Here is a 45,807-nt window from a genome sequence, read left to right as displayed (position 1 = left end):
CGGTGGATTAACTAGGATTTAGATTGCGTTTGTATTCCTTTGCGATCTTTGCGCCTTTGCGGTTCAACTGTCTTCTCTGAAGTTTCCGGCAAGCGCGCGGGCCTATGGCCTTGCGGCTAAACCGCCAGCGTGTTTCACTCCCCCACCCCGTTACTCCTCCACACCCCCACGTCTTTGCTCCGTGTAGTCCTCCGTGTCTCAGTGTCCCCGTGGCGAATCCCCCGGGCCTAGGCACAAAAGTTTGACACCTGCCCGGCTCGCGGCGAAGATAACCGCTTGAGGGATGGCAGTTTCCGCCGTTTTTCCCGCCTGGCGGGGGGAGGGGCCGGGAACTTTGGGCCTGTCTTGTGCGTCCAATCTTCGGACCCAACGTGAACGACGATCAGCTCATCGACGAAACGCTCGCCGGGCGATCCGACGCCTTTGGCGAGTTGGTCCGCAAGTACCAGGACCGGTTGTACCATGCCATGCGGCATGTGCTGGGTTCGGCGGACGATGCGCTGGACGTCGTGCAAGATGCGTTCGTGCAGTCGTTGGTCAAGCTCGAGACGTTCAATCGCTCGGCGGCGTTTTACACTTGGCTGTTCCGGATCGCCTTGAATCTGGCCCTCAGCCAGCGCCGCCGCCGGCGCCCCACCGTTTCGATCGATGCGCTTCGCGAAGGCCTTGGTCGCGAGCCCATCGACGACAGCCCCGCCCCCGATCATCGCATGACCCAACAACAAGCGGCCACCGCGGTCCACCAGGCGCTTGCCGCGCTGGACGAAGACTTTCGGATCGTGCTGGTGTTACGCGATATGGACGATTTGTCGTACGAAGAGATCAGCCAGGTGCTCGACGTGCCCATCGGCACGGTGCGCAGCCGGCTGCATCGCGCGCGGTTGCAATTGCGCGAGCTGTTGAAAGATTGCGACGCGGTCAAGGCCAGCGTCGCGGACGGTTCTGGTAACTCGGCGAAAGAACCTCGGGCGGTGTCTCCCTAAGAGACCGCCGGTGCAGATGGTGAACTCATGACAACTCCACAACTTCCCCTGGCCGACAGCGAACTGCTGAGCGCCTACTTGGACAACGAGCTGAGCGCGGCCGATCGGGCCCGCACCGAAGCGCTGCTGGCCGAAAACCCCGGCGCGCGGCAACTGCTCGACGAACTGGACGCCCAGCGCGCCCAATTGCGCCAGATCTCGCGAGATCCACTCGGTGTCGACTTTGCCCAGCGCGTGCTGCGCGCGGCCGAGCGCGAAGTCCTGGTGCCATCGGCCAAGCCAAGCGAAGCCGCCGCAAAGAAATCGGCGACCGCCGAGCCGGCGCTGCGCCCGGCGCGCGAAGAGGACCGCCCCCGTTGGCTGCGTTTGCCGGCCGGACGACGCCCCTGGGTCTATGTCGCCTTGGCTTCGGCGGCGGCCGTGGTGATGATGATCTTCAACCCAAGCCGCGATCGGAACGTCGACCAGGTGGCGGTGCTGCCCGCCAACATGGAGATGTCCGCCACGCGCTCCGAAGAACAATTTGCCCGCCACCTGAATCGGGCTGACAAGCAAGAAGCCAACGCGCCGGTTGCAGAATCAATGGTCGAACGGCGCGCGTCGGATGTCGCCGGCGCGCCAGCCGCGACGGGCCCCGCGCCGGCGGCCATGGCCGGGGCTACGACTGCGGCCGTGCCGGCGACGCCTGCGGCCCCTGCTTCAAACGCCGCTGCGTCAACCGCACCTGCGGCCGGCGTCGGCGGAGCCTTCGCGAACGTCGACGAGCAACAATGGGTTCGGGCGTCGCTCGAACCGCTGGGCCTCGATCGATACACCGATGAGGTGATGCAGCAGGCGTCGGCCTACACGGCCGGCCTCGAGCCCGGCTTTGCCAACGACAACAACGGGCAAATGCTGATCATCTGCTGCGACGTGAATCGCACTCTGGTCCCGCCGCCGCAAGTGGCCACGTGGCTCGCCCAGTCGGACATCGAGGTGACCGGCGGCTCATCGCTCGGCGAGAACGAAGCGCTGGCCGCCAAAGCTCCGGCCATGGCGAGCAGTGCCACGAAGCCCAATAGCCCTTCACAGCCAGGCAGCGCGCCCCAGACAGGCAAAGCCGCCAAGCCTGACAGCTCGGGCGTCAGCATTTCAAGCCTGGCCGCGCAGATTCACGCCCCGGTTCCCGACTCGGACCCGGACAACGTGGCCCTGTCGTCCGAACCGACAGCCAAGCGCAACGCCCCCAAGGTGGCGACGACTCCCCCGGCTAAACCAGCAATGGCCGCTGCGGCGGCGGCCCCGCAAAAGCCTGCCGCATCTGGGCCGCAAGGGCAAGTGACACCCGCGTCGAGCGACCAGAACGTGCAAGTGTTCTATTGCCTGGCGCCTCGCGAGCAGGTGAGCGCGGCCGTCGAGCTGTTGCGCAACCAGACGAACGTGGTGACGAATGTTCATGTGCTAACGCCGACCAGCGCTGACGTGGTCGTCAGCGCGACGATCGCCCCCGATCGCGACGCCGCGGCGCGCAACGGCGCGCCGGCCAATGCGCCCGCAGCGGCCGATCGCAAGCAACCGGCCGCACAAGCGGCCCCGTCGGCAGGCAATCAGTTAGGCCAGCAGCAGAACCGCAATCGAGGCTACGGCCAGCGGATCGTGCTGGCCGATGAGGCGGACAACAAGGCCGCCACAACTAACAAGCTGCAGCGGCAAGCCGGTAATGCTGGCGACGACGCCAAGACGTCGCCACAAGCGGTCGCGCGCGCTGAAGCGTTGGTCGAAGGTCAACGGGCGCGGGCGCAGTTGGGCAAGGGTCGCGCCGTGGGGGTCGACAACGCCGCCACGTTGGAACGGGCGCTGTTCGTGTTCCGCATGGTCACGCCCGAGACGCCAGCCCAGCCCACGGCAGCTCCCGCCGAAGCCAAGCCGGTGAAATCGCCGTAGCCAGTCGCGCCGACGCGCTACTGCATCAAGAACCGTTCCAGGCCCGGATGCGGCGGCAGGTCGACGACCTCGGTCATTCGCAGGCCCAGTCGCGAGCAGCCCAGGGCCATTCCGTCGCGATGCAGCACCTTGGCCAACACGAACGTCATCGGCGTGCCGGGGAAGCCGACAATCAGCTCGTCGCTCGGCACCGGTCGGTTGATGACCAGCGACACGCCGTCCGACGAAATATTGCGCGTGAAGGCGGCAAAGGCGAAGTCGGGCATCGGATCCCCGTCGACGCAAGGGACGATGGCCACGGCCAACGAGATTTCGACGCGGTCGTCGCCGCGACGTTCGTTGTTCCCTTGCGACTTGATCAACCCTTGCAGCAGCCGTTCGACCGACTGTGCTTCGTCGTGCTTGGTGATGATGGCCATAGGAGGAAGTGCTGAGTGATGAATAGGAAATGATGAATAGGAAGACAAAGACGGCCCGATGGTCGATCGTTACGGCTGCGCATACCCGCCGTATTCATCACTCATCATTCCGCACTCATCACTCCTAACTCGCTTTCCAAAGCTAGGTTACGCTTCCCGGCCCGCGGGCCAAAAAACCGAGGAAAACGCTTGCTTGTCGGGGAGTTTTATGCCGGGTATGGTGAGAAGGCGGTGGGCTCGCCCGGCACAACCCTCCCGCCCCGGCCGAGCGGGTCCGCACAGGTCGACCGGCGATTGAGCCCCAAGCCGACGGCTCCGCCCCGGCCCTGCCCAATTGAATCTTACCTGGCACACTTTTGCCCCCTTTCACAGGAAACTCGAAACATGAAGCGCATGCTCTCGGTTGGTCTGGCGTTGTTGATCGCGGTCGGCACGTTGGCCGCCGCCGAACGAAGCGGCTTGCAGCCCGGCCAGTCGATCGGCGCCTTTGAAGTGGTCAAAGTGGGCGGCGCGCCGAACGACGACGTCTCGGTCGGCAAGGAGCTTTGCTACCGCTGCAAGTACGGCAACCGCCCGATGGTGATGGTCTTTACCCGCGGCAGCGACGAGAAGCTGGTCTCGCTGGTCAAGCAGATCGACGCCGCCGTGGCCAAGAACTCGGCAAGCCAATTGCGGGCCTTCGTCAACGTGATGGCCGACAACAAGGCCGCCGCCGAAGCGACCGCCAAGGGCTTCGCCTCGCAGAACCTGGCCAATGTCCCGGTCGTGATTCCGGTCGATTACCAGAACGGCCCGGGCAACTACTCGCTGAACCCGCAAGCCCAACTCACGATCATCATCGCCAACGATGGCAAGGTCGAAGTGAACCACGTGTTCGAGTCAGGACTGTCGTGTGAAAGCTGCATCGAGTCGGTGATGACCGACGTGAACAAGCTGGCGGCGAAGTAGGTTGCTGAGTAAAAGTTGCTAGTTGCTGGTTCCTAGTTGCTAGTTGAAGCCCGCGGCGCGTTGCGCCGCGGGCTTTTTTGTTGCCGGCGAGGCGATCGCTTCGGTTGGTTTGATCGTCTACGATAGTTGCAGCATCCAGCTTCGCACCGTCAGTTTGTCTTTTGCGCCGTTGTATTCGTTATGCCTCGCCCGTTGCCGCTGCCCGAGACTGACCCTGCGCCGATCTTCGAGTTGTTTCGCGGCAGCTATGGGACCGAGTTGCTGACCGCGGCGGTCCACGAGTTCAACGTCTTTGGCCGCTTGGCCGCCGGGCCCAAGTCGATGGCGGCGCTCGGCGATGAACTGCAACTGGCCGAGCGGCCAGCCGTGGTCCTGTTCTCCGCGCTGCGAGCGATGCGCTTGCTCGAAGAGTCCGGAGGAAAGCTCTCGCTCGCCCCGTTGGCCCGCGAACATCTGACGCCGGGCGGGGCGCTCGACATCTCGGGCTACATCGGACTGGCTGCCGACACGCCGGGCGTGCGCAGGATGATCGCTTGTTTGCGCAGCAACCGTCCGACCCAGGCCGCCGACGACAAGCCCGGCACCGCCTTCATCTATCGCAGCGGCGTCGACTCGGCCATGGAGCGCGAGGCGTCGGCACGAGCGCTGACGCTGGCCCTGGCCGGTCGGGCGCGGAACGTCGCGCCGGTCCTCGCGCGATCCTGGCCGCTGGACGGAGCCAAACACCTGCTCGACGTGGGCGGCGGAACCGGGCTGTACAGCATCGCCTGGCTCGAGCGGCACGCGACGCTGCGGGCCACGGTCTGGGACCGACCCGAGGTGCTGAAGGTCGCGGCCGAATTGGCCGCCGAGCAAGGGGTGCATGATCGGCTGCAGCTTGCGCCGGGCGACATGTTCGCCGACCCGGTCCCCGCGGGGGCCGACGTGGCGCTGCTGTGCAATGTGTTGCATGACTGGGACGTGGACGACTGCCGGCGGCTGATCGCCCGCGTGGCCGCGGCCTTGCCCGCGGGGGGCTGGCTATTGATCCACGATGTCTTATTGAACGATGCGCTCGACGGGCCGTTGCCGATCGCGCTCTATTCGGCGGCTTTGTTCAGCATTACCGAAGGGCGGGCGTACAGCGGCGGCGAATATCGGGCCTGGCTCATGGGAGCCGGCCTGCGCGTCGAAGCGACCGTGCCGACCCTGGCGCACGCTTCGCTCATTGCAGCCCGCAAGCCAACAGGGTAGGTATTGAAGAGATCACGCCAGGGCCTTAGGCCAATCGCACCACAGGAAGCGCATCATGACTGACGACCGCGACAACGCCGCGGGTGAAACTCCGATCGTGACCGTCCAGATGCACATCATGCGCGAGCAGCGTCGCTTTCCCGGCGCCTCGGGCGAGTTCTCGATGTTGCTGTCGGGCATCTCGCTGGCCACCAAGATGATCCAGGCCAAGGTCCGCCGCGCCGGCCTGTTGGACATCGTGGGTGACGCCGGCGGCGCGAACACCCACGGCGAGTCGCAACAGAAGCTCGATGTGTTTGCCAACGAGACGCTGATCCACGTGCTGGGGGGCCGTTCGAGCGTCGGCGTGCTGGCCTCGGAAGAAAACGAATGTCCGCTGGTCGTCGACCGGCACAACCCGAACGCCCACTATGCCGTGGTCTTCGACCCGCTGGACGGTTCGTCGAACATCGACGTCAACGTCAGCGTCGGCACCACATTCTCGATCCTCCGCTGTCCCACCTCGGGTCCGGTCGACACCGGCGAGTCGTGGGTGCTGCAGCCGGGCACGCAACAAGTGGCCGCCGGTTACGTCGTGTATGGCTCGTCAACGATCTTGGTCTATAGCGTTGGGCGGGGCGTGTTTGGCTTCACGCTCGATCCATCGATCGGCGCGTACATTCTCAGCCATGACAACATGCGGATGCCCGAGCAGGGGAAGTACTATTCGGTCAACGAGGCCTATCGCGACACGTTTCCGGCGGAGTATCAGGATATGATCGAACGGCTGCGCGGCGGCGCGCTGGGCAAGCGGTACGCCTCGCGGTACATCGGCTCGATGGTCAGCGATTTTCACCGCACGTTGCTCAAGGGGGGCATCTTCATGTACCCCCCCACGGCCGAGCACGCCTCGGGCAAGTTGCGGCTGTTGTACGAGGCGAACCCGATCGCGTACATCGCCGAGCAGGCCGGCGGCATCGCCACCGACGGCCGCCGCCGCGTGCTCGACATTGTGCCGACCAGCATTCACCAGCGGACGCCGCTAGTGGTCGGCGGGCGTGTCGAAATGGAAGAGTTCGCCCGCTGCTGCCGCGAAACGGCGGCTCATTCGTAACGATCGATCGTTCTTGCCACGTCATCAACCCTCGGTCATTGACCGGGGACTAAAGCCAGATGCAATCAGGGAAGTTGCTCCATGCTCAATCGCCAAGTCTTCCTGCATCCGCGCGATCAGTTGCTCGATTCGATCGAGCGAATCTACCAGTATCGGATGACGACCACCTCGGGCGGCAACTTGTCGCTGCACGATACGCGCGACGACATTTGGATCACCCCGGCCCGCGTCGACAAGGGGAGCCTGACGCGCGACGACATGGTCTGTCTGCGCCACGACGGCGCGGTCGAGGGGCGTCACCCGCCGTCGAGCGAGTTGCCCTTTCACCAGCAAATCTACGCGGCGCGGCCCGACCTGCGGGCGATCGTCCATGCTCACCCCGTGGCGCTGGTGGCGTTCAGCATCTGTCGGCTCGCGCCGAATACTTGTTTGTTGCATCAGGCCCGGCGGGTGTGCGGCGAGGTCGGCTTTGCGCCGTACGCGCTGCCGGGCAGCCAGCAACTGGGAAAGAACATCGCGGCGCAATTCGCCGCGGGACACAACTGTGTGATGCTCGAAAACCACGGCGTGGTCGTGGCCGGCCGCGACATGTCCGAGGCCTTTCAGCGCTTTGAGACGCTGGAGTTCACGGCCAAGACGATCATCAAGGCCACGGCGCTCGGCAAGTTGCGCTACCTGGACGACCAGCAATTGGCGTTGCCGCCGCAAGGGGCGCTGAAGCTGGCGGAGTTCTATCGCCCCATGCCGACCAGCGGCGAGAACGAACTGCGCCGCAATCTGCGCGACTTTGTCCGTCGTGGCTATCGCCAGCGGCTGTTCATCAGCACCGAGGGAACCTTCTCGGCTCGGGTCGACGCCGACAAGTTCCTAATTACTCCGTACCAGATCGATCGGGCGCGGATCGACATCGACGATTTGGTGCTGGTCTCGCACAGCCAGCGCGAGGCGGATCGTTGGCCCAGCCGGGCCACGCTGATTCACCAGGCGGTTTACGATCGCTATCCCGAGATTCAATCGATCGTCAACGGCTACCCGGTGAATGCCACGGCCTTCAGCGTGACGCCGACCCAGCTCGAGTCGCGAACCATCCCCGAGAGCTATCTGTTCCTGCGCGACGTGCAGCGGGTGCCGTTTGGCTTGCAGTTCAGCGCGCCCGAGCAGGTGGCGGCCGCGGTCTCGCCGACGCGGCCGATCGCGCTGCTGGAAAACGACGGCGTGCTGGTGCTGGGGCGGACGGTGCTCGATGCGTTCGACCGGTTGGAAGTGCTCGAGTCGACGGCCGAAGCGCTGGTCAACGGCCGCGCGCTCGGGCCGGTCACGCCAATGAACGAGGCTGTAATTGCCGAGCTGCTGGCGCACTTTTGTCCGAATGAATCGCACGAGTGATTCTCTTTCTTCGGAGTCGGCGACGTTAGTTCTCGGTGAACACCTGCATGAGTTACGCCGTTCGTGTTGTTGCGCTGTTGCTGTTGTGCTTCGCTGCGTCGCTACGCGCGGGCGAAGACTCGATGAGCTATCTGGACAACGGCAATGTCAAGATCGGCGTCGATCTGAAACTTGGCGGGGCGATCACCTACTTCTCGCCGGCGGGGCGCGACGAGAACGTCGTCAATAGCTACGACCTGGGACGCCAGATTCAGATGTCCCACTACTCGGGGCCGGTCCCGTTCACTATCGGCGACAAACGGCCGAAGCCCCACTGGGAACACATCGGTTGGAACCCGATCCAGACCGGCGACGACTTTGGGCATGGCTCCGAGATTCTGGCTCACGTCAACGACGGGCGGACGTTGTACGTAAAGTGTCGCCCCATGCAGTGGCCGCTGGACAATGTGCCCGGCGAGTGTGAGTACGAATGCTGGATCGAACTCAATGGCCGCGCGGCTCAGGTGCGCTGCCGGTTTATCAATCACCGTGCGGATAAGACGCAGTACCAGGCCCGGCTGCAAGAGCTGCCAGCGGTTTATACCAACGGGCCGTACTGGAAGCTGATGACCTACAACGGCCCACGCCCCTTCACCGGCGGCGCGCTGACCCAAATCGTCAAACCGGCCGGCGAACCGGGGCCGTGGACCCATTGGTACGCGACCGAGCGCTGGTCGGCGTTGGTGAACGATCGCGACTGGGGGTTGGGAATCTATAGCCCGGATTGTGTGTTCTATGGCGGCGGGTTTGCCGGCAAGCCAGGAAAAGGAGGGCCGAAGGACAATCCCACCGGGTACATGTCGCCCGTGCGCAGCGAGATCATCGACCACGACATTCGCTACGACTACCGCTACACTCTGCTGCTGGGCTCGCTCGACGAGATTCGGGCCTGGGTGGCGTCCCATGCCGCGTGGCTCGGGTTGCCGCGCTGGCATTTCACGCACGCGCGGCAAGGTTGGAACTGGATCAACGCCACGGACAACGCCTGGCAGGCCGCGCCGCCAAATCGCGAGCGGGGGCCGCTGGTGGTCAAGCTCGACCGAGACGACCCGCAGTTGATTTCACCGCCGACGTTCTGGCAGGCCGAAGCAGCCGGCACGCTGGTGATCGCTGCCGCCATCAAGACCAGTGACACACACGCTCAGGTGTTCTGGAGCACGCTGGCCGAGTCGGGGTTCAGCGAACAACGGCGGCTGGCGTTTCCCATCGTGGGCGACGGTAAACAGCGCGAGTATCGCGTGCTACTCGCCAACGCGCCGCGGTATCGCGGCGCGATCGTCCAGTTGCGCATCGATCCCTGCGCGCACGGCGGGAAAAACGACTGTATAGCTCTATACTCGATACACCTCGAAAAATGATCCACAAGCCCAGGGGTTTCACCCCCTGGGTTCCTCTGACCATGTGTACCGAACAACCTATTTGGCAGCACATCGTTCTCACCGCCTATGGTGCCTGGCTTTACGGCGATTTGCGTGGCTTTCGCACACGTCACCATCGTGAACATGTCGAGGGTGATTATAAGAATCCGCCACCGCCAGAGCAGTATGCAGAACGGGAACGTCGCAGCAAGCGCGAGATGATGCATCGCCCCGCATCGTTTCCGCCGCGCCTCCGCCCCGTGATCGGCGAAGCGCTGAGGGAACGGCTCGAACGAAATGGAGCGATGGTGATCTGCATTGCCGTTGCCAACCGGCACGTCCATCTCCTGGCAAAACTACCACGAACACAATCGCGAGCATGGACTGGCGCAGCAAAGATGCATGCCTGGCACCAAGCCAAAAAGCACGGGTGGAGCCGAAAGCTTTGGGGCATAAGAAGCAAGACGCTACGTATCAAGAACCGCGCTCATCAACTCGCCGCGTTCCGATACATTCTTGCGCATGCCGAAGAGGGAGCTTGGGTCTGGCGATGGACGAAGGGATATGAACCCAGGGGGTGAAACCCCTGGGCTTGAGGGGAGTACGTAACGTAGACGCAACACTCTAGATTCGCGCCAGCATCGATTCGTACAGCGCGACGTATTCGCGTGCGCTGCGGCCCCACGACCAGTCCTGGCGCATGCCGTTTTGCATCAGCTTGCTCCACTGCTCGGGGCGCCCGTACAGTTCGCACGCCCGGCCGAGCGTCGCGCTGAGCACCCGAGCGTCGTACTCGTCGAACGTGAACCCCGTGGCCGTGCCATCGGCCAGCGTCACGTCCGTGCAATCGGTCACCGTGTTGGCCAGACCGCCGGTCGCGTGAACCACCGGCACGGTGCCGTATTTCAAGCTATATAGCTGGTTGAGCCCGCACGGTTCGAACCGGCTGGGCATCAGAAAGATGTCCGAGCCGGCTTCAATGCGGTGGGCCATGGCGTCGGAGAACTTCAATTGCACGGCCAGCTTCTGGGGACAGCGGGCCGCCATCTCGGTCAGCAATTGATGGAACCGCGGCTCGCCGGTGCCCAGGAACACCCACTGGGCCGGGCTGCTGTGCATCCAGTCGGGCAGCACGTTGCTGATCAGGTCGAGCCCCTTCTGCTCGGCCAGTCGGCCAACAAAACCGATGAGCGGCACGCGCGGGTCAACCGGCAAGTTCAACTCTTGCTGCAGCCAGGCTTTGCACGCCGGCTTGCCACGCTCGACCGTCGTGGCGTCGTACATCTCGGGCAGTTGGCTGTCGATCGCCGGATTCCAGACGCCGTAGTCGACGCCGTTGATGATGCCCGACAGCACGTTCCGCCGCGCTTGCAGCACCCCTTCCAGGCCGCAACCGAAAGCCGGGGTTTGAATCTCCTCGGCGTAGCGCGGGCTGACGGTGTTCAGCGCGTCGGCGGACGTAAGGCCGGTCTTTAGCAAGTTGAGCTTGCCGTAGAACTCCATCTGGTGCCAGTTGAAGTATTTCCAGTCGAGCCCGGTGAGGGTCATGTCCCAGTGCCAGAACTGCCCCTGGTAAGCCATGTTGTGAATCGTCAACAGCGAGGCCACGCGCTCGAAGCCCGGCCGGCCGCGATGCTCGATCTTCAACAGCGCCGGCAGGAGTCCGGTCTGCCAATCGTTGGCGTGGATCACATCGACGGGCAGCTTCAACAGCCGGATCGCCTGGAAGACCGCCCGGCAGAAGAAGACGAACCGCTCGCAGTTGTCCTCGTAGTCGATGCCGCCGGCGCCGTACAGCTCGTCCCGGTCATAGTACTGATCCTGACGCACCAGATAGACCGGCACGTCGGTCCCGGGCAGTTGGCTGCGCAGCAACGTGCCCGCCACGGTCCGCGAGCCGAGTTGGACTTCGAAGTCGAGCCCCGTGGCTTCGATCGGCAAGCCGGCTTTGAGCGCTCGGCGATAGGCGGGCATGATCAGCGCGGCGCGATGTCCCAGCCGAGCCAACTCGGCGGGCAAGGTGCCAGCCACGTCGGCCAGACCGCCGGTCTTGGCGAAAGGAATCGCTTCGCTAGATGCCAACAGGATGTTCATGGCGCGCGTGCTCTGTGGGACGGGGCCCCGACACCGTTACTCATACCGTGCCGGCAGTCGCCGGACAACCGTTATAGACGGCCGAGTTTGCGCCGGCCGCGTCGAGCGTAAGATCGGCCAGCCTTGCGCCGTCATTCAATCTTTTGTTGGCCGGCGGCAAAATCGGAACTGGAGGATGCGAGAAGTGGCAAACCCGTTAGCGACATCGGGTAGCCCAGGTTGCTTGCCAACCTGGGCGGGCGAAGCCCGCAAGAGGTGGCGTGCATGGCGCTTCGCCAACAGGCGCTGACCGTCCCCCAGCGCCTCTTGTTGCCGCGCAACACCGGTTGCAAGCAACCGGTGCTACCCGCTGTGATATCGAGACTACGACTTCAAAAAGGCTTCAATCCGGTCGAAGCCGGCGCGCAGCGTTTCGAGATTCGTCGCGTACGACAGTCGCGCGTACCCTTCGGCGCCGAAGGCCGAGCCCATCACCGTGGCCACTCCTTGTTGCGCTAGGAGTTGCAGGCACCAGTCGCTCGAATTTTTGACCGGCGCGCCGGCGTAATCGCGTCCCAGGTGAGCCTGGATATTGATGAATGCGTAGAACGCGCCCCCCATTTCGGTCGCCTTCATGTTCGGCAGCGCGGCCAGCCGCGTGGTGACGTACTCGCGCCGCTCGGCGAAGTGCTTGAGCATTTCATCGACGCATTGCTGCGGGCCTTCCAGGGCGGCCAGCGCGGCATATTGGCTGACGCTCGACGGGTTCGACGTTTCCTGGCTTTGCAACCCGTCCATCGCCTTGGCCACGGCCGGCGGCGAGAGGGTCCAGCCAATGCGCCAGCCGGTCATGGCATAGGCCTTGCTTACGCCGTTGACGATCACGGTCCGTTCCTGCAGGCCCGGCCGCACGGTGGCAAAGCTGACGAACTTGTGTTGGCCGTAGACCAGCCGCTCGTAAATCTCGTCGCTGATCACCAGCAGATCGTGCTCGAGCACCACGTCGGCCAGCGCGCCCAACTCGTCGGGCGAGTACATGCTTCCCGTCGGGTTCGACGGCGAGCAGAGGAGCAAGACTTTCGCCTTGGGCGTGATCGCGGCCCGCAACTCGGCAGGTGTCAGCTTGAAGTGGTTCGCTTCGGTGGTCGAAACAATCACCGGCTTGCCACCGGTCAGCTTGACCAGTTCGGCATAGCTGACCCAATACGGCGCGGGAATGATCACCTCGTCGCCCGGATCGCACAGCGTGGTTAAAACATTGTGCAACGAGTGCTTGGCGCCGTTCGAGACAATGACCTGCGTGGCGGCGTAGTCGAGTCCGTGACGTTCTTTGTATTGCTTGGCCACGGCGGCGCGCAGCTCGTTGATCCCCGACGACGCAGTGTAGTGAGTGTGGCCCGCGGCCATGGCGCGCGTGGCAGCCTGGCAGATGTGGTCGGGGGTGTTGAAGTCAGGCTCGCCGACGCTGAAGTCGTACACCGTCTTGCCCGCCGCTTTCAATTCCCGCGCTTTGGCGGCCATGGCCAAGGTGGCCGACGGTTCCAAGGCTTGGACAATACGCGAGACGAGCGGACGCATAGACATTTCCTTTAACGGCGAACAACCGATGAATAGAACAGGCGACGAGCGGTAGCCACAGAACCCAACATTCTAAGTGGAAAATCCAGGCAACGCGAGCGGGGCGAAACGGCTCAGAGAAGACGCAAATTCTCGGGCAAAATCCCGCGGAGCAGTCGACCACGACGACACGACGTCGGAAAAGGCAAGAGGCTGGGGGGCAGCAAGGGGCGAAAAATGCCATGTCTTGGGATTAGCCGCACGACCACAGGTCCACGCGCCTCTTATTCAGCACTCACCAATCTTCGTTCATCCTTTCCTACGTCGTGTCCGTCGTGTCGTCGTGGTCGAATTCTTCTTCCTCTACAGGCCGGCCCCCCATAGTCCCAGCGGCGGTCGCGTGATATAGAACAGCAACCGAATTGCTCACGCACCATACCGCCGGGAGTCGACTGCCGTGTACGACCGCGCTGCTCTCAAACAATTGATCGCCGACAAGGCATTGAAGTTCGGGGACTTTACCCTCGCCTCGGGACGCAAAGCGACCTACTACCTCGACGGCAAACAAGTTACGCTCGACGCCGCCGGGGCGAAATTGATCGGCGAAGGCCTGCTCGAACTACTGCCGACCGAGCGGCCCCACGCCGTCGGCGGCATGTCGATCGGCGCCGACCCCATCGCCGCGGCCGTCCTCACCGTGGCCGGCGCGCGAGGCATTCCGCTGCGCGGCTTCATGGTCCGCAAAGAGCCCAAGGGGCACGGCCTGTTGCGCTATCTCGAAGGCCCGGTCGCGCCGGGCGAGACAGCCGTGATCGTCGAAGACGTGGTCACCACCGGCGGGTCGTCATTGCTGGCCATCGAGCGGGCCGAGGCGTTCGGGCTGAAAATCGTCGGCGTGCTGGCGATCATCGATCGCATGGAAGGGGGCGCCGAGGCGTTCCGCGCCAAGGGCTATCCGTTCCAAAGCCTGTTCTCGATCCGCGACTTCGGCATCGAACCGCCGCCAGTGTAAGAAAAGTTGCTAGCGGCTAGTTGCTGGTTGCTAGTGAGGGGCATCAAACCAATAGCGGTGCCCACCAATGTGCCGATTGCAGTTCCTAGCAACCAGGAACCAGCAACTCGCAACTTCCCCTCAATGCACCTTCATCATGTACCGCACGAACTCGTTGTCGAGCTGCGGTAACTCGGCCCCGAAGAATTGCTTGAAGTCTTGCAGCCGTTGCTCGGGCGTGTCGGCCACCAGCGGCGGCTTCTGCGACTCCATCTTCAAGTACTCGATGTACTGCTTGGGCTTTACCCGCGACAGGTAATAGTGCAGCGACCAGGCCTCGGCATAGGCGAGCTGCCCTTGCTTGGGGTCGCGAAAGCGCTTGTCGTCGGCGATCAGGGTTTGCAGGCTGTCGGGCGGCCGGCCGCGCAACGTCTCGCGAAACAGGTTGAGGCGGACGTGATTCACGCTGCCGATGGCGCTCCAGCCCTTTGAGCTTTTCAGGTCGGGCGTCTCGAAGAACACCGCCAATCCTTCGCTCAGCCACAAGGGCGCATCGCTATAGCGCGCTTGCAAGCCACAGTTGAATGCGATCTGGTGCGTCGCCTCGTGGATGATCGTGGCCACGGTTCGCTCGGCCTCGGGCAGCGACAACATCTCGTTGATCTGCGTCGAGGTCGTCCGCCGCGCGCCGGGGCGACGCAGCGCCTCGATGCCGGTCAGATCGTACATCGTCATCCGATTGGTCTGAAAGTTGTAATAGCCGATGATCGCGTCGGTGGCGTCCCCCAGCTCGGGCCGGGCGTGACTGGCGAAGGAAAGCTTGTCGGCAAAGACGATCGCCACCAGCGGGAACTCGGGCTTCTTCAGATCGACGCCCCGCTTGGTCCAGTAATTGGAGAACGCCCGATACAACTGCTCGAACAGCGCGCCGCACCACTGGGCATAGGCCTTGGACGTGTTGTGGCAAATCAGATAGTTCTGCGTCGAGTAGGTCTCGAATCCCTCGGGCAGCTCGGTCAGAAGCTGCTTGCCCAACTCGGCCGCGGTCAGGGAGACGAACGGCGTTTCATCCTTTTCGCGACGAACAATCTGAGTCGGCTCGATGACCCAGTCGCGGCCGTCGGCGCTCTGCATCAACAGGCTTCCTTCTGGCGTCTCGACCAGCACGCGGCCCGCCACGTCCTGCTCGCGACCGTCGACGGTGATGACCAGCCGCTCGATGGCGCGCGCCGGCATGGCGACGAACAGCCAGGCGACCGCTAGCGCCCCAATCAGGGAGAGCGGCGCCGATCGCCAGCAGCGAATTGCCCACAGCCACGACATGGTTGGTTCACGGGGTCTGGTGGTCGGCGACTCCGGGCCGACCAAGGGGGCGAGAGCATAGCGGAAAGGCCTGGGCAACTGCTAGAGAATCATGAGGACCACCGGGCGCTGACAGTGCTGGCACTCAACAAGCTATTAGCAATTAGCGATTAGAAAGGCGGCTAAATCAGATTTTTTGTCTAATCGCTAGCCGCTAATCGCTAACAGCTAATCCCTCCAACCCATCTTGGCCCAGGATCGGGTCGATTGCTATACTCCGCCCCCCGCCCGATCTCCTCGCACGCTTGTCCCGTCCGTTTCTCGAATTGTCATCCACCTCCTTGGCGCTGGTTTAGCCATGCTGTTCATGCGCTTGGGCCGCTCGCGGTCACTGGTCATTTTGTTGTTGTTGGCGTGTTGCGTCGGCTGTGCCGGCGATATGTTTTCGTCCAACAATAAGTGGGCCATGTTTGGCAGCAAGAAGAAGAAGCCCCCTGGGCCCGAGATCATCTCGCCGCGTGAGCGGATGCAGGCCATGACCGAACTGGCCAAGAAGGCCAACAAAATGTCCCCCGAAGAGCAACAGGCTGAATCGGTCAAGCTGGGCCAATTGATCCAGTCGGAGCAAGACCCCTGGATTCGCGCTCATATTGTTCACACACTGGCCTCGTTCGATTCGCCCGCCGCCACGGCGGTTATCACGGCAGCCGTACACGACGCCGACCGGGACGTGCGGTTGCGAGCTTGCGAAGCCTGGGGCAAGCGGGGCGGCCCCGACGGCGTGAAGATTCTGATGGAAATGACCGAGGACAGCGAACTCGACGTCCGCACCTGTGCCATCAAGAACCTGGGCACGTTGAAGGACAAGTCCGCCGTGCCGACGTTGGCGGCGATTCTCGATGATCGCGACCCGGCCCTGCAGTATCGCGCGGTCGTCGCCTTGCGCGAGATCAGCGGCAAGGACTTTGGCGACGACGTCGGCGCCTGGCGCAAGTACACCACGGGCAGCGGCGAAGAGCCTGCCCAGATTTCCGTCGGCGAGAAAATGAAACGCCGATTTTTCTAGTTTTGTAATTCAGTTTTGCCGGTGCGCGATCCCGCGCTCAGTGTTTTCCTGACGACTGTTCGTTTACCGTTCAGCTAATCAACTTTGAAGGGCGCATCGCCGATACAATCCTCAGTTCTCGCCCAGCGCTGCCAGCCCTGCTAGCGGCGCTGTCATCGACCTCGACTGTCCGCGTCCCTCCTGCCGACCATTCACCTCCGCCATGCCTGATCGCTTCCCTGACACCGCCCCTTTCGCTCGCCATCGCCGCACCTGGTCGTGCTCGGCGACGGTTCTTGCGATTGCGCTGAGCTCGTGGGCATCGGGCGTGCCAGCGCACGCGGCCGATCCGGCCGGGGTGTTTGATCTGGAGATTCAACTCGCCGCCGTTGCAGCCGACGAGAATCAGGACGCGACTGGACCTTCGCTCAGTAGCCCGACGTTGGCCAACCCGACAAGCCGCACTTCGCGCGCGACGACGGCGCCGACCGGTGCCGCGACCCACGAAGACTTCGCTCGCGCCAAGCCCGGCACACCCGACTTGCCCAAGCTAGCCGCGCGCCCCAGTAAGCCGAAGTTCGACACACTGCTGCCGGAAAACGGCCCGGCAACGAAGCACGAACCCTCGGGCGATACCAAAACCGGGGCCTCGACGACTTACCAGCCGACGCCCGCAGTCGTAACCGAACCAAAGGAAGCAACTCCCGAACCGGCGACGACCAAGCCGGCCGGCGAGCCCGCCCTGCTGCCCGGCGCTAACCGTTCGACGACGACCAAGCCGCTTGAACCGGCCACACCCCCCAAGTCAGAACCGACCGGCGATGTGCCCCTGGCCAAACAGCCCGGCCCGATGAAAGCCGCCGACCCCAAGCAGCCGGAGTCGAAGTCACCCGACGCCAAGTCCACCGAAACCAAGCGCGCCGAGACGAAGCCACCTCAAACCAAGCCCGAGGGGTCCGCCACGCCTCGCACCGCCTCGCGCAGCGGCACCGGCAGTTCCCAGGCGCCACTCGACGAGCCGCGCCGGCTCCCCAGCACGGAATCGACGCCGACGGCCGACTGGTCCCCCGAAATGGAACGCCTGCGGCAGCGAATGGGGCGCGTTCTGGAATACTACAAGCCCAAGCGCTTGAACACCCGCGATCACAACTCGTGGGAGATGATGCACGCGATCATCGCCTATGGGACCAAGTCCGAAGTCTCGCAAGCTGGCCCCACCGGCGCGCCGCTGAACACGATCGGCTACCTGTGCTACAACCATCCGGCCAAGAACCAGCGCTTGTTCCAACTGGACCGAGGGAACATCGCCGCCAAGATCGGCGTGGGCGTTCAGGGGCATCCAGCCCAGTTCCTGGCCATCGTGGCCCAGTCGCGTCTGCCGGCCAGCTATCCGATGCTGGTCGAGGGGAAAGAGCTCAAGATCAGCGATCTGATTGAAAGCGAGAAGCGCTCCTGCCAGACGGGGACCGAACTGACGTTCACGCTGATTTCGATGTCGTATTACCTCGACACCGACGAAGAGTGGGAGAACGACGCCGGCCAGAAGTGGTCGATCTCGAAACTGATCCAGGAAGAAATCAAGTCGCCGATCCGCGGGGCGGCCTGCGGCGGGTCGCACCGGCTCACCGGGCTGGCCTATGCCCTGCGAAAGCGCGAAATCGAAGGCCGCCCCATCGATGGCCAGTTCGCCCGAGCCCAAAAATACCTGAACGATTACCACAACTACACCTTCAGCCTGCAGAACACGGACGGCTCGTTCAGCACCGAATGGTTCGTGCGTCGCGGCAACCGCGACGACCTGGACCGCCGCGTCCAGACAACCGGCCACATGCTCGAATGGCTGGTCTTCTCGCTACCCGAGAATCAACTGGACGATCGCCGCGTCATTTCGGCGGTGAATTACCTGACCAATCTGTTGTACGGCAATCGCGAGCGAGAATGGGAAATCGGCCCCAAGGGTCACGCCCTGCACGCCTTGGCCATCTACGACCAACGCCGTTTCCACCACACGGCGATCAAGCCTGCGCCCGAAGACCTGGCCAAACCAACCGTGGAGCCCAGGCCGTTAAACAAGGCCGCGCCCGACGACGAAACCGACCAGCCGTCGGCCACGACCGCCGATCGGCGCTCGGCCCCCAGCGAGTCCTCGGCCAGCCGCCGTAGCACGCCATCCCCGGCCGGAGACAACTCCCCCGCCAAGCTTCCCGAAGCAGGCGACAACGCTCCGGCGGCCAAGCCGCTCGACAAGAAGCTTTCGGACGGCGATGCTCCGGGCAGCAATGCTCCGGCCAAGCCGGGCAGCGCCGCGAAGCCCGACGCGAGCACGTTGAGCGTGCCGCGCCCCGTGACCATCACGCCCGCGCCCGGTTATCCCAGCCGCGCCTCGTCGCCGTCGCGCTCCTCGCAGCGCCGCCGCTAGAACATTTTTCGCTTCCTCGCGGTGTTGGCGCATATTTACCAAGCTGGTGGCTTTGCCACTGCTCTTGGCGGCGGAGCCGCCGGCTGGGGACCAGTCATCAAACGCCAAGCCAGATTCCGTCATTCCCGCGGCGGGAATCTCGATTGCCCCCGCTGGCCAAAGACCGTACATTTGCCCACGACAGTTTGTCGTTGGTCGTCCCCCTCGACTCGTCTTTCGAGTCGACTCCGCGAGGATCGCGCGTGCGTTTCAGCGAGCAAGTCGAAACCCTGTACGAGGCCACCGTGAAGCTGGCCGAGACCCTCGGCACTGACGCCGTGCTGGTCATGGGAGACGGCTCGCTCGAATGGAAGCACCTTCGCGAACATTCCGGCAAGCAAAAAGTAATCGTGGCGGTCGAGAACGAAGACCACGTCGCCGCGGCAGTCGAGAACGGCTTGCTGGCCGTGTTGCTAGATGCGTCCGAAGGGGCGGTCTACGACAAGCTTTCGCAGGCCCTGTTGAAAGCCATCGCCGACGAGATGCTCGCGCCGGGTTCCTCGGTCGTGGCTCTGTACGGCGGCTTCGAGGCGGGTGAGCTCGACTCGATCAGCGTGATCGACCTGGGGGACCACCTGGGCCGACTGACGGTGCGCGATCTGCGCCAGCTCGAAACCCGGGTGCCGCTCGACACTCTGCAGACGGTGGTGAACCTGGCCCTGGAAATCGGTCGCGAAGGCCGCGAAGGAAAGCCAGTCGGCACGCTGTTCGTGGTCGGCGACACGGTGCGGGTCCGCAAGATGAGCCGCTCGGCCAGTTTCGATGCGGTGAAAGGCTATAGCCGCAAAGAGCGAAATCTGAAGTCGGCCCGTGTGCGCGAAGGCATCAAGGAAATCGCGCAGATGGACGGCGCGATTATCATTGCGCCGGATGGCACCGTCGAGGCGGCCGCGCAGTATCTCGACGCCTCGGCCGCCGAGGTGACCCTGTCCAAGGGCCTGGGCGCGCGTCACTGGGCCGCCGCCGCGATCACCCGGGCCACCAAGGCCGTGGCCGTGGCCGTCAGCGAATCGAGCGGCACGGTTCGCATCTTCCAGAACGGCGAAGTGGTCCTTCGCATCGAACCGTTCCGCCGCCCCATGAAGTGGAAAGGCGGCGACGGCGAACAGCCAACGGGGGATTGAGGAGGCGATTAGCGATTAGCCGTTAGCGATTAGCAAGAAAGTGCCTTTCTCTTTGTCCGGTCTAATCGCTAATTGCTAACCGCTAGTCGCTCTGCAAGCAACTGACAACGGACCACTGACAACTGACTCCTTACCGCCTTTCCGCCGGGCGCTGCATCACCAGATTGACGTCGAAGCGGGCGTTGGGCTGCGCCTGGCGCACGACCGAGACCGGCACGATTCGCAGTTCGCTCCGCACGGTCCCCTGTGACGGAACCTGGTACAGATACACGTTCGGGTCCGGCCCGATCATGCGCTGGAATTGGTACTGCGAGGCCAGCCAATCGACCAACGGCCGCGCGTCGCCCGTGGTCCCCTGGAACATGATCCGCTCGACCTGTTGATTCTGGTTGAAGTAATAGGTCAGCGAGCCCGCCAGGTCCGCCGCGTTGGTCCCGGTCACCAGCGGCACGCGATAGCCCGAGTGGTGTACATCGGCCAGCGACGTCGAAACGCGCGACCAGTTGCCCAACACCCAGGCCGGCGACACGTCGAATCGCAAGACAGACCAGATCGGCTGGACTTCGAGCTTCGATGGCTGATTCGGAGGCGCGACGTTCGAGGCCGCGCCGCCCGGCGGGGCCGCCACTTGCCAATCGTGCGTCGTGGACCCCGCCGCGCCGGCCACTTGCGGCACCGGTTCATTCGATGGATGGCCAAACTTGTCGTAGAGGCTGTCGCGCAGCGAGTCGCTGCTCGACATCAGCACCGGCAACCCCGCCGCGCCGCCGACGGTGGCCAACATGAACGCGCGCTTCAACATGCTTTTGCTTCCCGCGCTCGAAGTTTCTGTCGCTGTTGAATCCATAGTTTTCCTTACTCTCTTTCATCGACCACATCGCTTCCCGGGGTTGCCGTCGCGGAACGCCCCTCCCCCTGGCACAAACACCGGGTAAGATCGGTGCAACCGGCGGCGCACGAACGGCCCGCACAGCTTGCCAAGCCGGCGGTTAACGCTTTCCCAACCTGCACGTTCCGAACCACAACTGCCGTGAACACACCCGAGGCGATCGACGACCTGCGCTGGCTCATCGGCGATGAAGGACGCGCCTGGCTGACCCGCATGGACCCGGCGGCCGAAGCGACCCCGGCGCTGGTGGTGGCGCTACGGCGCGATTTGTCGGCCGGGCGCGTGCGGCTGCTGCTCGATCAAGTCGCCCTGCGCCGCCGGGCCGCCGACAAGTTCTCGCATCCCGAGCAGATGTTCTTCGCCGCTCGTGCCCTGGAACAGGCGACCGACGAGTGGATCGCTGTGTACAAGTCGGCGCGTTTCACGGCCGGCCCAGTGTACGACCTGTGCTGCGGCATCGGGGGCGATCTGCGAGCCCTGGCCGAGCGTGGCACGGCGACGGCCGTTGACCGAGACGAAGCCTTGACAATCCTAGCCGCTGCAAACGCCCCGACGACGCGCATGATAGTTGATGATGTGAATATGCTGCTGACGACGCTCGGTGCGCTCGAACCCGAAGCGGCCTGGCACATCGATCCCGACCGGCGCGCGCAAGGTCGGCGCGTAACCGCCGCGGCACATTACGAGCCAGCTCCCGAGTTCATCGACCGGCTGTTGCAACGCGCGCCGCGCGGCGCGGTCAAACTAGCGCCGGCGGCGCGCTGGCCCGCGGCTTGGAACGACCAGGCGGAGTTCGAGTGGATCAGCCGCGGCGGTGAATGTCGGCAACTGGTCGCCTGGTTCGGCGGGCTAAGCGGCACGCCGGGCCTGCGACGCGCGACGATCATTGCGCGCCGCGGGGGGCTGGTGAACTCGCTGATCGGCGCGCCTGACTTGCCGCCGTTGGCCCACGAGCTAGGCGCATTCGTCCACGAGCCCGACGCGGCGGTGTTGGCGGCCGGGCTGACCAACGTGCTGTGCGAACGCCTCGCGCTAACGGCCGTGACGCCCGGCGGGGGCTATCTGACCGGCGCGGCGCGTGTTGACGACCCGGCCCTCGACACGTTCGAGGTGCTGGAACAGTTGCCGTTCGATCAGAAGCGCCTGAAACAAGCCCTCCGCGCCGGCAACTACGACGCGCGCGAAATCAAAAAACGGGACGTTGACATCGAGCCCGAGAAGCTCCGCCAACAATTGCGTGGCACGGGCGGCGAACCAGTCACGGTGATCCTGGCCAACTGGCAGGGACAGACCGTGGCGCTGATCACCCGCCGCTGCCGTCACGAAGCCGCCGGAGCCTAGGACTTCGACGATTCGTCGCCGTTGTCCTTCAGACCCAAACGGGCCAGCCAGCGGCCGCGGGGTTGCTTTTTGGCCGTCGCGTCCGAGTTGGTGTTGACGACGACTTCCTTTTCCATCGTCGAGCGCTGCTCGTCCAGATCGCGGCGCTGTTGATCGAGTTGGACCTTGGTGCGAGCCAGTTGCGCTCGTTCACGCGAAAGTTCCATCTCGCCCACGCGCAGCTTCTCTTGCAACTCGTTCTGCAACTGCAAGGCCCGTTCACGTTCCTGTTGCACCACCGGATCGGATGATTCGCCAAGCAACTCGTCGGTGGTCGGAGCTTTCACGGCCGCCGAGGTCTGTTCGTCGAGTCGGCGTTGCAACTCGGCGATCATACGATCCTTCTCGGCGATCACGTCGTCGGTGATGCCGATGGCCCCTTCGATTGTCAGGCGTTCATCCTCGCCGTCGACTTCCTCGGGCAGCGGCGCTTCAAACGAGGGCACTTCACCCCCCGATTCCAGGGCCGCGATCATCTGCCGCTTTTGCGCTTCCCAGTCAAGCTTGGCCGATTTGTCTTCCTTGGCCGGCTTCTCATCGCGGCGTGAATCCACTTGGGCCTGAGCAATCGCGGAGTGTTGCTCGTCGCGCTCGGAAACCTTGCGGGCCGCGCTGTCACGCGTTTCGCGCAGCAAGGCGTCGATCCGCGACAGGTCGGGGGCTTCGCTACGTGGCCGAGGCTCGACGCTGCGCGGCTCGCGCGTTCCGTCCTCGACGGCCAGGTGTTCCAAGTGTTCGAGGACGGTGGCCCGCAACTGGTCGATCTTGGCCCGCTGGGCATCGGCAAATTCGCGCAGTCGGCGGCGCTCGGCTGCAATGGTCCGCGCCATCTGGGCGCTCCATTGCAGCGAAGTCGGATCGATCGGTGTGTGGGGAGTGTCGGTGTCCATGCCCGAACCACGCGCGCAGTGTCGCAAGAGTGGACCAACACTTGATCTACGTCACGCCCGACCCCCAGGCAAATGCCCTCACACCGGCGGTATCGATTGTGCCGGATAGTCTCGGCGTGGCGGCGATTTGCGTAGGTCAGGCTTTAGCCTGACGATGTTGTGCGCCGCCCAGTATGGTGGCCACATCCATGTCAGGCCAAGGCCTGACCTACAACTGTCGCCTCGGATGGCCTGGCCGCTGGCGGCCTGGTCGCGCCAGCGACAAGAAGAACTATGTGGCATCGCCAGGCAACTGAGCCGTCGCTTTTTCTTGTTGCTGCGCAACCGCGGCCGACGAGCGGCCGGGCCACCCTGGCTTAACCAACCTGCCGAGGCCGCTATTTCGTCAGCACCTGAGGGTTCACCGCGTTCTCGGGCGTCCGGCCGTGGAGCCGGTCGACGATCTGCCGGGCCACACGCGCCCGCAGGTTTTCGAGCGATTCGAGCGACACGAAAGCCGCGTGCGGCGTGACGATCACCCGGGGATCGTTGAACGGCGGCTGCGACAGATCGCAAGGTTCCTTTTGCTGGACATCAAGGGCCGCGCCGGCGAGTTGCCCCTTGTCCAAGGCGACGGCCAGCGCCGCCTCGTCCACCACGGCGCCGCGAGCCGTGTTAATCAAATACGCCGACGGCTTCATCCGCGCGAACTGCGCGGCCCCCAACAGGTGCTTCGTCTGCGGCGTGGCGGGGATGTGGAGCGAGACGTAATCGCTTCGTGCTAGCAACTCGTCGAGCGAGCAGAACTCGACGCCCGGCATCGGGTCGCGAGCGCTGCGGCGGTGGGCGATGATCTTCATGCCCAGCCCCTGCGCCTTTTTGGCCAGACAGCGGGCGATGTTGCCAAAGCCCACGAGGCCCAGCGTTTGTCCTTCGATCCGCCGCAGCGGCGGCCCGGCCTGCAGTTGATACGCGCCGGCCTTGGTCTGGGCGTGGTAGAACGCCACCTTGCGGGCCTGGGCCAGCAGCAGGGCCAGCGCATGCTCGGCCACTTCGATCAAGCAATAGTCGGGCACGTTGGTCACCGGAATGCCATGCGCCGTGCAATGCTCGACGTCGATGTTGTCGAGCCCGATTCCCAACCGCGAGACGATCCGACACTTGCCTGAGGCGGCGATCACCGGCGCGGGCACCTTGACCCAGTTGGTCATGATGGCGTCGACCTGATGCTTGCCGGCCAGCTTGGCCAGCGAGTCGGCGTCGGTCTTTTCGGCCACGATCAACTCGACATCGCCGACCGACAAGATCGACCGCTCGATGTTCAAATCGGGCCAGGCGTAATCGGTGAGCAGCACATGAAAACGGGGCATGGTGAATCTCGGTGGCAAATGGCGGGCCGCGTGAAATGAATTGGTATGGTAACCGTCGATCAGGAGATCACCAAGCCGGCGACTACGTCGCCGTTTCCTGGCGGCAGAGCCGCCGGCTTGGGACATCTATGTGACTGACACTGGCCCGTCGGCGGTGCCGGTCACGCGGAGGAACAACTGCTCCAGCGTCTCGGCCTCGGCGCTCAGGTAATCGATCACCGCGCCGCGCGCCTGGGCGATTTGAAAAAATCGGGCCGTGTGCCAGTCGGCCGGCACTGCGGCGGTCAATCGATTGGCCGTGACGAGTTCGGTCACGCCGCCGGGCGTTTCCGCGTTCCCATGGCGCGCCGTACGATCGGCAATCACCGTGACTTCGGCCCCCGCCTCTTGCAGCCCAGCGACGAGCCCTTGGCAGTCGCCGCGCCAGCCAAGCACGTAGCGATGTTGCGTGGCGTGCCCCAACGAGCGCATGGGCCCGGCATGAATCGCCTGGCCCCGGTGCAATACGACGATCTGGTCGCACAGGCGTTCGACGTCGCTGAGCAAGTGCGTACACAGGATCACGCTCTTGCCGGTCTCGCGAATCAGATCGGTCAGCAATTCGAGCATGGCGGCCCGGCCCGCCGGGTCGAGCCCGTTGGTCGGCTCGTCCAAGAGCAACAAGCGCGGATCGTGGACCAGCGCCGCCGCCAGTTTGAGCCGCTGCAAGTTGCCGGTCGAATACTCTTCCAGCCGCCGGTAGCGCAGTTCGCCCAGGCCGACGTAGTTGAGCACCTCGTGGGCCCGCCGCCGAGCGTCGCCGTGGGGCATGCCGTACAGATCGCCCGACAAGGTGACGAACTCAGCCCCGCGCAACAGCGGAACCGTGGCGTGGGCTTCGCTCATATAGCCGACCTGGCCGCGCAGCTCGAGCGATTGGCGCGAGGGATCGGCGTCGAGAACCCGGATCGTGCCCGCGTCGGGCGGGATCAACCCAAGCAGCACCTTGAGCAGGGTGCTCTTGCCGGCGCCGTTATTACCCACCAGTCCGATGATGCCTGGCTCGAGCGTGAACGAGACGTCGTTCAGGGCCAGGGTGCTGCCGTAACGGCGCGTGACATGCGAGAGTTCAACCAGCGGCATGTCGCGTATCTTCGGCCACCGCCGGCCGCGGGTCAATGACCGGGGGCGCTCGACCTTCCCATTCGCCAGCCGTTATTTCTCTTTGGCCAGCAGCTCTTCGACCAGCTTGGCCAACAGTGCCGGGTTGTCGGCCTTTTTCAGGTGCTCGATCCGCGAAGCCGGCACCTTCAGCTTCTCGAGCGCGCCGACGATCCGTTCCCAGACCTTGGCCCGCGACTTCCCCTCGGCCAGGTACAATTCGCCGACCAGTTCCTGCAACCGCTGCATCGACACGGCGTCGATGTTCTTGTAGTAGTTGCGGATGATGCTTTCTTGATATTTCGAGCGTTCGGCCATGGGAAAAAAGTTGCTAGTTGCTGGTTGCGAGTTGCTAGAAGGTCAGTTGTCTGTGGTCCGTTGTCAGTGGTAGCAATGCGCTAGTGGCGCTGTCCTTTACAACGGACCACGGACTACTGACAACGGACGGCCGATAGTTTAATCGGCTCTGGCCCAGGTGCCTATCCAGTCGATTGCCAGCTAGCAGAATTGTCAGTTGTCCGTTGCCTAAGACAACTCGCCTCACGCTAAAGTCCGCAGCGTGCTTGCTACAACGGACCACGGACCAACTACGCCATCACTCGGCCGAGGAAGCGGCAGCCGATGAGAAAGAGCGGCCCCTCGTTCGATTCGGCCGGCCGGCTGTGAGCGACGGCGGCCGTCAGATGGATCGACTGCGAGCTGGTGGCCAGGGCCACGACCAGCCGGTCGAAGTCGGGCAATTCGGCGAGATAGAACGAGAACCCGCCGGTCGACAAATCCTGGCACTGTACCGGTCGGAAGTCTTCGCGCTTGGGGAGCACCCCCTGACGATACGGCGCGATCAGCTGCACCGTCGGATAGCTCTGGCGCAGCCGGTTGCGACGCTCGTCACCCTTGGCTTGGTGCGTCAGCTCGTAGACCATCGAAAACAACTGCGCGTCGGGCACCGTGGTTGCGGTCATCGTCAGATCCAGTCGTCGGTTCAGGCAGGCGTTGCGTGGGCGCAGGAAATAACGCCCCTAACTTCCGTACCTTATACCCGGGCCGTTGGCAACCAGATCGGCGTCGAAATGCGAGGGAAGAGAACCGCCCGGCGGGCCGCAATTCACGGCCGGTATCGAGGGGCGGGTGACTATGCTACAACAGCCGGCGCGTTATACGGCCGGTAACGATTGTGCCGGCCAACGTGAATCAGGGGTGGCCCAGCCGCTCGCCGGCTGGGTTGCGCAGCAACAAGAAGAACATTGCGGTCAGACCGTCGGGCCACATACAAAACACCTCTCGTCGCGCGAGCACAGAGCTTTCTTGTCGCTAGCGCGACCCGGCCGCAAGCGGCCAGGCCACCCGAGGGCTTGTGACTCGTAGGGTACGCACCCCGTGCGTACCGAAGCGGCTAGCGACACAGGAACAGGTACGCACGGGGTGCGTACCCTACGTTGTAACCACCGTCTGAATTGACTATGCGACTAGGAATCTACGGCGGGTCGTTCGATCCGGTTCACTACGGGCATCTGCTCTTGGCCGAAAGCTGCCGCGAGGCGCTCGGGCTCGAGCAGCTCTGGTTCGTGCCAGCCGCTGTCTCGCCGCACAAAACCCATTGCGCCGCCACGCCGGCCGAAGCGCGGTACGAAATGCTGCAACTCGCGCTCTCCGGACACGCCTCGTTTCGCGCCAGCCGGCTGGAGATCGATCGCGGCGGCGTCAGCTATACGGTCGATACCCTGCGCGAGGTCCGCGCGGCGCAAGCGGACGTCGAGTTATACGTGCTGGCCGGGGCCGACACCTGGCGCGACTTGCCGACCTGGCGCGAGCCGCAGGAGATTTGCCGACTGGCGTCGCTGGTGGCCGTGGGTCGGCCAGGGAGCGACGGCATCGCGGCTAACACTTTGGCCGCGGCGCTAAGCTTGTCGGCCAGCGAGGTCCGGCTGCTCAACGTCACCATGCCCCAGATCGAACTCAGCAGCACCGACCTGCGCGAGCGCGTGGCCGCCGGCCGGAGCATTTGCTACCGCACCCCGCGCGCGGTCGAGCAGTACATCGCAACCCACGGGCTGTACCGGGCGGGGGATTAGCCACGGAGGCACAGTGACACGGAGTTCAGCACGGAGGAAAATTAAGGGGGAAGTGATGAGTGCGGAATGATGAGTGATGAATGAGGGAAAAGACGAGCGGTGATTTCTCGTATGTTACGCTGGCAAAAACGCTTGGCGGTTTAGCCGCAGGGCCATAGGCCCGCGCGCTCTGCCTCAACATTCATCACTCATCATTCCGCAATCATCACTCTGAATTGCCACTCGTTGTCACCCACGTTGCGGCCCCAGCGAATCACCAGCGGCTCGCCTATTTCGGCGGGCCCGACTCGTCTTCCATCCCTTCGATGTACCGGCGCAGGCGTTCCACCTCGTCAGACACGTGATGCAGGCGGAGCATGTTCTGCACCCGCTTGGTCAGTTCGAGCTTGTTGACCGGCTTGCTCAGAAAGTCGTCGGTTCCGGCGTTGACGGCCCGCTCGATGTCGCCGATCTCGTTCAACGCCGTGACCATCAAGATCATAATCTTCCGCGTCTTGGGATCATCCTTGAGCTTCTTACAGACCTCGAAGCCTGACAGCTTGGGCATCATGATGTCCAGCAAGATCAGGTCGGGCTGAAACGAAGCGACCTTGTCGAGCGTATCGCGGCCGTCGACGGCGATGCCGATTTCGCATTCGACGTCGGCCAGGAAGACTTCCAGCAGTTCGACATTGGTCGGATTGTCGTCCGCGATCAATATCCGGCTTTTGCGCGGCGACTTGGCGGCGGCAGGAGCGGCGGTCGGTCGGGCCATGACGCGTCGTCTTTCGGTGTCTTGAATATCGGTGTCTTGAATATCGATGTCTTGAATATCGATGTCTTGAATCGTGGCAATCATCAGCAAGCGGCTCGCGGCAGCGCCGCGCGCCCTACCTTCTCGGCGCTCGTCATCACAACGCGACGGCTATTTTACTTCCAGCATTCGTTCCAGGGCCGTCAGCGCCCAATGGGCGGTGTCGTCGTCGACCCGGATGATGTTCACCGGCGTACCGGCCGCCAGATTCTCTAGCGCCCAGCACAAATGGGCCAGATCAATCCGGTACATCGTGGCGCACATACAGACCACCGGCGACAAAAAGTGAATTTCCTGCTCGGGGTGTTCCTGCTTAAGCCGGTTCACCAGGTGCAGTTCCGTGCCGATCGCCCACTTGGTCCCCGGCGGGGCCGTTTCGACCTCGCGGATGATCTTGCCCGTCGAGCCGAATACGTCGGCCTTGGCCACCACCTCGCGCGTACACTCGGGATGGACCAGAATCTTGATCCCCGGCACCCGGGCCCGGAACTGGTCGACATGTTCCGGACGGAACATCGCGTGGACGCTGCAATGCCCTTGCCACAGCAGCACCCGGCTTTGCGCGATCGCTTCGGCCGAGTTGCCCCCCAGGCTGTCGGCATGTGGATTCCAGACCGGCATCTCGCTGATTGGAATACCCATCGCCAGCGACGTGTTCCGCCCCAGGTGCTGGTCCGGGAAGAACAACACCCGTTTGCGGCGCGCGAATGCCCACTTGAGCACCGCCGTGGCATTGCTCGACGTGCAGACAATGCCGCCGTGCCGACCGCAAAAGGCTTTCAGGCTGGCAGCCGAGTTGATATACGTGACCGGGGTGATTTCGCTGGCGTCGATCACTTCGCCCAGCTCGGCCCAGCAGCTTTCCACCTGGTCGATCATGGCCATGTCGGCCATCGAGCAGCCGGCCGCCATGTCGGGCAGCACGACGGTCACCCGCTCGCCGCCGCGCTGGGCCAGGCGCTCGGGGCGGTTGGCCAGAACGTCAGCCGTCTCGGCCATGAAGTGGACGCCACAAAACGCGATGGCACGGCACTCGGTGCTGGCAGCGGCCATCTGGCTGAGCTGATAGCTATCGCCGCGCAGGTCCGCGTGCGCAATCACCTCGTCCTGCTGGTAATGGTGCCCCAGAACCAGCAGCCGCTTGCCCAGGCGCCGCCGAACGGCCTGAATGCGTTCGGCCAGGGTGGCGTTGTCGAGCGATTTGTAGGGGGCCAACTCGTGCTCAGGGCTCGAGGTGATCGGCAGGGTAATGCTCATCGCGTGATAGCTGACGTAAGGTCGGTTGGGGCAAGATTCGCCTGCACGGTCTTAGTTGAAGCACGGTGCTAGCTGAAAACTGGCCTAGGCGTTGGCCGCGAATCAGTCAATTATATCGGGCCAACCGGTCCGGCTCCACTGGGGCACAAACTGATCCCAGAGCGCCGTTAATCGGTGGCAAGTAAGCGGATAAGACCAACCACGACGACACAATGAAGTAAAAAGGCAATTTGAACCGCAAAGGCGCAAAGCCCGCCAAGGAAGCCCAAGAAATTTGAATCGCAGAGGACACTGAATAGCGCCGAAAGAATACCCAAGAAGTCACTTCTGCGCACTCTATGATTCAAAATGTCTGTGTTGTTTTCTTTGCGCCCTTTGCGTCTTTGCGGTTCAACAAGTTTGCTTGCCCCTTTAGTTCACTCCTGATTCAGTAACGCCTAGAAATAGCACTTCATGTCGCAACTGACTGCGCAACATGCCGAAGCGATTACCACGGCTTGCCGCGAGGCAAGCGGCGAGATCGCTGCCGGCCTGTCGCGCACCTTTGAACAGCCGTTTGAAGTGTCGGTCGGCGAGTTGGCACCCTTACAACTCGAAGCGCTGCCGACCGGTTGCCAATGGCCCGGCTTGCTCGTCACCGGAGAAGTCGGGGCGCAGGGGGTGGCGCTGCTACTGAGCGAAGCGACGGGCTTGTTGCCCGGCTGGTACGCTGAGCCTGACGTAACTGGCCGCAGCAAGCTCGACACGTTGGCGCAAGAGCTGACGATGCTCACCCTGCCCAGCGACGTGATGGCCGATCGGCCCACGGCGCGGCGCGTGGCGCGATTGGACGAAGCGCTGGCAGCGGGCCAGCCTGCGGCTGACGCACAAGTGCTTAGCTTGAATCTGACGGCCGACGGCAAGTCGACGTCACTCTATCTGGTGTGGCCGCTGGCCAATGTCGACGCGATGTATCCGGTGGCTGCGCCCCAGCCTACAGCCCCGGCTGCCGGCACGGTGGGGGCCAACGTGGCAGCCGCGCCCGCCGCAATCGACTACAGCGATCTGAACCAGGTGCCGCCGTACACTAAGAATCTGCTTCGCATCCGCTTGCCGGTGCAAGTGACCCTGGCGTCGAAGCGGCAGCCGATCAGCCGGATTCTCGACCTTGGCCCCGGCGTGATCATTCAGTTCAGCAAGTCGTGCGAAGAAATGCTGGCGCTCGAAGTAGCCGGCCAGCCGATCGCCGAAGGGGAACCGGTCAAAGTCGGCGACAAGTTCGGCCTCCGCATCACCAGCGTCACAGTGCCGAAAGAGCACTTCAAGGCGATTGGGAAGAAGAGGACGGAGTAGCGATTAGCCACTAGCAATTAGCGATTAGATAGGAGACCCTTCCTCTGGCAAATTGCTAACCGCTAATCGCTCTGCCAACCAAACATTCTCCCCTCGCGGCGCGTCATGCTTTTGGCCTCACTCTCTTTTCTCATTCCCCTCCGTGTCGTACTCCGTGCCTCAGTGCCTCCGTGGCTAGTATTTCCCTCGCACCGGCCCGGCTGGCTAAAGTGACCCTGAATCGCTAGGCTCAGTGCAACTTCTCTGTTCGGGAACTTGCACCACCGTGGCCAGCGAAACTTCCGAGACCCCCTCTGCCAGCCGATACGTCGTCGGCATCGACCTGGGCACGACCAACAGCGCGCTGGCCTACGTCGACACACAGTCGTCGTCGACGGACGTGCGCGATTTTCCGATCGCGCAGCTAGTCGCGCCCGGCACCGTCGAAACCCGGGACACGCTCCCCTCGTTTCATTATGAACCGGCGACGGGCGAGTTGCCGCCGCACGCCCTCAAGCTTCCTTGGGGTGAGCCCGAGGCCGGCTACGCGGTCGGCATTTGGGCTCGCGAGCACGGGGGCGAAGTCCCCAGCCGGCTCGTCCAGTCGGCCAAATCGTGGCTCTGTCACTCGGGGGTCGATCGGCTGGCCGAGCTATTGCCCTGGCACGCCGCCCCCGATGCCACGCGACTGTCGCCGGTCGAGGCGAGCGCCCGATACTTGGCTCACTTGCGCGGTGCCTGGAACCAGGCCCATGCGGACGCGCCGCTGGAACAACAAGACGTTGTTCTGACCTTGCCGGCGTCGTTCGACGAAGTGGCTCGCGAACTGACCGTCAAGGCGGCGGCCCGAGCGGGCTTGCCGCGCGTGGTGCTGATCGAAGAGCCGCAGGCCGCGTTCTACGCCTGGCTGGCCACCCAAGGAGACCAGTGGCAGCCGGTCGTCGAAGCGGGGCAGAAGATTCTGATCTGTGATATCGGCGGCGGCACGAGCGACTTTACCCTTCTACGGGTACGACGCCAGTCGGACGGCAAGCTGCAATTTCACCGCGTGGCCGTCGGCGAGCATTTACTGTTGGGCGGCGACAACCTCGACTTGGCGCTTGCCCATCACATCGAGCGCCGGCTTGGTGGCGATGGCAAGCTGGAACCGCGAGCGTGGGGCATGCTGGTGCAAGCCTCGCGCCGGGCCAAGGAAACGCTCCTGTCGGCCGGGGCGCCCGAGACGCTGACCGTCAACATTCGCAGCGGCGGCTCGCGGCTGATCGGCGGCTCGCGACAAGTCGAGCTCACCTGCGACGAGGTCGAGCAACTGATCTTCGAGGGCTTCTTGCCTCAGGTCGAGTTGAATGCCCAGCCGGTCGCGCGCCGCTCGGGCTTTCAAGAGTTCGGGTTGCCCTACGCGCCCGATGCCGCCATGACTCGATACTTGGCGGCCTTCTTGAGCGCCCATCGCCACGCCGGCGATGGGCCGGGCGCAACGGCCACCGACGTCGATCCCGCGCGCCCGGCGATCGTGCTGTTCAATGGCGGGTTCTTCGCCTCGCCGGCGTTACAGCGGCGGTTGCTCGATGTGCTAGGCAGTTGGTTCAACAGGCCCGGGCAGCCACACTGGGAACCGGCGGTCCTCGAAAACCGGCGGCTCGATCTGGCGGTGGCGCGCGGGGCCGCTTACTACGGGCTGGTCCGTCGCGGCGTCGGCGTGCGAATTGCCGCCGGCCTGGCGCGCAGCTACTACATCGGGCTGGCCGACGCCGCGGGGCGCCAGTCGGCCATGTGCGTCGCCCCCGCCGGCGTCGAGGAAGGACAAACAGTCGAACTGGCCGCGCAGCGCTTCCGGCTGGTCACTGGCGCGCCGGTCGAGTTCCCCCTGTTCGTATCGAGCACACGGCTCACCGATTCTCCTGGTGTGTTGTGCGAGATCGATCCCTTGCAAATGACTCCCTTGCCACCGATTCGTACGGTATTGCAGGCGGACAAGTCGCGTGGCGCGGCGGCCGGCGCGATCGAAGTCACTTTGGAATCGCAACTGACCGAGATCGGCACGCTCGAGCTTTGGTGTCGCGAGGTCGACGGTCCGCGGCGGTGGCGACTGCAATTCGACGTCCGCGCGGCCACGCAAACCGATCGTACCGGACACACCGGCGCGGGCGAGCAACAAGGACTGGTCGAACAATCGGCCATCGACACGTGCCACGCGATCGTCGCGCGCACCTTCGGCGGCGAGGCAAGCACGACCGGCGAGACGATTCCGCCCGAAAGCGTGGTGAAGCGCCTGGCCGAGGCACTCGACATGTCGCGGGCCGACTGGCCGCCGTCGCTGTTGCGCGCGCTGTGGAGCCTGGTGTTCGACGGCGAAGCCGGTCGACGCCGCGGCGCGCAGCACGAATCGCGCTGGCTGCACTTGCTGGGCTTCGCACTGCGGCCGGGCTATGGCATGGCCCTGGACGATTGGCGCGTCGGGCGGACGTACAAGTTGCTGCAACAGAAGCTCGCGTTCCCCAGCGCGCAAGGACGGGCCGAGTGGTGGATCCTCTGGCGCCGCCTGGCCGGCGGTCTGCTGGCCGGGCAACAGCGCGCCTTGGCCGAACCGGTGGTGGCCGAGTTGCGCGCCGCGGTTCGAGCGCGACAGCGCGGCCGGTCGATCGATTATCGCCCCGCGCCGCACGAAGGGGCCGAATGTTGGCGGGCGCTCGGCAGCTTTGAACTGCTGGACGCCGGCTGGAAGGAAGAACTCGGCGAGATCGCACTGCAACTGGCCAAGCATGAAAAGCAACCGGTGCTGCGCCAAGCGCAGGTCTGGGCCCTCGGCCGGCTGGGGGCGCGGCAACCGGTCTATGGCCCGCTGAATTGCACCCTTGCGCCCGACGTGGTCGAGCGATGGATCGGGGCGCTCGTTGACCTGCGCAGCCCGCCTGACTCGCTACCGCTGGCGTTGATGCAACTGGCCCGCAAGACCGATGACCGCTATCGCGACGTGTCGCCCAGCGCTCGAGACCGAGCGGCTAATGCACTGACCGAACTGAACGCGCCGGCCCACTTCATCGAGCTCGTGCGGCACGGCGGCCAATTGGCCGAAGCGGAACAAGGGCTGGTGTTCGGCGAAGCGCTTCCTCACGGGTTGCAGTTGGTAGGCGGGTGATTTTTTGTCAGTGGTCAGTGGTCCGTAGTCAGTTGTTGAAATACGCGAGTGGCGCGTCTCTTACAACTGACAACGGACCACGGACAACTGACCAACCGCGAGAGCTTCAATCACCCTCAGCGTGACCCCCCAGCCGCTTATACTCCCCTGCCAACCAGCGCGACAGATCACTCTTGTACCAGCGCGAGAGCCAGCTTTCGCTCGGCCCGCCGGGCAGGTTGGTGAACGCCTCGTCGGCCCCCAGGTCGGTGACAAAGTGATACGACGGCGCGAACGTCGTCTCGCGCCGGCCGGCCCTGAGCAAGTGCCCCTGGAACGGCGTGGCGTGACAGCCGCGCATGGGCAGATCGCTGGTGTGAAAGCCGAGCGCGCGCCCCACGAACTGGCTTTCAAAGTAACGATTCGTGATGCGGAAGGCGTTGGTCACGCCCCAGGCCTGGTCCGGCTCCACCTCAAGCGCCTCGGCCGCGCGGTGAATCAGCTCGCCTTTGTCGCGACCTTCCCACCAGAGGGAACGCTCCTGCTTGAGCATCCGGTCAATGTTCGTCACCACCATCATCGAAAAGCCAACGCGACTGATCAGATAGACCATCCGCCGCCAACCCAGCCCGCCGGTGCGCTCGGTGTCTTGCCCAAAGACCTCCACCAGCACGTTGCGGTACAGTCGCGCGAACAGGGTCGCTTCGAGACTTTCCGGGTCATATTGATAGTCCCAGGCGGCCAATCGATTGCGAGCTTCCCCCTCGGGCAAGTGGGGCAGGAAGACCGCCATCAGATCGCGGGCCTGGACGCTGAGCACGTCGTATTGCAGCGCTTGCATATCGGCCAACGTCGCTTGGGGCAGCTCCTTCAGCCGCTCGTCGATCCGCCGCTTGCGGTAATCGGTCAACGCCTGGGTGACCAGCGCAAAGTCGCCGGGGCAAGGGTTCTCGTTGGCCGTGGCCACGAACCCGGCGGGCGGGTCATAATCGCTGGGCAAATATTCGACCGGCAGCCAGCCCTGCCAATGGTTCGCTTCGTCCCAAGCGGCAATCGGCAGCACGCCAATCACGTGCTTCGGCCGGCGCGGAACCCAGCCGTTGGCTTGCCGGCCGATGTGCCCCTCGCCGTCGGCAAAGACCCACATCAGGCTTGGTTGCGGGCAGGTGCGAACCGCCATCATCGCGTCATGGACTTTGCGGCACTCGGTCAACCGCAGCCAGGTGGCCATTGACTCGCCCACCCCTTCCGAGGCGCCGGTCCAAGCCGTGCTCAGGTACAACCCCGGCTGTTCATGGCGCAGATCGACTTCGAGCGTCCCCTGCGGGCTTTCGAAGACGTCGACTTCGACCGGTGGGCCTTCCTTGCGGGCAATGATTTCGCGCCGGACGGTGAAGTCGCGCCACTCGCTGCCGCGCCGGTATTGCCAAATGCCATCCTGACGGCGGCAATCCTCGACAAAATAGTCGGAGGTGTCGGCCTTGAAGTACGTGACGCCCCAGGCCAACTCGGGATTGCGCCCCACCGCAAATAACGGGCAACCGGGCAGCGTGGCCCCCATCAGGTATTCATCGCCCCAGCGCAGGACCGCTTCGTACCAGATGGCTGGCAGACGGTTGACTTCCAAGTGCGGGTCCGACGCCAACAGCGCGTGTCCCGACGCGCTGCGCGACGGCGCCACGGCCCAGGCGTTGCTGCCAATCAGGCGCGGCAAGTCGGTAATCAGTTCGAGCGACGAGTTTGACAGCCGGCTTCCCAAGCGAATCTGCCGCAGCATGTCGAAGTCGGCGTGGTCCAACACCGGCGCGAACATCTCGGTCAGCAAATCGCGCCGCACGCCGACTTGAATCAGCTCGGCCAACAAGCGCTCGTTCTGTTGCTGGCTGACGACCAGACCGTTGTAGTTCAGCAAGTTGCCGACCAGCAGAATCGCTTGCTGGTCCCAGGGGCTGGGCTGGAACCCCGTGGCCCACATCGGCAGCGAGCGACCGGCCTGCTTCATGCCGTCGTTTACCCCTTCGCAGTAAGCGGTCATCTGGGCAAAGGCCAGGTCGTCGAGCCGGCGGACTTCTTGCTCCAGGTTCAGGTACAACCCGGCGCGGCGAAAGAAGGTATCGGTCTCGACCAGTTCGGGCGAGTCGGCGATCAACTCGGCGCCGCGCCCTTGGGCGATGGTGCGGGCGAAGAGCATCTGGGTCGGCCGGTCAAAGGCGTGCAGATAGCCCAGGCCGTACAGCGCCGACTGAAACGAGTCGGCGGTGATGTGCGGGACGCCCGCCTCGTCACGAGCCGCGGTGACTCGCCGTCGCGCGAACTTGAGGGTGAGCGGCTTCATGGTGCGGACCAATAGCGAGCGTCACGCGCGGAGCGCTGAGACCAAGCCGGCGACTCGGTCGCCGGTGACGCGGGCGGCAGAGCCGCCGGCTTGGTAAAACGAACCGTGGCGGCCAGATGGCATTACTTGCGTCAGTCAGGATGGACCGACGCAACGGCCGAGCAGCGGTGGGACAGCTTACTTGCGATGGCGGATGCGAGCCCGCATGCGGCGCTTCTTGCGACCTACCTTACGACGTCCCTTGCCGGTTTGCTTAACTCCCACAATCTTCTCCTCGGATGACGAACGATGTACGGAATGGCTGGCGCCCGCGCCGCGCGAGCCGCCAAGAGCCCGAGCATTGTAAAAGCCGAGTGATTGAGTCGTCAACCTGAGGTGCCGGGCACAGGAAGTGGCACGCTACAGATTGACAATGTCTCGACAGGCCACGCCCCTCACCGAGCGAGCGCTAGCCCTTCTCCCCTTGGGAGAAGGTGGCCGATAGGCCGGATGAGGGTCAATGTCGATCGGCTGCAGCGCGTCGCATCGGGCCGCGTGGACCCTCATCCGTCGGCTGCGCCGCCACCTTCTCCCCCGGGGAGAAGGGCTGCAAGCCATCTCGCACGCGATTGCGTCCTTGGCGCGATGCCGAGGCGCTACACAAACAACGCCGCTTCGGCCATCAGGCCGGGGCCGAAGCCCAGCGCCACGCACGGGCGCGGGGCGTTCCGCTGGCGCAAGCGATCCAGAATGAACAGCACGGTCGCCGACGACATGTTGCCGAACTCGCTCAACACCTCGCGCGACGTGCCGGTCGCCTCGGCATTCAACGCCAGACTCTCTTCGACCGCGGTTAAGATGCGCGGCCCGCCCGGGTGAACCGCCCACGAACCGATGTCGTCGAGCCCAAACCCGTGGCTGTCGAGCCAGGCGCTCATCCAGGGGCGCAAATGCTGGCCGATCAGGTCGGGGATTTTCGGCGACAAGACCATTTCAAAGCCGTGGTCGCCGATCTGCCAATTCATCGCGTCGGTCGATTCCGGGACCAGGCACGAACCGCACCCTTTCACGCGCCAGGGGGCGTCGCTCTGCGGCGCGGCGCCCAGCACCATCGCGGCGGCGCCGTCGGCAAAAATGGCGTTGCCGACGCAGCGCGATGGATCCCAGACAAAGCTGTAGTGCAAGCTGCACAACTCGACCGAGCAGAGCAGCACGCGGGCCGCCGGGTGGGCCGCCACAAGTCCTTGCGCCACGCGCAGCCCGTTGATCGAGCCGTGGCAACCCATGAACCCGACTTGCACGCGTTCGGTAGTTCGCTTCAGACCCAGTTGATCGATCAGGGCAATGTCAAAACCCGGCGCGGTGAAACCGGTGCAGGTCACGGTGATGACGTGGGTGATCGCCTCGGGGGCAACCTGGGCGGCTTCGAGAGCGCGCTGGCCGGCCGAGACCGCCAGTTCGTTCACGCCGCCGGCGTACATGGCCATCCGCTCGGCCGTGGTCGGCCCCAGATTCGGGGCGTCTTTCACCTGGGTCGGCGTGTTCGACCAGTCGAGCGCCCGCGTGTGGGGGACCACCGTGTGGCGGTTCTTCACGCCGGCGCGGCGATACAAGACTTTGAGCGCGGTGCGATTCTCGGGATCAGGACAGCAGACCTTTTCGGCCAACTCGGCAGCTTCGACCTGGCTCATCGTGTACGGCGGGTGCGCGGTGCCGATGCCCAGGATCTGAGTGCCAGCAAAGGGGGACGATTTCATCAGTGCTCTCAAGAAAAAACTTGTTTCCAGTAAACGAACCCGGGCCCCGCCCAGCGCTGCGGCTCAAGTTGCGTGAACGGTCGCGTCGGCGTGGGCCACGGCGACCGCTCGAAGTTATTAGTTGGCGTGCGCGGCTAACCTGCCGATCGATCGCCCGGCGGCGTCCCAACCAGGCGGTCGCAAACCGGCCACTGGCGTGTCGCCCGGGCGTGGCGCAGACCGGCGCGACGGACCAGCCGCTCCAGGTTGTTGACAATCGCCAACCGCGGCGCGGCGGCGGCCATCCGGCCGAGCAGCTCGACTGCCCGTCGGTCGTCCAAATGGTGCAAGAGCAGCGACGCCATCACTCGGAACTCAGCAAAGTTGGTTCCACGGCGGGGGACGAGTCCATGACCCGACGTCGCGGTCGAAAGAAGCGGCCGCAGGGGCCCAACAACAGGGCCGGCAGCACCACCAGGTCTCCGGCCAAAGCCAGCCAGAGCAAAATCAACATCATCACGGCGAATCGGCTGGTGGGCAAAAACGAACTGAGCGCAAAAACCAACACGCCGAAACCGCAGACAATCGTACTCTGAGTCATGGCCCCTGAACACTGACGAAACGCCAACTCGACCGATTTCGACGAAGAAAAACCCCGCTGCAGCCCCCGCTGGTAGAAGGTCAGGTAATGCAAGGTGCCGTCAATGGCCATGCCCAACGCCACGCTAGCGGTCATCACCGAGCCAATGTCCATCGGAAACGCCCACCAGCCCAGGAACCCGAACATCAGCACCATCGGGAACACATTGGGGATCATCGAGACCAAGCCGGCTAGAATGCCGCGCTCGACCAGCATCATCACCACCGTGATCGTGCCGAACGCGGTGAGAAAGCTGCTGAACAGATCGTTGAGCAAGGCGCGCTGCACCTCATGCACCAACGGCATCACGCCCGTGTAGCTGGCCGACAGCCCTTGCGCGCCGGCTTTCCGTCGCTCGGCCAGGGCCGGCTCGACCACGGCATGAACTTCGTCCAGAAAATTGCCGTAGTCCAGGTTCTTGAGCGCGCTGACCCGCGCCGTGATCCGCCAGGTTTCCCCTTCATCGCCACGATGCAAGTAGCGGAGTTTGAACAACTCGTCGACGTGCCGTTCGATCGCGCGGCGCATGACCGTGCGACGGGCGACTTGCTGGGCCCCGCCCGACGTGGACAGCTCGGGCAGGAACGTCACCGCCGACATTGTCCCGCCCACCTCAGGCATCTTCTGCAATTGCTCGGTCAGGCCGCGCACCAGTTCGGCCCGGTCCAGAATATTCAACTGGCACGACGGGTCGAAACGGACCAGCATCTCGATCGGCACCAGGGGACCGATGTGCCGTTCGAGCCATTCGTAGTCGGTCAACACGCGATGCTTTGCGCCGAACAAGGTCTGAATTCGCACCGAGGTGACGATGTTCGGCACGCCAATCGTGGCCGCCACCATTAAGATCACCGACACCACCGTGATCGGGTTGGCCCACTGCTGCACGTGCCGATCGAGCGTCGGATGCGCCAGCGGCGGGTGAATGGCGTGAGGCGGTGCGTCGTGATGATCGATCAACGGCGTGATGTGGTTGGCCGATTCCTTGGCGCGCGACTCGGCCAGCGACGGCCAAATTTCAAACGCGCCAGGCAGCACCGCCAACAGCAACACAAACGTCAGCGACACGCCGAACGCGGCATACAAGCCGAACTGGCGAACCGGCAGCACGTCGCTGACCAGCAGCGACGCCATGCCCATTGCCGTCGTGCCGGCCGACAGCGCGCAGGGCAGCCAGCCGAGCGCGATCGCCCGCCGCGCCAGGTTATCGCGCCCACCGTGCTCGCGCGCGTCGTACAGGTAATTGACCAGGTGGATGCCCCCCGACACGCCGAGCACCAAGACCAGCGGCGGCATCACGATCAGCACGGCGTTCAACTTGTCGCCACAGAAGTGAATCAACGCCAGCGTGGCGAGCACGCAGTAGAGCGCGGTGCTGAACACCAGCAACTCGACCCGCAGCGAGCGCAAACACCACCAGCCGAGGGCCAGGATGATCAGCGCCGCCGGAATGGCGTAGTGCTCGAGCGATTGCTGGCTGGCCCGGTCGACGTTCACGCCATCGATGATCGGACCGGCCAGGTGCTGCTTGTCGCGCGGCACGCCACAATCATGCTCGAGCGTGCGCTGAATCAGCTCGACCGCTTCGGCTCGGTGATAGAGGCCGTTGTTGCTGAAGACGACAACCGCGCAACTTTTCAGCAAATCGGAACCTACCAGGGATCCACGCAACCGGCGCAGCACTTCAGCCCGCGGCAGCTTTAACGGCTCGCCGGTCAACTTGGCCAAGGTCCGGTTGCCGGCCAGAATTCGTTCGAACCAGGGTTCGGCCTCCTGGGGGTGGGCTTCGGGAGCGGCTTCCAGCTTGGCCACGAATGTTTCCAAGCGCGGATCGTCGACCGTACAGCCCTGCCACGCCACGATCGCCACGTCGCCACTCTCGAACGCCAAGCGGAACTGCTCGTATTGCCCGCGTGCCGGAAATGACAGGGGCATCCAATCGGCCGGCGAGTTCACCGCGTGTTGCGTAGCCTGCCAGGCCGCGGGCCCCAGCACCGGCAGCGCCAGGACCAATAGCACAAGCGTCACTCGGCAAATGCGGCTGGAAGACGTAGAGGCCATCAAAGCGATCGCTTGGAAAAGGAGTCGAGCTGAGCGATGCAAGGCAGTGTGTCGAACGCGCGAAGATCGCTCTATACACCGTCATTCCCGCCTGCGCGGGAATGACGGAATATACACGTTTGTCCCTCGGCCATAAACCGGCAGAATGAGCCACCGCGCCCAGTTGATTGCCTTCGGAGAGCGAGGAAGAAAGTTTCCGAGCAACAATGACTGGGGGGCACGCCCCAAGGCTTGCGCGTTATGCAAGACACATCACGCCGCGTGGGGCGTGACGGCGGTGTCCATCCCTTCGCCGAAGTAATACTTGCGGGCTTCAGGATGCTTGAGCACTTCGTCCGGCCGACCGTGGCACAAGACCTTGCCAGCCCGGATGACGTAGCTGCGGTCGGTGATTTGCAGCGTCTCGCGCACCTGGTGATCGGTAATCAGGATCGAGATGCCCGAGCTGCGCAGATTGCGAATAACGGTCTGGATGTTCGAGATCGTCACCGGGTCAATGCCGGTGAACGGCTCGTCGAGCAAGATCAACTTGGGGTTCGAGACCAGGCAGCGAGCGATCTCCAGCCGGCGGCGCTCGCCACCCGACAAACTCATGGCCAGCGATTTGCGCAGCCGGGTGATGTCGAACCGTTCGAGCAGCTCGTCGCAGCGGCGGCGGCATTCGGCCCGATCGGCCCCCAACATTTCCAGCATGCCGATCAGGTTTTTCTCGACCGTCAGCTTGCGGAACACGCTCGATTCTTGCGCCAGGTAGCCCATGCCCCCGTCGCGGGCGCGGCGATACATGGGCCAGCGCGTCACGTCGATGCCGCCCAAGATCACCTTGCCGGCGTCGGGTTCGACCATGCCGCACGCCATGCGAAAACTCGTTGTCTTGCCGGCGCCGTTGGGGCCGAGCAACCCGACGATTTCACCAGGCTCGACCGAGAAGGCAACGCCATCGACGACTCGGCGGCGTTTGTAGATTTTGACCAATCCGTGGACTTCAAGCATGCGATCCCTCGCGGAGCGAGGGAAGTTGCTGGTTGCTGGTTGCTGGTTGCTAGTAGAGGAGAAATGCCTCTCCTTCTAGCAACTAGCAACCAGCAACTCGCAACTCCCTCAATGCACAAACCTCATCTGTTTCACGTTCGGGGTGAACGGAAAGTAAATCGACGTGCCGGGAATGTAATCGAGCGCGTGCGGCCAATAGACGAACATCGCCTTGCCCACGTACAGCTCGCGGCGAACATAGTACTCGGGCTCCCCCTTAACGTCGGGGACCAGCCACATCCGGCCGTCGGAACTCTTGGGACTGTTGTCCCCCAAGGACAAGTAATCTTGCTCGGCCAGCGGGAAGTCGAGTTCCTCGATCGCGCCGCGGCCATTGTGGTCAAGCCGCGAGTGCTTGGTGTAGCAGAGGTCGCGCATCAGCCGTAGATGTCGCAACTCGGCCGCCAACCCACGCACGGCGACGGCGGCCGGTCGGCGATCACGATCGGTCGGCCCGCTCCAGGCCAACTCGTAGGCCGAGCCTTTGATTTCAATCGGCTTGGTGTCGATCCACAATAGCAATTGCGCGTCGACATTGGCCAGCATGATCCGATAGACGCCCGGCCCGCGGATGTTCGTCTGAACCGTGGGCTTCCAATCGGGGAGCGCGTCGCACGAGAGGGTCGCCTTGCCCGAGGGAATCTCGAACTGGCACTGCAAGGCGCGGCCCCCTTTGATCAGCTCGATTGTCGCGGTTCCCGTGCCCGACTTGATCGTCAATTCGCATTCGAGGGCCAAGTCGCCAACCCAGCGTTCACCGTAGTAGGGGCCAATCGAGCCTGGATCGGCGTCATAGGCGCAAAAATCGTACACCGGCGAGGGCTTCAGCTCGGCAAACTGGTCCTTGTAGTGGGCGCGCACGTCGTCCCGCAATTGCTTGCGCAGTTGCTCGCCCGCCACGCGATCGCCTGCGGCCACTTCTTGCTGGGCAATGCGCGTCGTAAGCTTTTCGTAGGCGTCGCGCAAGATCGGCCACATTCGGTCGTGGCCATCGCGATCTCCCTCGGTCGCCAGATGCGAGTAACGCAGCATCGTGGTCTCGGTCGCTTTGCCCGTGGTGGTGAACGTCCGCCCATCGGCCGACGTTTCCCACGAGCCAGCCGCCAGCGGCCCCTCGGGCAGCCAGCGCACCGGCGCACCCAGCGAGGCGTACTGATTCAGGCAGTGATCGTTGTCGAACACCGGTTGCAGCATGGCCACGACCTTGTCGGGCGGCTTGCGCTCGATCTGGAACGATTTGCCGTTGTCGCGCGAGGTATAAATGTCGCCGTGGCTGATCCGCAAGATTTCATTCGGCATGCCGACGACGCGCTTGATGAAGTTGATCCGCGCGCGATTCGGATACTTGAACACCGCCACGTCCCAGCGATCCAAGTCGCCGAGCATGTAGGGAAACTTCGAGACGGTGATCCGGTCCCCTTTGTAAGTGGGAGCGCAAAACTGCTCATCGAACGGTGAAGTAACCCGCGGAGGCCGCGGGAGGTTGTTCGGGGCGCCGCATTTCGGGCAACTGTAAACCGTCTCGGCGTCGGCCCCGGGAAAGACCTCGACCGTGTAATGCGCGTCCTTGTTCTGGCAGAGAATATCCTCGACCAGGAACGTAATCGGGAATCGGCAGTTCGGGCAGAAGCACTTCCGCATCGGGCCGTTCGCTTCTTCCGAAACTCCCACCTGAAACCCGAACTGGCACTGCGGGCAGGTCACTTCTTTGTGCATACCCAGCAGCGTGGGGGCCATTGACCCGGTCGGAATCACGAACGCCTCGACCAGGAATGTTCGCACCAGGAACGCCAGGATGATGGCGACGGCCAGGGTTTCGATCAGCTCGCGCACGCCGTCCTGGTTGTGGACCGGGGGCGCTTCGGGCTGGGTTGCGGTGGCGGCTTTATCTTTCGTCATAACCGCGAATATAGCGAATCCGCGAAATGGCCGGAACTTGAAAACGACGCCCCCACACGTCTCGCGACTCGAAGCCGCAAACCCAACTCGGGCAACCGATTATCGTGCTAGCGTAAACCGCCGGACCAAAGTCCCCATAACGGCTGTCGAACGAGAAGGGGCTGTTGTCCCCCAGCACGAAGTATTCGTCCACGTCCAGGTCGTAGGGCTCGTGAACGCCGGCCGCCGTCTCGGCGTAAGGGCCGTTCTCCAACTCGGGGGGGACGGTGTAATAGACATCGCGCCACATTTGCATGCCTGACACGCTCAGCTCCAAGCCATCGGCCGCCAGCGAGATTGACCGCCCCGGTAGCATGCCACCCCCGCGGCGAAAGAACGGGTACTCGACCGCAATCGCCCCGTCGATGTCGACCAGCCACTGTTGATCGACCAGCGAGACCGCCAACTGGTGCGGCCGTCCATCATTAAGCCGTTCGATCGGCCGGCTGGGAATTTCGATCTCGCCGCGCCGCGCCGCGGTTGTGCCGTCGTCGGCAATCGCCAGATCGAACTGATTTGAACCGTCGGTACTATGGATCAGCAACCGGCCATTGCCGCGCGCTTGAATCGTACACGTCAACAACACGTCGCCGACCAGGTGCGGCTCGCGCTCGTGCTCTGTCTGGTTATAGGCCAGCCGATCGTCGACCGGAACGCTGACCCTGGCCGCCGCCGGCAGACGCGAAGGCCGGGCGTGATGATACGTCAGCCAGTCGGGCTGACTCGGGGCGGCGTACTTCGCTTTCGACGCCGCAAACTCCCACCGCGCGTCACGGCGCGCCCAACAAGTGGCTTCTTGCTCGGGACGCCAGCGCAGCGACGTGGCCGGCTCGTCGGCCGGGCGTCGCGCGTCGTCGTACAGCAAGATCGCCATTGCCCGCTGCTGGGCTAGCGACTTGCGCTCGCGCTGGCCGTCGATGAACACGTCGCCGTCTTCAATGGCCACGCTCTCGCCCGGCAAGCCGACGATTCGTTTCAGCGCCAGTTGCTCGGCGCGCCGCGGCATGGCCAGCGCGACCATCCGCCAACGCTCCAGCTCGCGCCGCTCGATGCCGATCCGCTTGACAACCAGCAAATCCCCCACGGAAACCCGCAGGTCTTTATACTCGGCGTCGCGCAAACAGTTGAAGCACCACAACCGCTCGCCGACCGGGGGCGGCGCGTCGGCGTCGATGGCTGAGGCGAGTCCACAACTCGGGCAAGTATAATTGACGTGGCGCCCCAGCACGGCCGGGGCCATCGAACCAGTCGTCACCCGGCACGGCATCGCCAGCCACACGTTCGCCGCCAGGCAGGCGATCAGCGTCAGCACGAGCCCTTCAAGCGTGCGCCGCGGATGGGTCATTCGTCGGCCGCTTCCCGCAATTGCAGAATGTGTGTCGTGCTCAACCCCGGCATCAGCGGCACGGTGACCACTTGTCCGCCGCGCGATTTCACGAACTCGGCCCCGACGATCTCGCCGGCGTGATAGTCGGCCCCTTTGACCAGACAGTCGGGCTCAAGCTGGCGAATCAACGACTCGGGCGTCAGCTCGTTGAACACAACCACGATGTCAACACACGCCAAACCAGCCAACAGCGCGGCTCGATGCTCCACGAGCAGCACGGGACGGCCGGGGCCTTTGTTGCGCGTGACCGAGTCGTCGCTGTTCAAGCCGACGACCAGCAGGTCGCCATGCTGCCGCGCCCGTTCCAGACAGGCCAGGTGGCCAGCGTGCAGGATGTCGAAGCAACCGTTGGTGAACACCACGCGCTGACCGGCGCGGCGAGCGTCGCGCACGCGGTGGCGGGCGGCCTCGCGGTCAAGGACTTTCAGGCTGCGCCCGCTCCACGCGGTTTCAAGCTCCGCGCCGCGGACGATGTACGTGCCCGGCCGGCTGACGGCGATGCCCGCCGCGACAGTCGCCAGCCGGCACGCCGTGGCGATCTCCCATCCGGCGGCCAAGGCGGCGGCCA

At 63.9% G+C, this 45,807-nt stretch carries 36 protein-coding genes (1 of these 36 cut by a window edge); 16 read left to right on the top strand and 20 right to left on the bottom strand.

Annotated elements, in window-relative coordinates; all coding sequences use genetic code 11:
- Positions 1–371: 371 nt before the first annotated feature.
- Both JSS27_01785 and JSS27_01780 read left to right on the top strand, forming a co-directional pair.
- Positions 372–983 carry a sigma-70 family RNA polymerase sigma factor gene (locus tag JSS27_01785; protein ID MBS0207662.1) on the top strand — a complete coding sequence of 204 codons (612 nt, stop codon included), beginning with the start codon at positions 372–374 and terminating at the stop codon, positions 981–983.
- 27 nt (positions 984–1,010) lie between these two features.
- Entirely contained in the window at positions 1,011–2,906 is a 1,896-nt protein-coding gene (locus JSS27_01780; GenBank protein ID MBS0207661.1) for a hypothetical protein, read from the top strand.
- A gap of 17 nt (positions 2,907–2,923) precedes the next feature.
- Here the strand turns inward: JSS27_01780 and JSS27_01775 are convergent, their stop codons facing one another.
- Positions 2,924–3,325: a hypothetical protein gene (locus JSS27_01775; protein ID MBS0207660.1), complete on the bottom strand. Its 402-nt coding sequence runs from the start codon at positions 3,323–3,325 to the stop codon at positions 2,924–2,926.
- Between the two features lie 384 nt (positions 3,326–3,709).
- On the opposite strand from JSS27_01775, the gene JSS27_01770 reads away from it, so the two are divergent.
- From JSS27_01770 to JSS27_01745, 6 genes are all read left to right on the top strand, one after another.
- Positions 3,710–4,273, top strand: a complete 564-nt coding sequence (locus tag JSS27_01770; protein MBS0207659.1) for a hypothetical protein — start codon at positions 3,710–3,712, stop codon at positions 4,271–4,273.
- A gap of 180 nt (positions 4,274–4,453) precedes the next feature.
- Positions 4,454–5,506, top strand: coding sequence for a methyltransferase domain-containing protein (locus tag JSS27_01765; protein MBS0207658.1), 1,053 nt, complete (start codon positions 4,454–4,456; stop codon positions 5,504–5,506).
- A gap of 55 nt (positions 5,507–5,561) precedes the next feature.
- Entirely contained in the window at positions 5,562–6,599 is a 1,038-nt protein-coding gene (gene fbp / locus JSS27_01760) for a class 1 fructose-bisphosphatase (protein MBS0207657.1), read from the top strand.
- Positions 6,600–6,680: 81 nt separating this feature from the next.
- Positions 6,681–7,985 carry a class II aldolase/adducin family protein gene (locus JSS27_01755; GenBank protein MBS0207656.1) on the top strand — a complete coding sequence of 435 codons (1,305 nt, stop codon included), beginning with the start codon at positions 6,681–6,683 and terminating at the stop codon, positions 7,983–7,985.
- Positions 7,986–8,107: 122 nt separating this feature from the next.
- Positions 8,108–9,382, top strand: coding sequence for a hypothetical protein (locus JSS27_01750; protein MBS0207655.1), 1,275 nt, complete (start codon positions 8,108–8,110; stop codon positions 9,380–9,382).
- 41 nt (positions 9,383–9,423) lie between these two features.
- Entirely contained in the window at positions 9,424–9,963 is a 540-nt protein-coding gene (locus JSS27_01745) for a hypothetical protein (GenBank protein ID MBS0207654.1), read from the top strand.
- 43 nt (positions 9,964–10,006) lie between these two features.
- Here JSS27_01745 and glgA read toward each other — a convergent pair whose 3' ends face one another.
- Complete coding sequence (glgA, locus tag JSS27_01740; protein ID MBS0207653.1) at positions 10,007–11,476, bottom strand: glycogen synthase GlgA; 1,470 nt, start codon at positions 11,474–11,476, stop codon at positions 10,007–10,009.
- A gap of 363 nt (positions 11,477–11,839) precedes the next feature.
- Positions 11,840–13,033, bottom strand: a complete 1,194-nt coding sequence (locus JSS27_01735; protein MBS0207652.1) for a pyridoxal phosphate-dependent aminotransferase — start codon at positions 13,031–13,033, stop codon at positions 11,840–11,842.
- Positions 13,034–13,469: 436 nt separating this feature from the next.
- Here JSS27_01735 and pyrE point away from each other — a divergent pair, with 436 nt between their 5' ends.
- Positions 13,470–14,024 carry an orotate phosphoribosyltransferase gene (gene pyrE, locus JSS27_01730; protein ID MBS0207651.1) on the top strand — a complete coding sequence of 185 codons (555 nt, stop codon included), beginning with the start codon at positions 13,470–13,472 and terminating at the stop codon, positions 14,022–14,024.
- 120 nt (positions 14,025–14,144) lie between these two features.
- On the opposite strand, the gene JSS27_01725 is transcribed toward pyrE, so the two are convergent.
- Positions 14,145–15,326: a DUF1570 domain-containing protein gene (locus JSS27_01725; GenBank protein MBS0207650.1), complete on the bottom strand. Its 1,182-nt coding sequence runs from the start codon at positions 15,324–15,326 to the stop codon at positions 14,145–14,147.
- Positions 15,327–15,663: 337 nt separating this feature from the next.
- Between JSS27_01725 and JSS27_01720 the strand changes: the two genes are divergently transcribed.
- From JSS27_01720 to JSS27_01710, 3 genes are all read left to right on the top strand, one after another.
- A complete protein-coding gene (locus JSS27_01720) occupies positions 15,664–16,371 on the top strand; it encodes a HEAT repeat domain-containing protein (GenBank protein MBS0207649.1) in 708 nt (235 codons plus the stop codon).
- Between the two features lie 202 nt (positions 16,372–16,573).
- Entirely contained in the window at positions 16,574–18,769 is a 2,196-nt protein-coding gene (locus tag JSS27_01715; GenBank protein MBS0207648.1) for a hypothetical protein, read from the top strand.
- Positions 18,770–19,095: 326 nt separating this feature from the next.
- Positions 19,096–19,932 carry a DNA integrity scanning protein DisA nucleotide-binding domain protein gene (locus tag JSS27_01710; GenBank protein ID MBS0207647.1) on the top strand — a complete coding sequence of 279 codons (837 nt, stop codon included), beginning with the start codon at positions 19,096–19,098 and terminating at the stop codon, positions 19,930–19,932.
- A 130-nt stretch (positions 19,933–20,062) separates the two neighbouring features.
- Here the strand turns inward: JSS27_01710 and JSS27_01705 are convergent, their stop codons facing one another.
- Positions 20,063–20,734 (bottom strand): hypothetical protein, encoded by a 672-nt coding sequence (locus tag JSS27_01705; GenBank protein ID MBS0207646.1) that lies wholly within the window; start codon positions 20,732–20,734, stop codon positions 20,063–20,065.
- 228 nt (positions 20,735–20,962) lie between these two features.
- On the opposite strand from JSS27_01705, the gene JSS27_01700 reads away from it, so the two are divergent.
- Positions 20,963–22,162, top strand: a complete 1,200-nt coding sequence (locus tag JSS27_01700) for a hypothetical protein (GenBank protein ID MBS0207645.1) — start codon at positions 20,963–20,965, stop codon at positions 22,160–22,162.
- Here the strand turns inward: JSS27_01700 and JSS27_01695 are convergent.
- The 5 genes from JSS27_01695 to JSS27_01675 form a co-directional block, all read right to left on the bottom strand.
- Positions 22,159–23,091 carry a hypothetical protein gene (locus JSS27_01695; protein MBS0207644.1) on the bottom strand — a complete coding sequence of 311 codons (933 nt, stop codon included), beginning with the start codon at positions 23,089–23,091 and terminating at the stop codon, positions 22,159–22,161. The two genes, JSS27_01700 and JSS27_01695, sit on opposite strands and share 4 nt — an antisense overlap.
- 377 nt (positions 23,092–23,468) lie before the next feature.
- Positions 23,469–24,440: a C-terminal binding protein gene (locus JSS27_01690; GenBank protein ID MBS0207643.1), complete on the bottom strand. Its 972-nt coding sequence runs from the start codon at positions 24,438–24,440 to the stop codon at positions 23,469–23,471.
- A 126-nt stretch (positions 24,441–24,566) separates the two neighbouring features.
- Complete coding sequence (locus JSS27_01685) at positions 24,567–25,562, bottom strand: ABC transporter ATP-binding protein (GenBank protein ID MBS0207642.1); 996 nt, start codon at positions 25,560–25,562, stop codon at positions 24,567–24,569.
- A gap of 72 nt (positions 25,563–25,634) precedes the next feature.
- Positions 25,635–25,898 carry a hypothetical protein gene (locus JSS27_01680; protein MBS0207641.1) on the bottom strand — a complete coding sequence of 88 codons (264 nt, stop codon included), beginning with the start codon at positions 25,896–25,898 and terminating at the stop codon, positions 25,635–25,637.
- Between the two features lie 269 nt (positions 25,899–26,167).
- Entirely contained in the window at positions 26,168–26,542 is a 375-nt protein-coding gene (locus tag JSS27_01675; protein ID MBS0207640.1) for a PilZ domain-containing protein, read from the bottom strand.
- A 498-nt stretch (positions 26,543–27,040) separates the two neighbouring features.
- On the opposite strand from JSS27_01675, the gene JSS27_01670 reads away from it, so the two are divergent.
- Complete coding sequence (locus JSS27_01670) at positions 27,041–27,652, top strand: nicotinate-nucleotide adenylyltransferase (GenBank protein MBS0207639.1); 612 nt, start codon at positions 27,041–27,043, stop codon at positions 27,650–27,652.
- Between the two features lie 268 nt (positions 27,653–27,920).
- Here the strand turns inward: JSS27_01670 and JSS27_01665 are convergent, their stop codons facing one another.
- Positions 27,921–28,406, bottom strand: coding sequence for a response regulator (locus tag JSS27_01665; protein MBS0207638.1), 486 nt, complete (start codon positions 28,404–28,406; stop codon positions 27,921–27,923).
- A 150-nt stretch (positions 28,407–28,556) separates the two neighbouring features.
- Positions 28,557–29,702: a quinolinate synthase NadA gene (nadA, locus tag JSS27_01660; GenBank protein MBS0207637.1), complete on the bottom strand. Its 1,146-nt coding sequence runs from the start codon at positions 29,700–29,702 to the stop codon at positions 28,557–28,559.
- 948 nt (positions 29,703–30,650) lie between these two features.
- Here nadA and JSS27_01655 point away from each other — a divergent pair.
- Both JSS27_01655 and JSS27_01650 read left to right on the top strand, forming a co-directional pair.
- Entirely contained in the window at positions 30,651–31,034 is a 384-nt protein-coding gene (locus tag JSS27_01655) for a FliM/FliN family flagellar motor switch protein (protein ID MBS0207636.1), read from the top strand.
- 265 nt (positions 31,035–31,299) lie between these two features.
- A complete protein-coding gene (locus tag JSS27_01650; GenBank protein ID MBS0207635.1) occupies positions 31,300–34,152 on the top strand; it encodes an Hsp70 family protein in 2,853 nt (950 codons plus the stop codon).
- 106 nt (positions 34,153–34,258) lie between these two features.
- On the opposite strand, the gene JSS27_01645 is transcribed toward JSS27_01650, so the two are convergent.
- The 8 genes from JSS27_01645 to JSS27_01610 form a co-directional block, all read right to left on the bottom strand.
- Positions 34,259–36,466 (bottom strand): penicillin acylase family protein, encoded by a 2,208-nt coding sequence (locus JSS27_01645; protein MBS0207634.1) that lies wholly within the window; start codon positions 36,464–36,466, stop codon positions 34,259–34,261.
- A 635-nt stretch (positions 36,467–37,101) separates the two neighbouring features.
- Complete coding sequence (locus tag JSS27_01640; protein MBS0207633.1) at positions 37,102–38,202, bottom strand: type III polyketide synthase; 1,101 nt, start codon at positions 38,200–38,202, stop codon at positions 37,102–37,104.
- Between the two features lie 134 nt (positions 38,203–38,336).
- Positions 38,337–38,546 (bottom strand): hypothetical protein, encoded by a 210-nt coding sequence (locus JSS27_01635; protein ID MBS0207632.1) that lies wholly within the window; start codon positions 38,544–38,546, stop codon positions 38,337–38,339.
- Complete coding sequence (locus JSS27_01630; GenBank protein MBS0207631.1) at positions 38,546–40,882, bottom strand: MMPL family transporter; 2,337 nt, start codon at positions 40,880–40,882, stop codon at positions 38,546–38,548. Before JSS27_01630 ends, JSS27_01635 begins: the two co-directional genes overlap by 1 nt.
- 252 nt (positions 40,883–41,134) lie before the next feature.
- Positions 41,135–41,875 carry an LPS export ABC transporter ATP-binding protein gene (gene lptB / locus JSS27_01625; GenBank protein MBS0207630.1) on the bottom strand — a complete coding sequence of 247 codons (741 nt, stop codon included), beginning with the start codon at positions 41,873–41,875 and terminating at the stop codon, positions 41,135–41,137.
- A 108-nt stretch (positions 41,876–41,983) separates the two neighbouring features.
- Complete coding sequence (locus JSS27_01620; protein ID MBS0207629.1) at positions 41,984–43,813, bottom strand: hypothetical protein; 1,830 nt, start codon at positions 43,811–43,813, stop codon at positions 41,984–41,986.
- Positions 43,800–45,197, bottom strand: a complete 1,398-nt coding sequence (locus tag JSS27_01615) for a hypothetical protein (protein MBS0207628.1) — start codon at positions 45,195–45,197, stop codon at positions 43,800–43,802. Before JSS27_01615 ends, JSS27_01620 begins: the two co-directional genes overlap by 14 nt.
- A protein-coding gene (locus tag JSS27_01610) for a bifunctional heptose 7-phosphate kinase/heptose 1-phosphate adenyltransferase (GenBank protein MBS0207627.1) crosses the window boundary here: on the bottom strand, positions 45,194–45,807 show its 3' end. 823 nt of this gene lie beyond the right edge of the window; only the last 614 of its 1,437 coding nucleotides appear in the window; the start codon falls outside the window, past its right edge; its stop codon occupies positions 45,194–45,196. The genes JSS27_01615 and JSS27_01610 overlap by 4 nt, the downstream gene beginning before the upstream one ends.

The organism is Planctomycetota bacterium (assembly GCA_018242585.1).
In the GTDB taxonomy this organism is placed as follows: domain Bacteria; phylum Planctomycetota; class Planctomycetia; order Pirellulales; family PNKZ01; genus JAFEBQ01.
The sequence above is the reverse complement of the archived record's forward strand: the minus strand, read 5'-3'. Positions and strand labels throughout refer to the sequence as shown.

Coding starts and splice junctions, on each gene's coding strand:
- JSS27_01645 (MBS0207634.1), bottom strand. CDS start 36,466: ATGAAGCCGCTCACCCTCAAGTTCGCGCGACGGCGAGTCACCGCGGCT.
- JSS27_01710 (MBS0207647.1), top strand. CDS start 19,096: ATGGGAGACGGCTCGCTCGAATGGAAGCACCTTCGCGAACATTCCGGC.
- JSS27_01675 (MBS0207640.1), bottom strand. CDS start 26,542: ATGACCGCAACCACGGTGCCCGACGCGCAGTTGTTTTCGATGGTCTAC.
- JSS27_01745 (MBS0207654.1), top strand. CDS start 9,424: ATGTGTACCGAACAACCTATTTGGCAGCACATCGTTCTCACCGCCTAT.
- JSS27_01670 (MBS0207639.1), top strand. CDS start 27,041: ATGCGACTAGGAATCTACGGCGGGTCGTTCGATCCGGTTCACTACGGG.
- JSS27_01770 (MBS0207659.1), top strand. CDS start 3,710: ATGAAGCGCATGCTCTCGGTTGGTCTGGCGTTGTTGATCGCGGTCGGC.
- JSS27_01630 (MBS0207631.1), bottom strand. CDS start 40,882: ATGGCCTCTACGTCTTCCAGCCGCATTTGCCGAGTGACGCTTGTGCTA.
- glgA (MBS0207653.1), bottom strand. CDS start 11,476: ATGAACATCCTGTTGGCATCTAGCGAAGCGATTCCTTTCGCCAAGACC.
- JSS27_01680 (MBS0207641.1), bottom strand. CDS start 25,898: ATGGCCGAACGCTCGAAATATCAAGAAAGCATCATCCGCAACTACTAC.
- JSS27_01695 (MBS0207644.1), bottom strand. CDS start 23,091: ATGGACACCGACACTCCCCACACACCGATCGATCCGACTTCGCTGCAA.
- JSS27_01750 (MBS0207655.1), top strand. CDS start 8,108: ATGAGCTATCTGGACAACGGCAATGTCAAGATCGGCGTCGATCTGAAA.
- JSS27_01780 (MBS0207661.1), top strand. CDS start 1,011: ATGACAACTCCACAACTTCCCCTGGCCGACAGCGAACTGCTGAGCGCC.
- JSS27_01635 (MBS0207632.1), bottom strand. CDS start 38,546: ATGGCGTCGCTGCTCTTGCACCATTTGGACGACCGACGGGCAGTCGAG.
- JSS27_01690 (MBS0207643.1), bottom strand. CDS start 24,440: ATGCCCCGTTTTCATGTGCTGCTCACCGATTACGCCTGGCCCGATTTG.
- JSS27_01715 (MBS0207648.1), top strand. CDS start 16,574: ATGCCTGATCGCTTCCCTGACACCGCCCCTTTCGCTCGCCATCGCCGC.
- JSS27_01725 (MBS0207650.1), bottom strand. CDS start 15,326: ATGTCGTGGCTGTGGGCAATTCGCTGCTGGCGATCGGCGCCGCTCTCC.
- JSS27_01685 (MBS0207642.1), bottom strand. CDS start 25,562: ATGCCGCTGGTTGAACTCTCGCATGTCACGCGCCGTTACGGCAGCACC.
- JSS27_01775 (MBS0207660.1), bottom strand. CDS start 3,325: ATGGCCATCATCACCAAGCACGACGAAGCACAGTCGGTCGAACGGCTG.
- JSS27_01655 (MBS0207636.1), top strand. CDS start 30,651: ATGTATCCGGTGGCTGCGCCCCAGCCTACAGCCCCGGCTGCCGGCACG.
- nadA (MBS0207637.1), bottom strand. CDS start 29,702: ATGAGCATTACCCTGCCGATCACCTCGAGCCCTGAGCACGAGTTGGCC.
- JSS27_01640 (MBS0207633.1), bottom strand. CDS start 38,202: ATGAAATCGTCCCCCTTTGCTGGCACTCAGATCCTGGGCATCGGCACC.
- fbp (MBS0207657.1), top strand. CDS start 5,562: ATGACTGACGACCGCGACAACGCCGCGGGTGAAACTCCGATCGTGACC.
- lptB (MBS0207630.1), bottom strand. CDS start 41,875: ATGCTTGAAGTCCACGGATTGGTCAAAATCTACAAACGCCGCCGAGTC.
- JSS27_01705 (MBS0207646.1), bottom strand. CDS start 20,734: ATGTTGAAGCGCGCGTTCATGTTGGCCACCGTCGGCGGCGCGGCGGGG.
- JSS27_01615 (MBS0207628.1), bottom strand. CDS start 45,197: ATGACCCATCCGCGGCGCACGCTTGAAGGGCTCGTGCTGACGCTGATC.
- JSS27_01665 (MBS0207638.1), bottom strand. CDS start 28,406: ATGGCCCGACCGACCGCCGCTCCTGCCGCCGCCAAGTCGCCGCGCAAA.
- JSS27_01620 (MBS0207629.1), bottom strand. CDS start 43,813: ATGACGAAAGATAAAGCCGCCACCGCAACCCAGCCCGAAGCGCCCCCG.
- JSS27_01735 (MBS0207652.1), bottom strand. CDS start 13,033: ATGCGTCCGCTCGTCTCGCGTATTGTCCAAGCCTTGGAACCGTCGGCC.
- JSS27_01755 (MBS0207656.1), top strand. CDS start 6,681: ATGCTCAATCGCCAAGTCTTCCTGCATCCGCGCGATCAGTTGCTCGAT.
- JSS27_01765 (MBS0207658.1), top strand. CDS start 4,454: ATGCCTCGCCCGTTGCCGCTGCCCGAGACTGACCCTGCGCCGATCTTC.
- JSS27_01720 (MBS0207649.1), top strand. CDS start 15,664: ATGCTGTTCATGCGCTTGGGCCGCTCGCGGTCACTGGTCATTTTGTTG.